Origin of the sequence: Streptomyces fumanus, assembly GCF_014655295.1 — a bacterium.
Taxonomy (GTDB): domain Bacteria; phylum Actinomycetota; class Actinomycetes; order Streptomycetales; family Streptomycetaceae; genus Streptomyces; species Streptomyces fumanus.
In genome coordinates this window covers 57672-114980 of sequence record NZ_BNBI01000014.1, presented here as the reverse complement: position 1 = coordinate 114980, position 57309 = coordinate 57672, and the positions used below count along the sequence as shown (strand labels likewise).

Below are 57309 nucleotides of genomic sequence, written 5' to 3'. Positions count from 1 at the left end.
CGACGCCCCAGGCGCGCAGCCGGTTCGCGGCGCGGTTCGAGCGGGCGGACAGTTCGGCGAAGGTCCGGCGGGTCTCGGTGCCGTCCTCCTCGACGATGTGCAGCGCCGTGCGGCCGTTGTCCGCGGCGATGGCGTCGAACCAGTCCAGCGCCCAGTTGAAGTGCTCCGGGCGGGGCCACTCGAAGCCCGCGCAGGCGGCCTCGTAGTCCTCACGGTGCTCCAGCAGGAAGTCCCGTGCCCTGCGGAAGCTCTCCGTCGCCGTCGTCATCGTGCTCCTCCTCGGTGCCGGGCCGTGGCCGGGCGGCTCGGCCTTCGTCGGTGTTCCGTGACGGAGGTCTTACCATCCGACCGGGTCGTCACGCCCGTACGGGGCCGAAGCGGATGGCGTACGGGCCGTCCGGGTGCATCGTCGCCAGCAGTCGCTCCGCCTCCTCGGTCACCTCGCGGCGCTGTACGGCGGTGAGGTCGCCGAACGCCTCGATGACCAGGGCGTCGGCGTCCAGGCGCCACAGCCCGGCCAGGAAGCCGTCGACGAGCAGGGTGCGGTGGGCGAGATTGCCCTGCCAGGCCCGGCCGCGGTGGGCGGGCGGGACGACACGGGTGCGGTCGGCGTGCGACAGCAGGAGGTTGTCGAACTCGGGCAGGAAGCGCGGCGGGGCCGGGGTGTCCGGGTCGGGGCGGGGCGCGTCGGGCAGGTCGAACAGCTCGGTGCCGGCCGGGTCGCGGAAGACCAGCAGCCGGGGGCGCAGCCGTTCGAAGGCGGGGCGCAGCCTGGTCAGGCCGGCCCAGGTCTGCATGTCCTTGACGGAGGCCGGGCCGTAGGCGGCGAGGTAGCGCAGCACGGTGGCGTCGGGCGCGGGGACGGGGGCGGCGGGGCGGCCGAGCCAGTGCTCGGCGGTGGTGAGGGTGACCTGGCCGCTCCTGCCCCACAGTCCGCGCGGGGTGATCTGCACCAGCGGCAGCAGACAGCGGGCGGCCACCGACAGGGCCCCCGGGTCGGCGTCGGGCCACCGGGCGCCGAGTGCCTCGCGCAGCTCCCGCGGGGTGCGCGGCTCGGCCTCGACCAGGTCGCGGGCGAGCCGGGCGAGGCGGTGCGGGTCGACGCCCGTCAGGCCCTTGCGGAACTGGCGCAGCTCCCGGTCCCGGGCGGCCTGCACCAGGGGGCGCAGGGTGAGGCAGTCGTCGGCGGTGTGGGTGTGGAGGGTCGAGCGCAGGGTGACGATGCGGACGACCCGGCGGGCCGCCATCGGCGCGGACAGGGCCTCGGGGGTGAAGCCGGCCAGCCGGGCGGCGAGGGCGTAGTACGGCGGTTTCACGTTCTGCGCCTGGAGGCCGACGAGGTGGGCGACGGCGGCCTCGGCGGACAGCTCCGCGCGGCGCAGCAGCAACTGCCGGGCGAGGGTCGCGCGGTTCAGGGCACGGGTGCCGAGGACGGGGGCCGTGGGCGCCTTGGTCGTCATAACCGCACGGTAGCGCCGCTCGCGGACAGGTACGGTCCGCGAGTGCGCCCCGGGGTGAGTGGTCCGGGGCGGGGCGGGCACCCGGGGGCACTGTGCACGGACGACGGAAGATCCTGGTGACCGGCTGGTTCAGCTTTCTGCACGGGGAGGCGACCGCCGGGGACGTGCTGGCCCTGGACCGGGTGCGGGCGGTGCTGCGGGAGGCCGGGCTCGGCCACGACGTGGTGTGGAGCCCGGGGTTCCGCGCCGACGGCCTTCACTTCGCGGACATCGACCCGGCGGCCTACACCCATCTGGTCTTCGTGTGCGGGCCGGTCCACGGCGACCAGGTGGCGGAGCTGCACCGGCGGTTCGCGCACTGCACGCGGATCGCCGTGGGCGTCTCGGTGGTCGACCCCGGCGACCCGGCCGTCACCGGCTTCCACCGCATCCTGCTCCGGGACGCGCCGGGTGCCGAGCCGGCCTTGGACCTCGCGGCCCGCGCCCCCGCGCTGCCCGCCCGCCCGGTGGCCGGCGTGATCCTCACCCACGGGCAGCGGGAGTACGGGCGGCAGCGGCGGCACGCCGAGGTCGCCGGGGCGGTGACGGGCTGGCTGGCCGGCCAGGACTGCGCCCGGCTGGAACTGGAGACCCGGCTCGACACCCGGGACTGGCGGCTGTGCGCCACCCCGGCCGACCTGGAGGCGGTCCTCGCCCGGCTGGACCTGGTCGTCACCGACCGGCTGCACGGCCTGGTCCTCGCCCTGCGGGCCGGCACCCCGGCCCTGGCCATCGACCCGGTGGCGGGCGGCGCGAAGGTGACCGCCCAGGCCCGCGCCTGCAACTGGCCCGCGCTGGTCCCGGCCGAACGGGTCGGCGCCGGGCCGCTGGAGCGGTGGTGGGGGTGGTGCCTCACGGAGGGCCGGGAGGCGGCCGGGCGGGTGGCCGCGGGCTTTCGCGCGGGGCCCCCGGACGCGGCCGACGGCCTGGTGGCGGCACTGGCCGGCGGTCTTCGTTAGGACTTCCGGCGGGAGGGGCACTCCGGGTGGTGTCGGGTCGTTTCCTGGAGGGATCACCACCGTGAGCATCGGCCGGCTTTCCGAGCACGAGCGGCGCATCCTCGCAGAGGTCGAGCGGGAGCTGTGCCGCGACCACCGGCTCGACCGGGCACTGCGCACCTTCCGGCCGGGCCCGGGCCCCGGCCTCGCGCGCCTGGCGTCCTACCGCCCGCGAGCCCTGACCGTGGCCCTGCTCTGCGTGCTCGCCGTGACCCTGATGGTGACCGGCATCGTCACCTCCGAGCCGGGCGTCGTCTGGGCGTTCGCCGCCGTGTGGCCGGTGACGCTGTTCGCGGTGTTCCAGTTGCTGTGCCGGTGGACCGAGGGCTGAGCCCCCTCCCCCGGGTCAGCCGATGTAGCTGCGGGCCGTGGAGTCCCGCTGGGACGGCTCCAGGGTGCGCAGCCGGGCCTCCACCGCGGGCGGCAGCGCCCGGCGCTCGCGCAGCACCCACGGCAGGCCGGCGGCCGCCTCGGCGAAGGCGCGCAGCGAGGCGGTGTCGCGCGGGACGGTACGGGCCAGGTGCAGGGTGCGGCGCAGGGCGTACCCGGCCGGCCGGCGCAGCCAGGTGAACCACAGGGTGTTGCGGATGCCGTGCGCCCGGCGCAGCGTCGGGTCCCGTACCACGGACGGGTGGTGATGGATCGTCAGATGGTCCGCGTACGTCAGCCACCAGCCGCCGGCGGCGAGGTCGGCGGCGAGCAGCTCCTCCTCGCCGCCGAGCCAGAGCCGGGGGTGGAAGCCGCCCGCGGCACGGAAGGCGTCGGCGCGCAGCACGGTCGCGGCGGCCAGGAACGACCCGAGCGCCGGGCCGGGCAGCCATTCGGGGCCGGGCACGGGCGAGTCGCGCAGTTCCTTGACGATGGGGTCCTCGGTGCCGTCCGGCTCCACCACGATCCGGGCGGTGACGGCACCGAGCGCCGGGTGCGCGTCGAGCAGATCGGCGGCGCCGGACAGCGAGCCGGGCGCCCACCAGGAGTCGTCGTCGCAGAACGCCACGTAGGGGGTGCGGACCCGGCGGACGGCGAGGTTGCGGCCGACCGCGCCCAGGTTGCGGCCGGGGCGCAGCAGGGTGACCTCGGGGTGGTGGCGGGCAACGGCGCCGGAGGTGCCGTCGGTGGAGGCGTTGTCGGTGACGATCACCCGGGGCCGCTCCGGGAGTCCGGCGAGCCGGTCCAGGGTGCGCAGCAGTTCGGGGCGCCGGTTGTGGGTGATGACGACGACGGTGGTGCGGGGGTCGCTCATCCGGCGGCCCCGTCCAGGCGGCGGGCGGCCCGCTCCACGTGCGGGGGCAGCGGCCGGCGGGCGCGCAGCGCGGCGGGCAGCCTGGCGAGCGCCTCGCGCAGCGCGCGCCGGGCCTGCGGGTCCCGCCGGGCCTCGGCGGCCAGCGCGCGGGTGCGGGCCAGCGCGTACGGCAGCGGGCGGCGCAGCCAGGCGGTGAGCAGTTCGTTGCGGCGGAGCACGGCCGGGCGGCCGGTGCGCGGGCCCGGGTCGGGGTGGTGGTGGGCGGTCACCTCGGGGCAGTGGGTGACGCCCCAGCCGCGGGCGGCCAGGTCGTAGGCGAGCAGGGTCTCCTCACCGCCGAAGAACAGCAGCGGGTGGTAGCCGCCCGCGTCCAGGAACGCCTCGCGGCGGACCACCGAGGCGCAGGCGAGGAAGCCCAGGACCTGGATGCCGGGCAGGTCGGTGGCCGAGCCGAGCGGGGAGGCGGCGAGGACGCCGTTGAGCGGGTCGGCGTACCCGGCGGGGCCGACCAGGGTGCGGGCGGAGATCAGGCCGAGCCGCGGGTGCGCGTCGAGCAGCCGGGCGGCGGTGGCCAGCGCGCCGGGCGCCCACCAGGAGTCGTCGTCGCTGAACGCCACGTAGGGGGTGCCCAGGGCGCGGACGCCGTCGTTGCGGGCCAGGGCGCCCCGGTTGGCGGGCAGCGCGAGGACCCGGACCTGGGGGAAGTCCCGGGCGAGCAGGGCGCGGGTGTCGTCGGTGGAGGCGTTGTCGGCGACCAGGATCTCGGGGCGTTCGGGCAGCGCGAGCAGGTGGCGCAGGGTGCCGGCGAGGCTCGCGGCGCGGTTGCGGGTGGCGATGACGATGCCGACCGGGGCGTGGCCGGGCCGGTCGGTGCGCTCGCCCGAGCGGGTGGTCGACAGGGTGTGGTTCATGGTGCTGCCTCGCAGGGGGCGTCGAGGGTGCCGACGGCGGCCAGGACCTCGTCGGCGGTGATCCGCAGCAGGGCGGGGTCGGTGTCGCGGCCGTGCGGGTCGCCGTCCGGGCCGGGGTGCCACAGGGCGCGGTGGCGGGGGTGGTCCGGCGGGCCCCAGCGGTTGGGCGGCACCGGGCCGAACAGGGTCACGGACGGGGTGGCGTGGGCGACGGCGAGGTGGGCGATGCCGGTGTCGCCGCTGATCACGGCACGGGCGTCGGCGACCAGGGCGGACAGCGCCGGGTAGGGCAGGCCGCCGCCGAGGACGTCGCCGCCGGGCAGCCCGGCCTGTTCGGCGAGGTGGGCCACCAGGGCGGTCTCGCCGGGGCCGCCGGTGACCACGACCCGCAGGCCGCGGGCGCGCAGTTCCCGGGCGACGGCCGCGTACCGCTCCACCGGCCAGCAGCGGGCGGGGGCGCCGGCGCCGGGGTGCAGCACCACCGCGCCGGGCGCCGGGGAGGCGTCCGGCGGGCGGGGCAGCAGCAGGTCGGCGGGGTCGGCGTCGATGCCGTACGCCCGCAGCAGGCGGCACCAGCGGTCGCGTTCGTGTTCCTCGGCGTACCAGGGCGGTCCGTCGATCTCCGGGGTGCCGGGGTGGGCGAACGCCATCAGCTTCAGCGGGCCCAGCTCCGCCAGCAGCTTGTGGCTGGGCGGGCCGTTGCCGTGCAGGTCGACGGCGATCTCGGGCGGGGGGCCGGTCCAGTCCAGGGTGCGCGGCACGGCCCGGCCGGGCGCGGCGGCGGGCAGCAGCCTGTCGACGGCGCCGGTGGCGGCCGCCAGGGGGGCCAGTTCCGCCGGGGCGGCCAGCACGATCTCGTGGTCCGGGTAGGCCCGGCGCAGCGCCCGCAGCGCGGGGACCCCGGCGAGCAGGTCGCCCAGGCCCAGGGCGCGCAGGACGAGGACGGCGGGCCGGGCGGGCGCGGTCATCGCACCCCCTGCGCGGCGCGGGCCAGCAGCTCGGTCGAGGAGCGGCCGTCCAGGTAGGGCAGGAGGACGGCCTGGCCGCCCCACTCCTCCAGCAGCGCGGCCTCGGGCAGGTCGGCCCCGGCGTAGTCGCCGCCCTTCACCCACACGTCGGGGCGCAGGTCGGCCAGGAGCCGCTCGGGGGTGTCCTCGTCGAAGACGGCGACCGCGTCGACGCAGGCCAGGGCGCGCAGCACCCGGACCCGGTCGGCGAGCGGGTTGACCGGGCGGCCCTCGCCCTTGCGGCGGCGCACGGAGGCGTCGGAGTTGACGCACACCACCAGGCAGTCGCCGAGCCGCCGGGCGGCCTGGAGCAGGCCGACGTGCCCGGCGTGCAGCAGGTCGAAGCAGCCGCCGGCCGCGACGACCGTGCCGTGCCGGGCGCGCACCCGGGCGGCCAGCGCCCGCGGGTCCTCGGTGTCCGGGGGCGGATCCTGGGCGGTGCGGGAGTCGGCGGGCGGCAGGGCGCCCGCGCCGCCCGCGGCGACGAACTCGCTGGCGGCGGCGACCGCCCCCTCGACGGCCTCGCCGACCAGGGCCCCGTCGGCGAGCAGTCCGGCGGCGGTCGCGGCGAACCGGTCGCCGGCGCCGCAGGAGTCGCCGTGGTGGGCGCCGGGCGCGGGCACCAGCAGCGGGTGGTCGCCGTAGGAGAGCAGGGCGCCGCGCGAGCCGAGGGTGACCGCGACGGCGGCGACCCGCCACTGCCGTACCAGGGCGGCGGCGCTGTGCGCGGCGGCGCGCAGTCCCCCGGCGGGGCCGGTGTCCCGGGGGGCGAAGCCGTGCGCCTCCTTCTCGGCGGGGGTGACCAGCCGGGTGCCGGGGACGGGGGCGCCGCCGCGCGGGTGCGGGTCCCAGACCAGCGGCGGGCGGGCGGCGAGTTCGGCGCGGAGGGCGTCGGCGGTGCCCCGGCCGTAGTCGGAGACGAACACGGCCCCCGCGGCGCGCAGCGCGGCGCGGGCCTCGTCGGTGGCGGCGCGGGCGTGCCCGCCGCCCCGGTCGAGGCGGACCACGGGCCGGTCCTGGGCGAGGACGCGGGTCTTCTCGGGCAGCGTGCCGGCCTGCGGCAGCGCGATCAGCGTCAGCCAGGGGTCGAGCAGTTCCCGCAGCCGGCGGGCGGCGGGGTCGTCGCCGAGGCCGGTGATCAGGGTGACCTCGCGGCCGTCGCGGGCGGCGAGGTAGGCGGCGAGCGCGGCGCCGCCGGGCCGGATCCGCTCGGCGCACTCCGACACCACCGGCACCGGCGCGTCGGGCGCGAGCCGGTCGGCGGAGCCGGACAGGTCGCGGTCGAGCAGCGCGTCGCCGACCACCACCAGCGGGGTCTTGTCAGCCATGGGCGCCGTCCCCCCGGCCGGTGCCCAGGTCCAGGGCCGCGTCGAAGGCCGTGCAGATCATGTGGACGGCGACCAGGTGGAGTTCCTGGACGGTCGCGCCGCTGGGCGCCGCCACGCACAGGGCCTCGTCGCTGCCCAGCATCAGCGGGTTGGGTTCGCAGCCGGTGAGCGCCCACACCCGCAGGCCGGCCTCGCGGGCGGCCTCGGCGGCGGAGAGCAGGTTGGCGCTGGCCCCGGAGGTGGAGAGCAGCATCAGTACGTCGCCCGCGCGGCCGTGGGCGCGGACCTGGCGGGCGAAGACCTCGTGCACGCCGTAGTCGTTGGCGATGGCGGTGGTGGCGGAGGTGTCGGCGTGCAGGGCGATCGCGGAGAACGGCGGCCGGTCCTCGCGGTAGCGGCCGACGATCTCGGCGGTCAGGTGCTGGGCCTGGGCGGCGCTGCCGCCGTTGCCCGCGGCGAGCAGCCGGCCGCCGCCGGAGAGCACCTCGGCGAGGGTCTCGCCCCAGCGTTCGGTGATGTGCGCGGAGGCACGGAACGCGGTCAGGGCGTCCTGGAGTTCGTCGCAGTGCCCGACCACGGGCGGGTGCACGGTCATCACGCCACCTCCTTCGACAGTTCGTGTTCGGCGAGCGTCCGGCGGTAGACCCGCTGTACGCCGTCGGCGACGCGCCGCCAGGTGTAGTGGGTCAGGACCCGGTCGCGGCCGGCCCGGCCCTGCTCGCGGCGGAGTGCGGGGTCGGCGAGCAGCGCGCGGGCGGCGTCCGCGACGGCCCCGGGGTCGCCGGGGGCGACGAGGCGGCCGGTGACGCCGTCGGCGACGGAGTCGCGGTGGCCGCCGACGTCGGTGGCGAGGACGGGCACGCCGCACGCCATCGCCTCCAGCGGCACGATGCCGAACGGCTCGTACACCGGGGTGCACAGCACCAGGTCGGCGCTGCCGATCAGGGCCGGCATGTCGTCGGGGTCGACGGCGCCGAGCAGCCGGACCCGGTCGGTGACCCCGGCCTTGCGGGCGATGCCGGCCAGCCGCTCGGCCTCCGGGTCGGCCCACACCTCGTCGGCCGGGGGGCCGCCGGCGATCAGCAGTTCGGTGTCGGGCACCTGGGCCAGGGCGCGGACGGCCTGGTCGTAGCCCTTGCGGGGGACGAGCCGGCCGCAGGCCAGCAGGCGGTGCCGGCGGCGCCGCCCGGGGGTGCGGCCGGCACCGGCACCGGGCCGGAAGTGCTCGGCGTCCACCCCGCAGGGCACCACGGAGACCTGGCGCGGGGGCACGCCCATGTCGCCGAGTTCGACCACCTCGTCGGTGCAGGTGGCCAGGACCCGGGCGCAGGTGCGGCCGATCTGCCGCTCGATGCCGATCCGCTCGTACGGGCTGGTGTCCCGCATGCCCTGGTGGCGCCGCTTGACGGTGCCCAGGGCGTGGAAGGTCTGCACGACGGGGATCCCGTGCGGCTGGGCGCCGATCTGGGCGGCGAGTCCGGACATCCAGAAGTGGGCGTGCACCACGTCGGGCCGCTCGTGTCCCCAGGCGCGCGCCAGGTGGGCGCCGAACGCCGGCATGTAGGGGAACAGGTCGTCCTTGGGGACGGATTCGGCCGGCCCGGCCGGGACGTGCTCGACGACGGCGCCGCCGGGCAGCGGCACCCGGTCGGGCAGGTCGAGCGAGTCGCGGCGGGTGTAGACGACCACGTCGTGGCCGCGCCGGGCCAGTTCCTCGGAGAGGCGGGCCACGTACACGTTCTGCCCGCCCGCGTCGACGCCGCCGAGCGCGGCGAGCGGGCTGGCGTGCTCGGACACCATGGCGATCCTCATCGGGTCACCTCCTTCAGCAACCGCTCCCAGTCGTCCAGGAAGCGGGACAGCCCGTAGCGGGCGAGGGCCGCCGCGCGGGCCGCCGCGCCCACCTCCCGCGCGTGCGAGGGGTCGGCGAGGAAGCCGCGTACGGCGTCGGTCAGTACGTCGATGCGGTTGGAGACCACCCCGGCGCCGGGCGGGACCGCCTCGGTCACCTCGGTGGTGGCGAGGGCGACCACGGGCATGCCCAGGTGCATGGCCTCCAGCAGGGACAGGCCCAGGGAGGTCCAGCGGACGGGGTGGACGTACACACGCCGCCGGGCCAGCGCGGAGTGCAGGTCGCGCTGTACGACGTCCTGGGTGCGGCAGCGGTCGGGATCGACGCCGAGGTGCTCGGCCAGTCCCTCGGTGCGCATGCCGAACACGTCGAGGGGGGCGGCGCGGGCGAAGGCGGGCAGCAGGTCGGTGCCGGTGGTCCGGCCGCGCCGGATCGGCTCGTTGACGACGACGGCGGCGCGGTCGAGGTCGCCGGTCCAGCGGGGTCCGGGGTCGACGATGCCGTGTTCGATGACGGTGGTCTCGGTGCCGCCCGCGTCCCACATCAGCCGGTTGAAGTGGGTGACGTGGACCAGGGTGACGCCCGGGACGGCGGCGGCGGGGTGGCGGGTGTCGGGCACGTCGCCGTGGGGGGCGTTGTGCTCCAGGTAGACCAGCGGGGGGCGGCGGCCCAGCCACCGGTCGACCAGGTCGAGTTCGTGCGGGCGTTGCAGGACGACGAGGTCGATGTGCTCGTCGCGGAGCCGCTCGGGCGGTACCTCGATCACCGAGTCGGGCCAGTCCCAGGTGCGGGCCCGGCCCAGGCCGTCGGGGCCCCGGTCGGGGGTGACGGGGACCAGGTAGGTGTGGGGGCCCTGTACGAAGGCCGTGGTCCACGACCCGTGCACGTGCCAGATGAGGATCCTCATGCGTCCCCCAGGAGTTTCCCGACGGCGGCGACGACGTCGGTGGCGGTGACGGTGTTCAGACAGGGGTGGCCGGGGACCGGGCACTCCCGGGCCCTGCTGCCGGCGCAGGGCGCGTCCTGGTCGCCCAGGAGCACGTAGGGGACGCCGTAGGGCCGCCAGCGCTCGGCGGGGACGACCGGGGCGAACAGGGAGACGACGGGGGTGCCGACGGCGGCGGCGAGGTGGGCGGGCGCGGTGTTGCCGGTGACGACGGCGCCCGCGCCGGCCAGGACGCCGGAGAGTTCGGGGGCCTCGGTGCGACCGCCGAGGTCGGTGCCGTACCGGCCCGCGACATGGGCGGTGAGGTCGCGTTCGCCGGGGCCGCCGGTGACCAGGACGCGGTGTCCGGCGGCGGCCAGTTCCCGGACCGCCTCGGCGGCCCGGTCGGGGCTCCAGGCGCGGGCGGGGACGCTGGCGCCGGGGTGCAGCACGACGTACGGGCCGGGGCCGGTCAGGGCGGTGACCGGTGGCGGGGTGCGTACCCGCAGCCGGCCGTCGTCGCCGTCGGGCCGGGGGAAGCCGGCCGCCGCCGCCAGGTCCAGCGCGGCCTCGGCCTCGTGGGCGCCGGGGGCGCGCCGGTGGCGCAGGTCGAGCAGCGAGCCGGGGTAGTCCACGCTGTCGGCGGCGAGGCGGCGCACCCCGGCCAGCCTCAGCACCAGGGCGGTGGGCAGCGGCGACTGGTGGAAGGAGGTGAGGATCAGCCCGGTGTCGGCGTCGATCCGGTCGGCGAGGGCGTCGATGCCGGCGCGGTCCACGGGGGGCGGGTCGAAGCCGCCCCAGGGCGCCTCCCAGACCAGCACCTCGTCGACGCCGGGCAGCAGCCGGGCGGCGGGGGCGCCGCGCGGGCCGCACAGCAGGGTGACGTGGTCGGAGCGGGCGGCGACGGCCCGGACGGCGGGTCCGGCCAGCAGGACGTCGCCGAAGCTGTCCAGCCGGGTCACGATCGCTCTCATCGGGGCCTCCCGCAGGGGTCGGCGGGCGGCGCGGGCGGTGTGGCGTAGGCGGCCTCGATGGGCCCTTCGTTCGCCAGCACCCGGCCCTTGGGGGGTCCGCCGAGGACCGCGCGGACGGCGGTCAGCAGGTCGGCGGCGACGTGGTCGGCGGCGGCGGTCTCCTCGGGGCGGGTCGCCTGGTTGGGGACGAGGATGCCGTGTGCGCCGGCCCGGCGGGCGGCCTCGACGTCGGCGCCGATGTCGCCGATGACCACGCAGTCGGCGGGGTGGGTGCAGATCCGGCCGGCCGCCCACAGGATCATGCCGGGCTGGGGTTTGCGGCAGTGGCAGCCGTCGTCGGGGCCGTGCGGGCAGATCGCCCAGACGTCGAACGGGCCGAGCAGTTCGTCGATCCGGTGGTTGACGCGGCGTACGTCGGCGTCGGTGAGCAGGCCGCGGGCGACGCCGGACTGGTTGGTGACGACGCCGGTGGCGATGCCGTGGTGCCGCAGCAGGTCGAGGGCCTCGCGGGCGCCGTCGACGGGGCGGACCCGTTCCGGGTCGCCGTTGTAGGGGACGTCGTGGACGAGGGTGCCGTCGCGGTCGAACAGGACGGCCTTGACGGGGCTCATGCGGTCACCTCCTGCCAGGCGGGGGCGGAGCGGTGCCGCCACTCCCCGCTGATCCGGTGCCAGGTGGCGGCCGGCGGGATGAGGACGCTGGTCGTGACCATGGTGGTCACCTCGTGCCGGGTGCGCGGTCCGGGCGCGATACGGGCCCAGGCGAACTCGGCGGTGCCGGCGGCCCAGGCCAGCCCGGCGGCCGCGGCGGCCCGGGGGCGTCCGGCGGCGGCGAGGACGAGGGCGGCGGCACCGGCGGCGGTGATCGCGGCGTGCCGGCGGATCCGGCCCCGGGGCGCGACCGCCTTGGCCCACCAGTCGGGGCCGTGCAGCCTGCGCATCAGGGCGTCGTCGGCGTTGCCGCGCTGCTGCCGCAGGGAGACCCAGCGGCCGGCCGGGCGCACCGGGTGCCGGGTGGTGCGCCGGCCCTGCCGGATGCGCCAGCCGGCGTCCAGGACGCGCAGCGCGAGGTCGGCGTCCTCCCGGAAGGCGCGGGTGAAGCGTTCGTCGAAGCCGCCGACCTGCTTGAGCGCCTCGGTGCGGTAGGCCATGTCGGCGGTGATCCAGCGGGCGGTGGCCAGTCCGGCGGTGCCGCGCTCCCAGTCGGTGGGGCGGCGTTCGCCGGGCAGCGGGACGGCGATGACGCCCTGGACGCCGGCGGTGCCGGGGCCGGCCTCGGCGAGGTCCTGGGCGAGCTGGTCGCACCAGTGCGGGCCGACCTGCACGTCGTCGTCGAGGAACGCGGTCCACGGGGCGATGACCGCGCTCAGTCCGGTGTTGCGGGCGGCGGCCGGTCCGCGTCCGCCGCTGCGCAGCACCACCGTGCGTTCGCGCAGGTCACCCAGCACGCTGAGCGGGTACTCCAGCGCGCCGGGGTCGGCGTCCGGGTCGGGCCGGTCGTCGACGAGGACGATCTCGTCGGGGTCGGGGCCGTGCGCGGCGACCAGCGCGGCCAGGCAGTCGGCCAGCGTGGCGCGGGCCAGGGTGGGGATCACGACGGCGTATCCGGTCCTCGGGGTCTGCGTCATGCGAACGCCTTCCCCCGGCGCACCGCGAACGGGCCGATGGCCAGCAGGTCGACGGGCGCGGAGCCGAAGCACTCCAGGGCGTCGCGCGGGTCGTCCACCATGGGCCGCCCGGCGGTGTTGAGGCTGGTGTTGACCACCACCGGCAGTCCAGTGCGCCGTTCGAACGCGGCCAGCATCCGGGCGACCAGCGGTTCCCGGCGCGCCTCGACGGTCTGGATCCGGGCGGTGCCGTCGACGTGCACGACGGCCGGGAGGCGGTCGCGCCACTCGGCGGCCACGTCGTGCACGAAGAGCATGTACGGGCTGGGCACCGGGCCGCCGGAGAAGATGCGGTGGGCGCGGTCGGCGAGCACCATCGGGGCGACCGGGCGGAACTCCTCGCGGCCCTTGACGTGGTTGAGGCGTTCCAGGTTCTCGGCGCGGCCGGGGTGGGCCAGCAGGGAGCGGTGGCCCAGCGCGCGGGGGCCGTACTCGCTGCGGCCCTGGAACCAGGCGACGATGCCGTCCCGGGCCAGTTCCTCGGCGACCGTCTCGGCGATGTCCTCGGGTTCCTCGTAGGGGATCGCGGCCGTCTCCAGCCAGGCGCGCAGTTCCTCGTCGCTCCAGCCCCGGCCGAGGTCGGCGCCGGGCATCGGCTCGGGGGCGGTGCCCTCCTGGGCGGCGGCGACGTGCAGGGCGCCGCCCAGCGCGGTCCCGGCGTCGCCGGCGGCGGGCTGCACCCAGACGTTGCGGTACGGGCCGCGGGCGGCGATCGCGGAGTTGGCGACGCAGTTCAGGGCGACGCCGCCGGCCATGGTGAGGGAGTCGCCGCCGGCCTCGCGGTGCAGCCAGTGCACCAGCTCCAGCAGGGTCTCCTCCAGCACCGCCTGGGCGCTGGCGGCCAGGTCGGCGTGGTCCCGGGTCCAGTCCTCGTCCTTGCGGCGGGCGGGGGCGAGGGCGGCCCAGTCGACGCCGTGGGCCCGGAAGCCGCCGTCGCCGGTGGCGTGGACGTACTCGCGCAGCGCCTCCAGGAAGCGGGGCCTGCCGTAGGAGGCGAGGGCCATGACCTTGAACTCGTCGCTGCTGCGCAGGAAGCCGAGGTGTTCGGTGAGCTCCTCGTAGACCAGGCCGAGCGAGTGCGGCAGGGCTTGGGCGGCGAGGGTGTCGAGCTTGCCGTCGCGGTAGCGGCCGGCCAGGTGGGAGGCGCACTCGCCGCGTCCGTCGAGGACCAGGACGTCGTTGTCGGGGTGCGGGGAGGCCGGTCCGGCGGAGGCGGCGTGGGCGACGTGGTGCGGGACGAAGACCACCTGGTCGGGGTCGAGTCCGGGGAGCGCCTCGGCGAGGAACTGCGGGGCGCGGCGCGCGTACTCCAGGCGCAGCGGGTCCCAGGGGTCGTTCAGGCCCAGGTCCGCGGCGGGGCGGGCGAGTTTCGGGTCGAAGGAGTAGGCGACGGCGTCCAGGTCGGCGGGGCGCAGGCCGGCGTGGTCCAGGCACCAGCGGGCGGAGAGTTCCGGTACCTCCCAGGCGGAGAAGGGCACCGGCCGCTTGCCGTGCTTGCGGCGGCTGAAGCGCTCTTCCTCGGCGGCCGCAACGGTCCTGCCGTCGATGACCAGTGCGGCGGCAGGGTCGTGGAAGAGGGCGTTGATACCAAGGATGCGCATGGGGGATGCTCCGTCCTGTGTCGCTTCCGGGTCGCGGGTGCCGCGGGACGGTTGTCTCAAACACTTGGAAACAACTCGACTCCGCAAAAGGCAGGAAAAATCACCCTCGGTGACGGGTGCCCGGGTCCGGGCGGTCGGGTTCAGGCGGCCACGGCGTGCGCGAACCAGCCGATGGTGCGTTCCAGGCCCTCGTTCCAGTCGGTACGGGGCCGCCAGCCGAGCCGCTCGCGGGCCAGGGTGGTGTCGGGGCGGCGGCGGCCGGGGTCGTCGACGGGGCGTTCGACGAAGCGGATGCGGGAGCCGGAGCCGGTGAGGTCGATGATCCGGCGGGCCAGCTCCAGCATGGTGATCTCCTCGCCGCCGCCGATGTTCACCGGGCCGCTCTCGCCGGACGCGGCGAGGGCGAGGACGCCGTCCACGGTGTCGTCGACGTAGCACAGGGAGCGGGTCTGGCCGCCGTCGCCGGCCACGGTGAGCGGCATGCCGTCCAGGGCCTGGGCGATGAAGGTGGGCACGGCGCGGCCGTCGCCGGTGCGCATCCGGGGCCCGTAGGTGTTGAAGATCCGCACGATGGCGGTGTCGGTGCCGTGCACCTGGCGGTGGGCGGTGGTCAGGGCCTCGGCGAACCGCTTGGACTCGTCGTAGACGCTGCGCGGGCCGACCGGGTTGACGTTGCCCCAGTAGCTCTCGCGCTGGGGGTGCTCCAGCGGGTCGCCGTAGACCTCGGAGGTGGAGGCGAGCAGGAAGCGGGCGCCGTCGGCGCGGGCGCGCTCCAGGGCGTTGCGGGTGCCGGTGCTGCCGACGTCGAGGGTCTCCAGGGGCAGCCGGAGGTAGTCGGCGGGCGAGGCCGGGCAGGCGAAGTGCAGGACCAGGTCGAACCGGCCGGGCAGGCCGGTGAGCGCGGCGGGGTCGGTGGCGTCGGCCCGGACGAAGCGGAAGCCGCGCCGCCGTTCCAGTTCGGCGACGTTGGCGCGGGTGCCGGTGGCCAGGTTGTCCAGGCAGACCACCTCGGTGCCCTGGCCGAGCAGCCGGCCGCACAGATGGGACCCGACGAATCCGGCTCCGCCGGTGACCAGCGCCCGGCGCCAGCGCCGGGTGCCCTCGGGGCGTTCGCTCACGGGACTCTCCTCACTCTCGCCGTCACTTCCGTGCCCCGGCGAGTAACCCGGTGAGTGCCCTCCGTATCCCGAATACGCATCCGTCGGACAAACGGTCGACGGCGGTCCGCCCGTGCGGTGCCTACGATCGTGGCGTGGTCACCTTCTCGCTGGAGCGCACGGCTCCGCTGCCGCCGGCCGAGTCCTGGCGCCGGCTCACCGCGTGGCACCGGCACGGCGGCGCCGTGCCGCTGACCCGGGTCACCGTCGTCCCCGCAGGGCCGACCGCCCCCGGCACCCTCGTGGTGGCCCGCACCGGGCTCGGCCCGCTGGCCTTCGCGGACCCCATGGAGGTGACCGTGTGGCGGCCCCCGCTCGACGGCGCGCCCGGCCACTGCCGCCTGGAGAAGCGCGGCAAGCTGGTGCGGGGCTGGGCGGAGATCGACGTCCGGCCCGGTCCCGGCGGCCGGTCCCGGGTGGTGTGGCGGGAGGAGCTGGCCGTGCGTCTGCTGCCGTCCCTGTTCGACGGCGTCCTGGCCCGCGCGGGCCGGTACGTCTTCGGCCGCGCGGTCAACCGGCTGCTGCGGCAGCCCTGACGCCCCGGGCCGGTCAGGAGACCCGGGCGACCGGAGCCGGTTCCTCGTGGTGGATCGGGGTGTGCGCGCCGGTCAGCGGGACGCCGCTGCCGCCGCGCCGGTCGGCGACGATCTCGGCGGCGATGGACAGCGCCGTCTCCTCCGGCGTCCGGGCGCCCAGGTCCAGGCCGATCGGGGACCTGAGCCGGGCCAGCTCCAGGTCGCCGACGCCGGTCTCGCGCAGCCTCGCCAGACGGTCCAGGTGGGTGCGGCGCGAGCCCATCGCCCCCACGTACGCCACCGGCAGCTTCAGCGCCAGCCGCAGCAGCGGTACGTCGAACTTGGCGTCGTGGGTCAGCACGCACAGCACCGTGCGGGCGTCGACCTCGGTGCGCTCCAGGTACTCGTGCGGCCAGGCGACGACGACCTCGTCGGCGTCGGGGAAGCGGGCCTCGGTGGCGAAGACCGGCCGGGCGTCGCACACCGTCACCCGGTAGCCCAGGAAGCGGCCGACGCGGACCAGTGCCGACGCGAAGTCGATCGCGCCGAACACGATCATCCGGGGCGGCGGCACCGACGACTCCACCAGCACGGTCAGCGGCGCCCCGCACCGCGAGCCCCGCTCGCCGATCTCCAGGGTGCCGGTGCGCCCGGCGTCCAGGAAGGCGCGCGCCTCGGCGGCCACCGTGGCGTCCAGCGCGGGGTGCGCGCCGAAGCCGCCGTCGTACGTGCCGTCGGGCCGTACCGTCAGCGCACGGCCCCGCAGGGGCGCCGGGCCGGTCACGATCCGGGCGAGCGCGGCGGCCTGCCCGCGGGCGGCGGCGGCCAGCGCGGCGGCGGCCGCCGTCCGGGCGGGGTCGCCCGCCCGGACCGGGGCGACCAGGATGTCGATGACCCCGCCGCAGGTCAGGCCCACGGCGAAGGCGTCGGCGTCGCTGTAGCCGAAGCGTTCCAGGACGGGTGTGCCGTCCTGGAGCACCTGCCGGCACAGCTCGTAGACGGCGCCCTCGACACAGCCCCCGGAGACCGAGCCGATCGCCGTGCCGTCGGTGTCCACCGCGAGGGCGGCGCCGGGCCGGCGCGGGGCGCTGCCGCCGACGGCCACCACCGTGGCCACCGCGAAGTCGCGTCCCCGCTCGACCCACCGGTGCAGTTCCTCGGCGATGTCCAGCATCTGTCGGTCTCCTCGGGATTTCGGGTGGATGGACGGGTTCCCCGGCGGGGCGGCTACCGCACGCCCAGCCAGCTCTCGATCGGGTGCAGGGCGAAGTACACGAGGAAGACGGCGGTCAGCACCCACATGAAGGGGCCGATCTCCCGGAACCTGCCCTGCGCGGCCTTGATCGCCGTGTAGGCGATGACGCCGGCCGCGACGCCGGTGGTGATGGTGTACGTGAACGGCATCAGCACCACGGTCAGGAAGACCGGGATCGCGGTCGCCCGGTCCGCCCAGTCCACGTGCCGGGCGTTCATCAGCATCATCGCGCCGATCACCACCAGCGCCGCCGAGGCGACCTCCTGCGGGACGAGCGCGGTCAGCGGCGTGAAGAACAGGCAGGCCGCGAAGAAGGCGCCGGTCACCACCGAGGCGAGCCCGGTCCGGGCGCCCTCGCCGACGCCGGTGGCCGACTCGATGAACACGGTCTGGCCGCTGCCGCCGGTCACGCCGCCGATCGCGCCGCCCGCGCCGTCGATGAACAGCGCCTTCGACAGGCCCGGCATCCGGCCCTTGTCGTCGGCCAGTTCCGCCTCGGTGCCGACGCCGATGATGGTCGCCATCGCGTCGAAGAACCCGGCGAGCACCAGGGTGAACACGATCATGCCGACGGTCATCGCGCCGACCTCGCCCCAGCCCCCGAACCCGACCTCGCCGAAGAGCGAGAAGTCGGGCAGGGAGACCGCGCCGCCGTGCAGCTCCGGGGCCCCGCCCGCCCACTGCCGGGCGTCGACCACCCCGGCCGCGTTCAGCAGGGCGGCGACGGCGGTGCCGGCCACGATGCCGATGAGGATGGCGCCGGGGACGTTCCGGGCCTGGAGCATGAAGATCAGCAGGAGGGTGCCGCAGAACAGCAGCACCGGCCAGCCGGCGAGTTCGCCCGCCGGGCCGAGGGTGAGCGGGGTGGCCTCGCCCTGGTGGACGAAGCCGGACTTGTACAGGCCGATGAGCGCGATGAACAGGCCGATGCCCATGGTGATGCCGTGCTTGAGGGCGAGCGGGATCGCGTTCATGATCATTTCGCGGAGGCCGGTGACCACCAGAAGCATGATCACCACGCCGTAGACCACGCACATGCCCATCGCCTGCGGCCAGGTCATCTCGGGGACGACCTGCGAGGCGAGGACGCCGGAGACGGACAGACCGGCGGCGAGCGCGAGCGGCACCTTGCCGACGAAGCCCATCAGCAGGGTGCTCAGGGCGGCGGCGGACGCGGTGGCGGTGATCAGGGCCTGGGCGGCGAGGGTGTTCCCGGCGGCGTCCTCGCCGGACAGGATCAGGGGATTGAGCAGGAGGATGTACGCCATCGCCATGAAGGTGGTGACGCCGCCGCGCACTTCGCGCGCCACGGTGGATCCCCGCCGGGATATGTGGAAGTAGCGGTCGAGCCACGACCGGCCGGCCGGCACGCGGGAACCCGCGCCCGCGTCCTCGGCGGTGGTCGTGGGCTCCACTGACTGCTGGGTCATGGTGCCGTCTCCCAAGGTTCACAGGGGCACCCGTGACCTGGATGGTCACGGGATTCGGGATTGCGCGACCCGGGGGACGGCCCGAGGCGGACAGAGCGGGGTCCAGGGGGCGGCAGCCCCCTGGACCGGGATCAGTTCGTGCCGGTGAGGTGCTCCGGCCGGACCGGGGTGCGGTCCAGCGGCAGGCCCGTCGCGTCGCGGATGGCCGCGAGGACCGCCGGGGTGGAGGACAGGGTGGGGGCCTCGCCGATGCCGCGCAGCCCGTACGGGGCGTGGTCGTCGGCGAGTTCGAGCACGTCGACCGGGATGGTCGGGGTGTCGAGGATGGTGGGGATGAGGTAGTCCGTGAAGGACGGGTTGCGCACCTTCGCCGTCTTCGGGTCGACGACGATCTCCTCCATCACGGCGATGCCCAGCCCCTGCGTGGTGCCGCCCTGGATCTGGCCGACCACGGAGAGCGGGTTGAGCGCCTTGCCGACGTCCTGCGCGCAGGCCAGTTCGATCACCTTGACCAGGCCGAGTTCGGTGTCGACCTCGACCACCGCGCGGTGCGCCGCGAAGGAGTACTGCACGTGCCCGTTGCCCTGGCCGGTGCGCGGGTCGAAGGGCTCGGTCGGCCGGTGCCGCCACTCCCTCTCGACCTCGACGGCCTCGCCCTCCAGGACGTCCACCAGGTCGGCGAGCACCTCGCCGCCGTCGGTGACCACCTTGCCGCCCTCCAGCAGGAGTTCGGCGGTGGCCCAGGCCGGGTGGTAGGAGCCGAACCTGCGGCGCCCGATCTCCAGCACCCGCTCCCGCACCAGCTCGCAGGCGTGCTTCACCGCGCCGCCGGTGACGTACGTCTGCCGGGAGGCCGAGGTCGACCCGGCGCTGCCCACCGCCGTGTCGGCCGGGTGGATGGTGACCTGGGCGACGCCCAGCTCGGTGCGGGCGATCTGGGCGTGCACGGTGACGCCGCCCTGGCCGACCTCGGCCATCGCGGTGTGCACGGTGGCCACCGGCTCCCCGCCGGCCACCTCCAGGCGCACCCGCGCGGTGGAGTAGTCGTCGAAGCCCTCGGAGAACCCGACGTTCTTGATGCCGACCGCGTACCCGACCCCGCGCACGACGCCCTCGCCGTGCGTGGTGTTGGACAGGCCGCCGGGCAACTGGCGTACGTCCGCGCCCTCGCTGGACTCCCACTGGCGCTCGGGCGGCATCGGCATCGCCTTGACCCGGCGCAGCAGCTCGGCGACCGGCGCGGGCGAGTCGACGGGCTGCCCGGTGGGCATGAGCGTGCCCTGTTCCATGGCGTTGCGCTGGCGGAACTCCACCGGGTCCAGGCCCAGTTCCCGGGCCACCTTGTCCATCTGCGCCTCGTAGGCGAAGCACGCCTGGACCGCGCCGAAGCCGCGCATCGCGCCGCACGGCGGGTTGTTGGTGTAGAGGGCGATCGCCTCGATGTCGACGTGGTCGACGGCGTACGGTCCGACGCCGAGCGAGGAGGCGTTGCCGACCACCGCCGGGGAGGCGGAGGCGTACGCGCCGCCGTCCAGGACGATCCGGCACTTGACGTGGGTCAGCTTGCCGTCGCGGGTGGCGCCGTGCTCGTAGGAGAGCTTGGCGGGGTGGCGGTGGACGTGGCCGAAGAAGGACTCGAACCGGTTGTAGACGATCTTGACCGGCTTGCCGGTGCGCAGTGCCAGCAGACAGGCGTGGATCTGCATGGACAGGTCCTCGCGCCCGCCGAACGCGCCGCCGACGCCGGAGAGCGTCATGCGCACCTTGTCCTCGGGCAGGCCGAGCACGGGCGCCATCTGGCGCAGGTCGGAGTGGAGCCACTGGGTGGCGATGTAGAGGTGGACGCCGCCGTCCTCCTCGGGCACGGCGAGCCCGGACTCCGGGCCGAGGAACGCCTGGTCCTGCATGCCGAAGGTGTACTCGCCCCGGACGATCACGTCGGCCCGGCGGGCCGCCGCCTCGGCGTCGCCGCGCACGATGGGCTGGCGGTGGACGATGTTGGGGTGCGGGACGTGGTGGATGTGGTGGTCGGTGCGGTGCTCGTGGACGAGGACCGCGTCGGGGGCGGTCGCGGACGCCTCGTCGGTGACCAGGGGCAGCTCCCGGTACTCGACCTTGATCTTCGCGGCGGCGCGGCGGGCGGTCTCGGGGTGGTCGGCGGCGACGATGGCGACCGGCTCGCCGTGGTGGCGGACCTTGCCGTGGGCGAGGACCGGGGTGTCCTGGATCTCCAGGCCGTAGTGGCGTACGTCGGTCGGCAGGTCGTCGTAGGTCATGACCGCGTACACGCCGGGCAGCGCGAGCGCCTCGGCGGTGTCGATGGAGACGATCTCGGCGTGCGCGACGGTGGAGCGCAGGATCTGGCCCCAGAGCATGTCCTCGTGCCACATGTCGGAGGAGTACGCGAACTCGCCGGTGACCTTGAGCGTGCCGTCCGGGCGGAGCGTGGACTCGCCGATGCCGCCCTTGGCCGGGGCGCCCTGGGTGAGCTTGGTGGGTGCGCCGTTGGCTGCCATGGTCAGACCCCCTCGGACTGGCGGGCGGCGGCCAGGCGCACCGCGTCCATGATCTTCTCGTAGCCCGTGCAGCGGCACAGGTTGCCCGACAGCGCCTCGCGGATGTCCGCGTCGCTCGGGGTGGGGTTGCGCTCCAGCATCTCGTCGGCGGCGACCAGCAGGCCGGGCGTGCAGAAGCCGCACTGGACGGCGCCGGCGTCGAGGAACGCCTGCTGGATCGGGGCGAGCCCGCTGTCCTGCGCGGGGGTGCCGCCGGCCCGTTCCCGGGCGTACTCGGCCAGTCCCTCGACGGTGACGACCTCGCGGCCCTCGGCCTGCCCGGCGGCGACCAGGCAGGAGCAGACCGGCACGCCGTCCAGGCGGACCGTGCAGGAGCCGCACTCGCCCTGCTCGCAGGCGTTCTTGGAGCCGGGCAGGCCGAGCCGCTCGCGCAGCACGTACAGGAGGGACTCGCCCTCCCACACGTCGTCGGCCTCCTGGGGACGTCCGTTGACGGTGAAGTTGACGCGCATCAGGCGACGCCTCCCTTTCGTTCGGCGGTGCGGTACGACTCCCAGGTCCAGGTCAGTGTCCGGCGGGCCAGCACGCCGATGGCGTGGCGGCGGTAGCTCGCGGTGCCCCGGACGTCGTCGATCGGGTTGCAGGCGGCCGAGCAGAGCTGGGCGAATCGCTTGGCGACGGAGGGGGTGACGACCTTGCCGCTGTCCCAGAAGCCGCCCTCCTCCAGGGCCGCGTTCAGGAACTCCTCGGCGGCCGTGGCCCGCACCGGCGTCGGCGCGGCGGACCCGATGCCGGTGCGCACCGTCCGGGTCTCCGGGTGCAGGGCCAGGCCGAACGCGCAGACCGCGATCACCATGGCGTTGCGGGTGCCGACCTTGGCGAACTGCTGCGGTCCGTCCGCCTTGCGGATGTGCACGGCGCGGATCAGCTCGTCGGGCGCGAGCGCGTTGCGCTTGACGCCGGTGTAGAAGGCGTCGACGGGGATCATGCGGGTGCCGCGCACCGAGACGACCTCGACCTCGGCGCCGGCGGCGAGCAGCGCCGGGTGGGCGTCGCCGGCCGGGGAGGCGGTGCCGAGGTTGCCGCCGACGCCGCCGCGGTTGCGGATCTGCGGGGAGGCGACGGTGTGCGCGGCCAGGGCGAGCCCCGGCAGTTCGGCGCGCAGGTGGTCCATGATCCGGGTGTAGGGCACGGAGGCACCGAGCCGTACCGTCTCCTCGCCGACCTCCCACTCGGCCAGTTCGCCGACGCGGTTGAGGTCCATGAGGTACTCGGGCCGGCGGTGGTCGAAGTTGATCTCGACCATCACGTCGGTGCCGCCCGCGATCGGCACAGCGGTGGGGTGCTCGGCCTTCGCGGCGAGCGCCTCCTCCCAACTGGCGGGGCGAAGGAAGTCCATGACCGGCTCTCTTCTTCGTCTCGTGGGGCGTGGGGATTGAGCCAATCCGTGTGCGGCGGTCCCGGCTCGTTCATGTGCTGTTCACGCTGAGCGGAGTCAGTACACAGCGCTGTGCTCCACCGGGGTCAGTCGCAGAAACCATGAAGGAGTTGGCTGGCCAGCGCGATCGTCTTGTAGATTCGTATGAACGGAGGTTTTCGGTAACCTCTTCGATTTCCGGTGGAAACGCGCGACCCGGCCGCGTGCCCCGGAACACGCTTCGAGACAGAGAACGGCGGCGACGAGAATGCGGCTGCGCGCACTGCTGGACACGGACGCGCTGGGCCTGAGACTGCTCGGCGGCGAGGCCGAGCTGGACCGCGCCGTGCGCGGGGTGATGACCACCGACCTGCGCGACCCCAGCCGCTACCTCTCCGGCGGGGAGCTGGTGCTGACCGGTCTGGCCTGGCGCCGCGACGCCGCCGACTCCGAGCCGTTCGTACGGATCCTGGTGCAGGCGGGGGTGGCCGCGCTGGCCGCCGGTGAGGCGGAGCTGGGCGAGGTGCCCGAGGACCTGGTGGTGGCGTGCGCCCGGCATCGGCTGCCGCTGTTCGCGGTGCACGAGTCGGTGGCGTTCGCGACGATCACCGAGCACGTGGTGCGGCAGGTCTCCGGCGAGCGGGCCGGGGACCTGGCGGCCGTCGTGGACCGGCACCGCCGGATGATGACCTCCGGACCGGCGGGCGGCGGCCCGGACGTCGTCCTGGACCTGCTCGGCACCGATCTGGACCTGCGGGCGTGGGTGCTGTCGCCGGCCGGGCGGACCGTGGCCGCCTCGAAGGTGGCGGGCCCGGCGCCGGCCCCCGAGGTGTGCGCCAAGCTGGCGGCGGAGCACCTGGCCGCCACCCGCGCGGGCCGGCGGGCGCCGCACCGGGTGACCCTGGCCGGGACGGTGTACAGCCTCTTCCCGGTGCGCGGCGGCGGCCGGGACCCGCAGGGCGCGCGGGCGGCGCGGGACGTACGGGAGACGGTGCTGTCGGACTGGCTGCTGGCGGTCGAGGCGGACGCCGGGGACTGGGCGGAGGAACGGCTGGACCTGCTGTACGGCGTCACGCAGTTGATCGCGGTCGAGCGGGACCGCCGGGACGCGGCCCGCACGGTGCGCCGGCGGCTGGCGCAGGAGGTGCTGGAGCTGGTGCAGTCGGGCGCGGCGCCCGCCGAGATCGCGGCCCGGCTGCGGGTGGCGGCGCCGGTGCTGCTGCCCGGCCTGGGCGCCGCCCCGCACTGGCAGGTGGTGGTGGCCAGCGTGGAGTGGGCGGACCGGGAGGACGGGGCGCCGGACCCCGGCCGGACCGCCCAGACCCTGCTGGAGGAGGTCCTGGTCGACCCCCGGGCGACCGGGCCCGAGCACTCCGACCGCATCGCGGTGGCGCAGGCCGGCGGCGAGGCCGTCGCGCTGGTGCCGCTGCCGGCGGTCGCGGGCGAGCCGGACGGCGGCGGGGCGGGCGTCGTCGCCGAGGCGCTGCTGGAGGCGGTACGGGAGCCGCTGTCGGCCGGGCTGGACGGCGACGGGCGGATCACGGTCGGCGTCAGCGCGGCCGTGCACTCGGCGGAGGGGCTGCGCGGCGCGCTGGAGGAGGCGCGGCACGCCCGCCGGGTGGCCGCGGCCCGCCCCGGCCGGGTCTGCGCGGCCGGCCACCAGGAACTCGCCTCGCACGTCCTGCTGCTGCCGTTCGTCCCCGACGACGTGCGCCGCGCCTTCACCGCCCGGCTGCTGGACCCGTTGCGGGAGTACGACCGGCGGCACCGCGCGGAGCTGATACCGACGCTGGAGGCGTTCCTCGACTGCGACGGCTCCTGGACCCGCTGCGCGGCCCGGCTGCACCTGCACGTCAACACGCTGCGCTACCGGGTCGGGCGGATCGAGCAGTTGACGGGGCGGGACCTGGCGAAGCTGGAGGACAAGCTGGATTTCTTCCTGGCGCTGCGGATGAGCTGACCCCGCGGCGGGCCCACCCGCGTGGCCCGTGTCCCACGACTTTGTGAATTCTTTCACCCACCCTCTTGGCCGCGCCGGGCGTTCCGTGCTGGGATGCGCTCACCACTCGGGCTCGACGGCGTGCTAGGGAGGGCAACGTGGCGCACCCCGCCATGTCTGGTACGGGAACCACCGCAAGTGACGATCCGCTCCAGACCGCGATATGGCGGCTGCGTTCGCGCGCCTGCTGGGCCGACGCGGCCGCCCTGCTGCGGCCGGACACCGCGCCCGCCGCGCTCCAGCGGGCCGCGCTGCTGGTGGAGCGGTGCCTCTACACCGAGCAGGGCTGGGAGGAGGCCGAGGACGCGCTGCGCACCGCCGAGGCGCTCGCGCACGGCGACGAGGAGCGCGGGGCCGCCGCCTGCGAACGCGGGCAGCTCGCCTACGCGGCCACCCTGCACGGGGTGCGGGACCGGGCCGACGAGGCGCGGGCGGCGCTGGGCCGGGCGGCGGCGCTGATCGCGCCGGGGGCGCCGCGGCGGGCGCTGCTGGACTTCCGGCGCGGTCTGCTCGCGGAGAACCTCACCCGCTCCCCGCAGGCCGCGCGGGCGGCGTACCGGCGGGCGCACGCCGGGGCCACCGCGCACGCCGATCCGCTGCTGCTGTCGTTCACCTGGCGGCACCTGGCCGGGCTGGCGCTGCGCGACGGGGAGATCGCCGAGGCCCGGCACGGCTTCGCCGAGTCCCTGCGGATCCGCGAGGAGCTGGGCTACCTCGTCGGTACGGCCCCGGCGCTGGTCTCGCTCGCCGAGACGGAGCCCGAACCGGAGGCGACCCGTCTGCGCGACGAGGCCCGCCGCCTCTTCCGCCTCCTGGGCGGCGTCCCCACCTGGCTCGCCACCCACCTGACCCCGCCGGCGCCGTCACCGGGGGCGGCCTGAGGGGGCGGGCTCGGCCTCGGCGTCCGCGCTCAGTCCGCCCTGAAGTGCTGCTCCAGCAGGGCCCGTACCGCCTCCTGGTCGCCGGCGATCAGGGCGTCCAGGAGGGCGGTGTGGTCGTGGGCGTCGGCGATCAGGGCGGCGCGGCCGCGGGCGGCGGGGCCGCCGACGAGGGGCCACTGCGCCCGGCGGTGCAGGTCGTCGGCGATGCGGACGAGCTGCTCGTTGCCGGCCAGCGCGAGCACCGCGCGGTGGAAGGCGCGGTCCGCCTCCGCGTAGGTCGCCCGGCAGTTGGCGGACGCGGCCCGGACGGTGGCCTCGGCCAGCGGGCGCAGCCCGGCCCAGCGCTCGGCGGGCACCGTGCGGGCCAGCCTCAGCACCACCGGCGTCTCGATCAGCGTCCGGACCTCGGCCAGCTCGGCCAGTTCCCGGGCGCCCCGCTCGACGACCCGGAACCCCCGGTTGGGGACGACCTCGACGGCGCCCTCCTGCGCGAGCTGCTGCATCGCCTCGCGCACCGGCGTCGCGGAGACCCCGAACCGCTCGCCCAGCGCGGGCGCCGAGTACACCTCGCCCGGCCGCAGCTCCCCGGCGACCAGCGCGGCGCGCAGCGCGGCGAGGACCTGCCCGCGCACGGAGGACCGCTGGACCGGCGGCCGGGGTCCGGCCGGCCCGGCCTCGCCGTGGGTGTGCTCACCCCGCGCGGCGTCCCCGGCGGCGTCCCCCGCGGTCCCGCGTCCGGACCCGGCCGTCCGGGCCCGGTCCGGCGCCGCGCGCGGCGCGGCGGTCCGCGCGCCGCAGGAGCCCTGCGCGCCCTGCTCCACGGGGTCCTCCTACGACGTGTCGGTACTTGGGGTCATTACGACCGGTTGTCACTCATCCGTCAAGCACCTTAGGGCGTACCGGCCGCCGGTTCACATCCGGGAGATCTTGGGTAAGGTAAGGCTTACCTCTTACTCGCCCGTTCGACTGACGTGGATCGGTGGTCCCGTATGTCCGTCCCCCGCTCGGCCGTCGCGGACGCCTACGCGCGCCTGACCGAGGCCCTCCCGGGACTCGCCGTCACCGAGCTGCCGGCCGGCGACCCGCTGCCCGGCGGCGGCGACTGGGTGGCCGCCGCCGCGCTCGCGGACGGCGGGACCGCCCTGGAGGCGTTCCTGGCCTGGGACGACGCCCAGGTGCTCCGGGACTACGGACAGCGCGCCCGGCCGGACGTGATCGCCGGCTTCGGACTGCACCGGTACGCCTGGCCGGCCTGCCTGCTGATCACCGTGCCCTGGTTCACTCACCGCCGGGTGCCCCGCTTCCCGGTGACGCACGTCGCCTACGACCGCCGCGCCGAGGGTCTGCCGCTCGGGCACCTGGCCGTGCGGACCGCCGGTTTCGCCTGTCTGCCGGGCGACCCGGCCGCCGCGCTGCCCGGCGCCCGGGTGGTCGCCGACGAGGAGGCGCTGCGGGCCGAGGTGCGCGCCGCGGTCGCCGAGCACCTGGAGCCGCTGCTCGCCGGGTTCGGGCCCCGGATGCGGCGGCGCGGCCGGGCCCTGTGGGCCATGGCGACCGACGAGATCGTCGAGGGCCTGTGGTACGTCGCCCACCTCCTCGGCGAGCAGGAGCGGGCCCGCCAGGAGCTGGAGCTGCTGCTGCCCGGCGCGACCCGGCCCTACGTCGGCGCGGCGGCGTTCCGGGAGCTGACGGGCCCGGACGGCGAGCCGCTGCACACCCGGGACCGGGCGAGCTGCTGCATGTTCTACACGCTGCGCCCCGAGGACACCTGCGCCACCTGTCCCCGCACCTGCGCGGCGGACCGCGTCGACAAGCTGCTGGCCGCGGCCGGCTGACGGACCGTCGGGCCGGAGCACTCCCCCGCGTCCCTTAAGATCATGCGTGGTTGCACACTTTCCTCACGAGTCACAGGAACTTTCCGTGGAACCACCCGGACGGGTAGTCTTGTTCGAACTCAACTCCCGCCCCTCAAGCGGCAGTTCGAGCAGAACGCCGCCCAGGGCGCTCCCTCGCACCCCCTTGGCGGCCTCTTGCCCCGAAACCCCCTGAGGGCCGACGGGATTGGGCCACTATGGCGGGCGTTACGCCCTATCCCACTGCAAGGGACCCCTAGATGAGACTGACCGACATATCGCTGAACTGGCTGCTTCCGGGCGCCGTACTGCTCCTGGGCATGCTGGCGGCGGTGGCGGTGCTCGCGCGCGGCAAGCGCACCTCGGGGAAGGACGCGAGCGCGGACGACTCGTGGGAGCGCGCCGAGGAGCGCCGCCGGCGCAAGGAGGCCGTGTACGGCACCGCCTCCTACGTCCTCCTCTTCTGCTGCGCCGCGGTCGCCGCGGCCCTCTCCTTCCACGGCCTGGTCGGGTTCGGCGAGCAGAACCTCGGCCTGAGCGACGGCTGGCAGTACCTGGTCCCGTTCGGCCTGGACGGCGCGGCCATGTTCTGCTCCGTCCTCGCGGTCCGCGAGGCCAGCCACGGTGACGCGGCGCTCGGCTCCCGGATCCTGGTGTGGACGTTCGCCCTCGCGGCGGCCTGGTTCAACTGGGTGCACGCGCCCCGGGGCGCCGGGCACGCGGGCGCCCCGCACTTCTTCGCGGGCATGTCCCTGTCGGCGGCCGTGCTGTTCGACCGGGCGCTGAAGCAGACCCGCCGGGCCGCGCTGCGCGAGCAGGGCCTGGTGCCGCGTCCGCTGCCGCAGATCCGTATCGTCCGCTGGCTGCGCGCCCCGCGCGAGACGTACCGCGCCTGGTCGCTGATGCTCCTGGAGGGCGTGCGCAGCCTGGACGAGGCGGTCGAGGAGGTGCGCGACGACAAGCGGCGCAAGGACGAGGCCAAGCTGCGCCGGCGTGAGAAGGAGCGCATGGAGCGGGCCCAGCTCAAGGCGATCAGCCGGGGCCACCGCCACTTCCCCGGGCGGGGCGGCCGGCAGGTCGAGGTCGAGGTGCAGGCCGTGGAGCGCGGCGCCGACCGGGTCCCCGCGGAGCCTGCCATATCCACCACCAAGGAGCAGTTGCCCGCGCGCCAGCGCCCGTCCCTGCAGCCCGTGCGCGGCGGCGGTGACCCGGTGACCGTCGACCTCACCGCGGAGGACGACACACAGGCCCTGCCGCGGCTGGACTCCCTGGAGCGCAAACTGAAGGACCTGGAGCAGCAGTTCGGCTGAGCGGCCGCCCGGTCCGTACGAGGGGGCGTGTCCTTCGGGTCACGCCCCCTCGGCGTTCAGCTCGAACCAGACCGACTTGCCCACCCCGTGCGCCCGTACCCCCCAGGTGTCCGCGAGGGACCGCACCAGGACCAGCCCCCGGCCGTGCGTGCCGTCCCGGCACTCGGCGGGCCGGGTCCGGGGCCAGCGGCCGGCGAAGTCCCGCACCTCCACCCGCAGCGCGCGCGTCCCCACGGTGGCCGTCAGGATCGCGTCGCGGTCGGTGTGGACGAGCGCGTTGGTCACCAGCTCGCTGGTGAGCAGCTCCGCGACCTCCGAGCGTCCCGGCCAGCCCCGATCGCGGAGCAGCTCGCGCAGCGCCCGCCGGACCTCGGGCACCGCCCGCAGGTCGGCGCGGACCAGCCGGCGGCTGAGCCGGGGCTCCGCTCCCCTGATGTCGTCGGCCTTCTCCTCCACCGTGCCCCTCGCGGTCTCCCGCTCCATGTCCCCCGCCCGCGTGCCGCCGTCGTCGCCCTTCCCGTCGAACACGTTCACGAGCACCCATGCCCGGTGAGAGCCGAGGCACTCGGCCAGGTGTACGACGACTGCGCGTTCGGCCACCGGAATGGCCGAACCGCGTCGGCGGGCGGGCTTCCCGGGCGGCTCAGGGCCGGGGCACGTTGCGCAGGTTGGAGCGGGCCATCTGGAGCATCCGGCCGACCCCGCCGTCCAGGACGATCTTCGAGGCGGAGAGGGCGAACCCGGTCACCATCTCGGCGCTGATCTTCGGCGGGATGGAGAGCGCGTTGGGGTCGGTGACCACGTCCACCAGGGCCGGGCCCTTGTGCTTGAACGCGGCCTTCAGCGCGCCGGGCAGGTCCTTGGGTTTCTCCACCCGTACGCCGTAGGCGCCGCAGGCTTGCGCGACGGCGGCGAAGTCGGGGTTGGTGTTGGCGGTGCCGTGCGAGGGCAGCCCGGCGACCAGCATCTCCAGCTCGACCATGCCCAGCGAGGAGTTGTTGAACAGCACGATCTTCACCGGCAGGTCGTACTGGACCAGGGTGAGGAAGTCGCCCATCAGCATGCTGAAGCCGCCGTCCCCGGACATCGCCACCACCTGCCGCTTGCGGTCGGTGAACTGCGCGCCGATCGCCATGGGCAGCGCGTTGGCCATCGAGCCGTGCGAGAAGGAGCCGATGATCCGGCGCCGCCCGTTGGGCGTGAGGTAGCGGGCGGCCCAGACGTTGCACATCCCGGTGTCCACGGTGAACACCGCGTCGTCGTCGGCCATCTCGTCCAGGACGGCCGCCACGTACTCGGGGTGGATCGGGACGTGCTTCTCCACCTTGCGGGTGTACGCCTTGACCACGCCCTCCAGCGCGTCGGCGTGCTTCTTCAGCATCCGGTCCAGGAACTTGCGGCTCTTCTTCTCCTTCACCCGCGGGATCAGGCAGCGCAGCGTCTCCTTGGCGTCGCCCCACACCGCGAGGTCCAGCTTGGAGCGTCGGCCCAGGTGCTCGGGCCGCACGTCGACCTGGGCGATCTTGACGTCGTCGGGCAGGAAGGCGTTGTACGGGAAGTCGGTGCCGAGCAGGATCAGCAGGTCGCACTCGTGGGTGGCCTCGTAGGCGGCGCCGTAGCCGAGCAGTCCGCTCATGCCGACGTCGTAGGGGTTGTCGTACTGGATCCACTCCTTGCCGCGCAGGGCGTGGCCGACCGGGCTCTTGATCTTCCCGGCGAACTCCATCACCTCGGCGTGCGCGCCGGCCGTGCCGCTGCCGCAGAAGAGGGTGACCTTGTCGGCGTCGTCGATCAGCCGGACCAGCCGGTCGATCTCCTCGTCGCCGGGGCGGACCGTCGGCCGGGAGGTGACCAGGGCGGTCTCCGTGGCCTGCTCGGGGGCGGGCTGTCCGGCGATGTCGCCGGGCAGGGCGACGACGCTGACGCCGGAGCGGCCGACCGCGTGCTGGATGGCGGTGTCCAGCAGACGGGGCATCTGCTGGGGGCTGGAGATCAGCTCGCAGTAGTGGCTGCACTCGTTGAACAGGCGGTCGGGGTGGGTCTCCTGGAAGTAGCTCAGGCCGATCTCGCTGGACGGGATGTGCGAGGCGAGGGCCAGCACGGGCGCCATCGAACGGTGCGCGTCGTACAGGCCGTTGATGAGGTGGAGGTTGCCGGGGCCGCAGGAGCCCGCGCAGGCGGCGAGCCTGCCGGTGATCTGTGCCTCGGCGCCGGCGGCGAAGGCGGCGGTCTCCTCGTGGCGCACGTGCACCCAGTCGATGCCGGAGTGGCGGCGCACGGCGTCCACGACCGGGTTCAGGCTGTCGCCGACGACGCCGTAGAGGCGGCGGACGCCGGCGCGGACGAGGGTGTCGACGAACTGCTCGGCTACGTTCTGTTTGCCCATGGCGTGCGGGTGCCCCTTCGGTCCACTGGTGATCCCCCGGGTTCCATGGAGGCACAGCGGACGCCGTCACGCCTCCCACACGGCGGCGGCCGTACGGTCGTCGGCGTAACCCTTGACCCGGGTCCCGGTGTCGGCGAGGAACCCGGCGAGGCCGGGCGGGGTGCCGCCGGACCACCGTGCGGCCAGGTGCGCGCGCAGGTCGGCCTCGCCGCGCAGGGGGTCGGCCAGGCCCCGGGTGCACAGCAGCAGCACATCACCCGGGCGGGCGACGGAGGCCCGGAACCGGAAGGGCTCCCGGGGCGGGGCGGGGGGCTCGGAGCGGGGGCCGGGCGCGGTGGTGACGCCGAGGTCCAGGGTGAGCCGGTCGCCCTCGGGGGTCTCGGCCGGCGGGGAGCCGAAGCCGGCCACGGGGGCGCCGGACGCCTCGGCGGCGGGCGGTTCGATGTCCTGCCAGCTTCCGTCGCGCAGCCGGAACAGGCCGCCGGTGCCGGTGCCGAAGAAGACCCGGGTGCGGCAGTCCGGATCGGCGGGCAGCAGCAGACAGCGCACGGTGGCGGTGTACTCGTCCGGCGCCAGGCCCTGTTCGGCGGCGCCGGCGCGGAGCCGGCCGAGGCCGCGGTCGGTCAGACGGTGCAGGCCCGACTTCAGGTCGCCGCGGCGGGCGGCCCGCAGGTCGGCGACGAGGCGGGCGTGGCTGCGGCCGACGGACCGGCCGATCCACCGGCACAGCTCGGCGGCGGCGCGGTGGGCGCCGGGGGTGCCGCGGGCGCCGGTCGCCATCGCCACCAGCATCAGGGCCTGTTCGCCGGTGCCGAACCGGGCGGTCAGCAGGGCGTCGCGGCGCGGATCGCCCCGGAACCGGGCGGAGTCGCCGCGCACGGAGGCGGCGCGCAGGGTGCTCGGGCCCGTCCGGGCCCCCTCCAGCACGGTGTCCGGCACGAGATCGCCGAGCGCCTCGGGGTCGGCGGCGGGCAGCACGGTGGGCTCCGCCTCGTAGGTGGGCGGCCCGGAGCCCACGTAGTCCCGCGGGTCGGGCGGCGGGGCGGGGGGCGCGGCGTCCGGCGCGGTCCCCGCCGGGGGCTCGGGCGCCGGGGGGTCGGCTGCCGGGCGGGGCGGGTCCGGGACGGGGGGCGCGGTCGGGAAGGTCACGGGGCCGGTGTCCGCGGCGGTCGGCGGTTCCCAGGGTGCGCGCCACGCGGACCGCCGCCCGGCCGGGTCGAACCCGAACCGCCCGGGGTCGGGCGGCGCCGGGGCGGGTCCCGTCCCGGCGCGGCGGGGCGCGGGGACACCGGGCGGTGCCGGCGGGGCGGCGGACGGGCCCGGGCCGCCGGGGGCGTCCACCGTGCCGGCGGCCGACGCGAAGCGGTCGTCCAGGGAATCGGGTGCTGCCGTGGGCCCGGTGTCGTCGGCGGCGGCGTCGTACAACTGCCGCCACCAGTCGTCCTCGTGGCCCCTGGGACGTGCTCCCTGCTGGCTCATGCCCCCAATTGTCCACCGCGCGGGCCGCGGCGAAACGGGGCGAGGGGAAAAACCGGGCGCGGCCCGGCGGCCGCCGGGCGGTCCCGCCCCCACGGGAGAACCGTCCGGCGCCGACGAGCCCGCCCTTGGCGGAGCGCGGGCGCCCCCGGCGATGATGTGCCGAGGCGGGTTCGCGCCGTGGCCGTTTCCCGCCATGGACGCGGACCCGGGGCCGGGGTCCAGGGAGGGGCGACGTCTGATGCTGGGTGTGCTGGGGCTGGAGGAGCCGCACGAGTCGGCGTACCGGGCGCTGGTGTCGGTGGGCGCCGCCGAGGTGCCCGATCTGGCCCGGAAGCTGTCGCTGGGCGAGCGGGACACCGAGCGGGCCTTGCGCAGGCTGGAGCAGACCGGTCTCGCGGCGCAGTCCTCGGCGCGGCCGGGCCGCTGGGTGGCGGCGCCGCCCGGGGTGGCGCTGGGCGCGCTGCTGGCCCGGCAGCGGCACGAGCTGGAGCGGGCCGAGCTGGCCGCCGCGCTGCTGGCCGAGGAGTACCGGGCGGCGGCGGCCGAGCCCGCGGTGCACGACCTGGTCGAGGTGGTGACCGGCGCGGCGGCGGTCGCCCAGCGCCTCCTCCAGTTGCGGTGGGGCGCCGCCGAGGAGGTGTGCGCGCTGGTCACCGGCCATCCGGTCGCCGTCACCGGCATGCAGAGCGACGCCGAGGAGCAGGCCGCCGGGCGCGGGGTCCGCCACCGGGTGGTGGTCGAGCGGGCCGTGCTGGACCGGCCGGACGGCATCACGGAACTGACCTCCGCCCTCGGCCGGGACGAGCAGGTCCGGGTGGTGGACCGGGTGCCGACCGAGCTGGTGGTCGCCGACGGCACCCTCGCGCTGGTGCCGCTGACCGCGCGGGCCGCCGAGCCCGCCGCGCTGGTCGTGCACACCAGCGGCCTGCTGGAGCTGCTGACCGCCCTGTTCGAGAAGGTGTGGCGGGAGGGGCTGCCGCTGCGACTGGGGACGGCCGGGGTGAGCGAGCAGCGCCCCCAGGAACCCGACGCCACCGACCTGGAGGTCCTCTCCCTGCTGCTGGCCGGGCTCACCGACGCGAGCGTGGCCAAACAGCTCGACCTGGGCCTGAGGACCGTGCAGCGGCGGGTGAAGCGGCTGATGGAACTGACCGGGGTGACCACCCGGCTGCAACTGGGCTGGCACGCCTACGAGCGCGGCTGGGTGGCCCGGGAACGCTGATCCGCGCACCGGGCCGGACGGCGGCAAGCGGAAGGGACGGGAGCGCTGATCTGCGCACCGCGCCGGACGGCGGCAAACCGAAAGGACGGGAACGCTGATCCGCGCACCGCGCCGGACGGCGGCAAACCGAAAGGACGGGAACGCTGATCCGCGCACCGCGCCGGACGACGGCAAACCGAAAGGACGGGAGCGCTGATCTGCGCGCCCGGCCGGACGGCGGCAAGCTGGAGGGATGGGAGCGCTGGACCTCCTGCTGGCCGGCCTGGTGGTGCTGCTCGGGCTGTGCGGCGTCCTGCTGCCCGGGGTGCCGGGGGCCTGGCTGGTGTGGGCGGCGGTGCTGTGGTGGGCGCTGACGGACACCCGGCCGGCCGCCTGGGCGGTGCTGGTCGGCGCCACCGTGGTCCTGCTGCTCTCCCGGGCGGTCCGCTGGGCGCTGCCGGCCCGGCGCCGGGGCGCCCCCGGCCCCGACGGCAGACTGCTGGCGTACGGGGGCGGCGGCGCCCTGCTGGGTTTCGTGCTGCTCCCGGTGATCGGCGCGGTCCCGGGGTTCCTGGGCGGGATCTACCTGGCCGAGCGGCTGCGGCTGGGCCGGCACGGGGCGGCGGTGGCGGCGGTGCGCACGGCGATGCGCTCGGGCGGCTCAGGCGTGCTGACGGAGCTGTTCGCCTGTCTGCTGATCGCCGGGGCCTGGCTGGGTGCCGTCCTCGCCGGGTGACGCGGGCGGCAGGACGCCCTCCAGGGTGAGCAGCCGCAGCTTGCGGGGCAGCCCGCCCGCGTATCCGGTCAGCGAGCCGTCGGCGCCGATCACCCGGTGGCAGGGGCGCAGGATCAGCAGCGGGTTGGCGCCGATCGCCCCGCCGACCGCGCGGACGGCGGCCCGGGGGGCGCCGATCCGGGCGGCGATCTCGCCGTAGGTGGTGGTGGTGCCGTACGGCACGGCGTCGAGGGCGTCCCAGACCCGGGTGCGGAAGGCGGTGCCCTCGGCGCGCAGCGGCAGCCGGAACTCGACGGGCTCCCCGGCGAAGTAGGCGGCGAGCTGCTCGGCCGCCGCCCGGAAGGGGCCGGGGTCGGCCCGCCAGTCGCCCTGGACGGTCCGGCCGCCCTTCTGGCCGGGCACGGACAGCGAGGTCAGCGCCCCGTCCGGGTCGGCGGTCAGCAGCAGCGGGCCGACGGGGGCGGCCAGTTCGGTCCAGTAGGTGCGGGTGGACATGCGGTTACTCCAACTCCCCTGCTGCGCGCAGGTGGTTCAGGGCGTACGAGCGCCAGGGGCGCCAGGTGCCGGGTAGGTCGGTGCCGGGCGGGGCGGCGTCCGGGTCGCCGAGGGCGCGGGTGCGGACGGCGGCGACGGTGGCCGGGGCCAGGCCGAGGGCGAGCAGGGCGTGCTCGGCGTCGTCCCGGTCGGCGCCCGCGTCCAGGCGTACGGCGCCGTCGGCGAGGGCGGCGGCGAGGGCGCCGAGCCGGCCGCCGGGCTCGGCCCCGGCGAGCACGGCCGGTTCGGGGAACAGGTGGGTGAGGGCGCCGCAGGGCGCGTCGAGGCGCTTGCCGTACCGCTGGACCAGTTCCGCGGCGCGGGCGCGGCCCACCAGGGCGCGGACGGCGAGTTCCTCCGGGTCGGCGGCGCCGGGCGAGCGCAGGCCGGGGCGGGCGGCGACGAGCGGGGCGAGCCGGGGGTCGGCGCCGAGGCGTTCGTCGACGGCGTACGGGTCGGCGTCCAGGTCGAACAGGCGGCGCAGCCGCTGCACGGCGGTGGTCAGGTCGCGCAGGTCGGTGAGGTGCAGCCGGGCCTCCAGCCAGCCGCCGCCGCCGGTCCGGGGGGCGCCGCCGCGCTCCTCGACGGCGGCGATGCCGGTGCCGTAGGGCAGGCGGAGGGTGCGGCGGTAGACGCGGCGGCCGGGCGGGCCGGTCACCTCCTCGACGCCCGCGACGGCCTCCTGCTGGAGCAGGTCGAAGACGGGTCCGGCCTGGTAGGGGCCGCGGTGGGCGAGGCGCAGCGGGATGCCGGCGGCCGGGGTGGCCCGGTCGCGGACCGGGGCGGCGGCGCGCAGCGCGGTCGGGGTGGCCGCGTAGACCGCGCGGACGGTGTCGTTGAACTGGCGGACCGAGGCGAACCCGGACGCGAAGGCGATCTCGGTGACCGGCAGCGCGGTGGTCTGGAGCAGCACCCGGGCGGTGTGCGCCCGCTGGGCGCGGGCGAGGGCGACCGGTCCGGCGCCCAGTTCGGCGGTGAGCTGGCGCTGCACCTGGCGGGCGCTGTAGCCGAGCCGGGCGGCGAGCCCGGCGACGCCCTCGCGGTCCACGACGCCGTCGCCGATCAGCCGCATGGCGCGGCCCACCACGTCGGCGCGGGCGTTCCAGTCCGCCGAGCCGGGCACGGCGTCCGGGCGGCACCGCCGGCAGGCGCGGAAGCCCGCGCCCTGCGCGGCGGCGGCCGTCGGGAAGAACCGCACGTTGTGCCGCTTGGGCGTGCGGGCGGGGCAGCTCGGCCGGCAGTAGATGCCGGTGGTCTCGACGGCGAAGAAGAACACGCCGTCGAACCGGCCGTCCCGGCTCCGCACGGCCTCGTACCTGCTGTCGTCGTCCCGCGCGGAGTCCGTCGCGGGGCGGGTCCCCGGGGTTCTCGTCCTGTCCTTCACATCGTCCAGTGTCCGCCGGTCCCGGGGCCGGGACCGGCGGAAATCGGACGTGGCGGCCGAGGGCGGGTCAGCGGTGGCGGCCCCGCTTCATCTCCATGGCCGCCCGGCCCTCGGCGCCCCGGCGCTTCCACTCCTTGCGCAGCTCCGCGCGGAGCCGGGCGTCGGTGCGGGCGACGATGCGCTGGTTCTCCCGCAGCAGCTTGCGGTAGCTCTCCAGCCGCCGCTGGGGCAGCTCGCCGGAGTCCACGGCGGCCAGCACCGCGCAGCCCGGTTCGCGCTCGTGGGCGCAGTCGTGGAACCGGCAGTCCCCGGCCAGCTCCTCGATCTCGGCGAAGACCTGGCCGACGCCGCCGCCAGCGTCCCACAGGCCGACGCCCCGCAGCCCGGGGGTGTCGATGAGCACTCCCCCGCCGGGCAGGGCGAGCAGGTTGCGGGTGGTGGTGGTGTGCCGTCCCTTGCCGTCCACGTCACGAATGGCCTGGACGTCCATCACCTCCTCGCCGAGCAGGGCGTTGGCGAGGGTGGACTTGCCGGCGCCGGACTGGCCGAGCAGCACCGCGGTGCCGCCCGCGACGACCGCCGCGAGGACGTCCAGGCCCTCCCCGTGGGTGGCGCTGACGGTGAGCACCGGCACGCCGGGCGCGCTGGTCTCCACGTCCCGCACGAGGTGCCCCAGCGTCACCGGGTCGGGCACCAGGTCGGCCTTGGTGAGCACCACCAGGGGCTGGGCCCCGGACTCCCAGGCCAGCGCCAGGAACCGTTCGACGCGGGCCAGGTCCAGTTCGGCGGCGAGGGAGACGGCGACCACGGCGTGGTCGACGTTGGCGGCGAGGATCTGCCCCTCGGACCGCTGGGAGGAGGTGGACCGCACGAAGGCGGTGCGGCGCGGCAGGTAGGTCCGCACGTAGCGCGGGCTGCCGGCGGGGTCGACGGCGACCCAGTCGCCGGTGCAGACGACGCGCAGCGGGTCGGGCGGGGTGACGAACGCGGTGTCGGCGCGGCACACGCCGTCGGCGGTGATCACGTCGCACTGGCCCCGGTCGACCCGGATCACCCGGCCGGGCACCAGCCCTTGGGCGGCGTACGGGGCGAACGCGTCGGCCCAGGCGGTGTCCCAGCCGTGGGCGGTCAGTACGGAGGAAGCGGTGGAGGAGGTGGCGGGGTGAGTCAAGGGGTGACCCTTCGAAGGGGCGGCCCCGGCGCGCGCGGACGCGCTGGTGTCGTCAGCCGGTGGCCACGGAGGTGGACTGAGGGAACTTCCGGATGCGGGCAGCGCCCATCGCAACGACAGCCATCGGTCAACACCTCCAAGATCACGCACAGCGGACAGCGGCGGCACGCAGCGGCCGCGAGAACGGACATGAGCGTAGCCACCCGTGCCGACGGCCGCGAGTGATTTTCGCGGACCGGACCGGAGCTGCGGCCCCGGTCCGTGTGCCGGTTCAGGCGACGCCGAGCTGGGACAACAGGGTCTGGTTGTCCTCGATGTGCCAGTCCTCGACGATCTGCCGGGCGCCGGCGTGCTGGATGTCGATGGCGTTGAAGTCGACCGTCTGGCCCTTGCCCCGGACACCGTTGTAGATGCCGGTGAAGTGGCCGCGGAAGACCAGCCGGGCAGTGATCTTGTCTCCGGTGACCAGCAGATCGGCCAGCTCGCAGGTCAGGTCGGGTACGGCGGCGCGGAAGGCAGCCGAGGCGAACAGGGGGCCGGTGGGCCCCTGCGGACGGCCGGGCGGCAGGGTGTTGTCCCGGAAGTCCGGGCTGACGGCCAGGTCGAGGTACTTCTTCTCACCGGTGTTCCAGAAGGTGTACAACTGCTGGGCCAGCCGTACTTCGAGGGCCGCACGGCGCTGCCCGATCGAGCGGTCCACGGTGAGCGCCTCGGGCCGGACCAGGTCCGGGGAGGTGTCGACCAGCTTCCACGGCCAGGCATGCCCGCCCGTCTGCTGCTGGTGCTGATTGCCGGCGACGGACGGCTGCGCGACCACCACGGTGCCGGCGGCGGCGCAGGCGGCCACGGCGGCCGCGACGATGGCACGGATCGGCTTGCGGGTCATGGAGGAGACTTCCTTTCGGTGGATCCATCGGGGTTCGGACCGGGACGGGTCCGGCTCGTCAGGCCGTAGCAGGCCGGGGCGAGTGGGCGGGCGGGCCGCGGCGGAGCCGGACCAGCGGCGCGCCGGTCCGCTGCCGGTCGGCGGGCGGGCGGTTCAGCAGCGGCCCGGCCATCAGTACAGCCCGGTCGGCCATGCCTGCGCTTCTGTCGAATGACTCAATGCGCCGGGCCCTTTGACGCGGCCTCAGCCCAGTGCCGCCGCGAACGACGGTCCGCCTCACCAGCCGGGTCAGAGGAAGGTCCCGTCCTCGATTCGGCCCTCCAGCGCCTCCCAGTCGGCCGCTCTCATGTCGCTTCCTCCTGACGGCTGTGGCCCGCCCGGCCGGTGGCTCCAGCCGGGCGGGGACGACGACGGGGTGTCCCCGGGGTCAGTGCTGGGTACCGGCCGCCCACAGGACGGCACCGCCGGCGGACACGATGGTGACGTTGCCGTCGGCCTGGATCACCAACTGCGCACCGGCGTTGCCGGCGGTCCCGGAGGACCACGCGGTGGTGTTGTCCTTCGCGTAGACGACGAGGTGGCCGTCGTCCTGGAAGACGGCCCGGTTGCCGGTGCCGGCCGTGTGCGACGACCAGCGGACCGTGCCGTTCTCGTCGGTGACGACCAGGTCGCCGTCGGTCCGCATGGTGAGCTTCATGCGGTCCGACGCGATGCTCTCGCCCGGGCCGAGGACCGTGGTGGCGGTCACCACGCGGGTCCCCCAGGCGCGCTTGGCGGTGGTCGTCGTGGCCGCGGCCTTGACGGGCGTCGCCGTCTTCGCGGGCGTGGCGGCGGCCTTCACGGGGGTCGCGGACTTGGCCGGAGCGGTGGTGGTCCTGGCCGCGGCCGTGGTCACGTGGGAGTCGTCCGCCGCCTCGGAGGTGCCGGAGACCGCGCCGGCCGCGGTGCGCGCGGCCGCTGCCCGGACCGGGGACCTGTCGGCGTCCCGCTTCACCGGCGCGGGGGTGTGCGCGGGGGTGTGCGCGGGGGTGTGCGTCTTCTTCCCTTCGGTACCGGCGGCCGTGCCGCCGCCGTCGGCGGTGGGACGCCCGACGGCGGACCCGCCGGACGGCGGGCGGAGCGGGCCGGGGGTGTGGCCGGCCCGGTCGTCCTGCTGCCGCGAGGCGGACCGGACGGACCGGGGTCCGTGCTCGGTGCCCGTTCCGGTCTTCGGGCCGGCCGCGTCCGCCGCCGTCGGCGCACGGTCCGGGGCCGCCGAAGGGGCCGGCTGCGGGACGACGGGGCCGGCGGTGCCCTGCGCGGGGTCCTGCAGGGGCTCGACGGCGGGGCCTGTGTCGGTGACCGTTCCCGGGCCGTCACCGTCCTGGGCGTCGGAGGCGACGGGCACCGGCCTGCCGAGGCCCTCGTACTGGGTCCTGCCGCCGTGGTGGGTCAGCAGCGGTACGGAGGCCAGCACGGCGCCGGCGACGGCCGCGGCCATCAGCAGCGGCTTGCCCGACCTGTGGGCTGCGGACGCGGTCCGGCCGGGCCGCTGCGCACCACCGCGGCTGCGCGGCGCGGTCACCCCGCGTACGCCGTCGGCGGCCGGGCCGTCCGCCTCCTCGTGGGCGGGCGCCTCAGGCACCGGCGGCCCGGCCGGGGGTTCCACGGACCGGCGCCGGGCGGCGGGGCCGGCGAGCGGCGACGACGCCGGGACGGTTGTTTCCGGCGCGGACGCCGGGACGGCCGAGGTCCGGTCCGAAGCGGCCGCCGCGCGGAACGGGCCGGTCCCACCGTCCTCGGACGGCAGGGCCACGGCACGGCGGATACGGCGCGGTCCCGGTGCCGCCCCGGCCGCCGGGGCCGGTCCGGCGCCGGAGGACGCCGCTGGGGTCGATGACATCCGTGCTCCTTGGGTTGGGAGGGTCAGGGGCACCCGTGCCTCCCGGGCACACATAAGGAAGTGGCCGGGAAGGGACGGGAGTTCACGCGTGGTTCACGGGGTCGCCCGGCCGGGAGAGGGGTCGGCCATGATCCCGAGGAGGCCCTGCCTGCCGGCCGGCCAGAGGGCGCCGTCCACCGGTTCGGCGGGCCGGTCGGCCAGCGCGCGCAGCCGCTCCAGGACGGAGAGGTCCGAGGCGTCGAGCATCCCGGGGACGCCCGGGGGGCTGCCGACGGGCACCTCCCGGAGCAGGACGACGCTCGCCTCGCCGCGTTCGCGCACCTCCAGCACCCGGAACCGGCTGCCCGGTCCGAACACGACGTCCGCCGGGCCGGCGCCGCCGGGCCCCGCCGGGTGGGCGGCCCGGCGGCCGGTCGACGACCAGATGAGGTAGTGGTCGTCGGGCAGGCCGGGGTACCAGGGGTCGACGCCCTGGGTGACGACCGGTGTCGCCGCGCCGACTTCTTCGCCGGGCAGCAACGTCAGCGTCGCCTCGTCGAACACTCCGGCCGTCAGCACGGCAGCGCCCCGGAACGACGGCAGTCTGCCCAGGCCGGAGGCGAGACAGCCGAGGTAGGCCAACGTACCGGGGTCCCGGTGGGCCAGCCCCGTGGCCAGCTCTCGTTCGCCCGGACGGCCGGAGCCGAGGTACGCGTACAGGGCGGCGAGGTCGGCGGCCGGATCGCCGTCCTGCGCACCGGCCGTGCGCAGTCCGGGCAGCGCGGTGAGCACCCGGTGCGCGGCGCTGCTGTGCCGTTCCCAGTCAGGGCCCAGATGGGCCCGCAGCATCTGCCGTTCGGACGCGCTGCTGCGGTGGTCGGGAAGGACGGGCACGTAGGTCACCTCGTGCAGAACGGCTCGGTCCGGGTGCGGAGCGGTCGCCCCGGACGGGGGTGCCGGGGGCGGGTCCTGCGGCGCCGTATCGCCCGGCTCCTGGGCACGGGCCCGCTCCCCCGCCGGCCGCGCTGCCGACGGGGTCCCCGTCACGTCCGGGCCGGTAAAGGTGTGCGGGGGCGCGAGGGGTTCGGGTCCCGACGGCACGGGGGAAGGGAGTCCGGTGAGGGGCGTCGCCTCGCGGCCGGGGGGTGGGACGGGTACCGGTTCGGTGCCGTCCGGCAGGGTCCACGGGGCGGAATCGGCACCCGAGCGCACACCGCCGGACGAGGCCCAGGGACCGGCGCCGGGAACCGGTTCCGCACCACCCGGCGGGTCCCACGGGCCGCCGGCAGGCTCCGGACGCGCACCTTCCGACGAAGCCCACGGGCCGGGGGCCGGCTCCGGTTCCGCACCACCCGGCGGGTCCCACGGGCCGGGAGCAGGCCGAGTGCCCTCGCTGTCGGGGACGGCGGCGCCGAACGCGGCGGGCTCCGGCGAGGCCGGGACGGAGGGTGCGGGCGTACCGCCGGCCGGCCGGGGAGGGGAGGAGCCCTCCGCGGCGGCGGACGCCGCCCTGGCTTCGGGACCGCCCTCCCGGCCCGGACGGTGACCGGCGGGCCGGTCCGCCGTACCGGGGATCTGCGCGTGGACCGCCCACGGAGCCACCGGGTGCCCGGCGGACGAGCCGGCGGCCGGAGGTTCCGGCACCGGGCCCGGGGCGGGCGCCGGCTCCGTCGCCGGGGAGTAATCGGCCGGTCCCGCGCCACCCGTCGTGGTGACGTACTGCACGGGCGGGGCGATCGGCGCCGCCTGGGACGGAGGTGCCGGCTCGGTGACCGGTGCGGCCGCAGCGGGCGGCGCGGCCCGCCTCGCGAGGGGGGAGGGCAGCACCGGAGCCGGCGCCTGCGGTGCGCCCGTGCGCCGGCCGCGCGGTGCCAGCACCATGCCGTGCCGCACGGCCAGCCGGCGCAGCGCCCGCAGGCCGGCGGCGCCCGTGTTGCCGTGCACCTGGATCACAGCGCGCTCGCGCACGTCGTCCTCCAGTGCCTCGAAGAAGGGTTCCAGCGCGTCCCACAGGGAGTCGTCCACGGCACGGCCCGGAACGCCCAGTTCGATGGTGACCGCGTCCCCGGCGGCCGATCGGGCGGTGCGGGGCGGGTGGTCCTCGTGGCGTCCCACCCAGATCCCGGACCAGGTCGACGTCGTCTGCCAGCGGTCGTCCAGGAGGAAGACACCGGGCCGGGCGCCCTTCCCGAGTCCGGGGACGGGCGGACGCCAGCCGTCCACCGTCGGCTCCGGTGCCGTCTGCCCGGCCGGCGCCGGGAGACAGGTGACGCTCTCCACGTACGGCTCCCAGGCCGGGGCGCCGTCCGGTCCGACGATGACCGTACGGGCCCTGGCGTCCGGCGGGTCCTCCTCCAGCAGGACGGGGAGGCCGCTGGCGACGCGCACGTCCAGGCCCAGTACGTCGGCCGTCTCCTGCCCGAGGGCCAGCAGATCGCGTCCGTCCGCGGGCGCCAGCGTCACCGCCTGCCGGGCCGGTCGGGGCATGGCCGCCAGGATGTCGGCCACGGCGTCGGCGGGGATGTCGGGGCCGCCCCCCGCGTCGACCAGCACGAGGGGCCGGGCGGGGTCGACCGGGACGGCGAAGCCCAGTGCGTCCGCGTCCTCGGCGGGCGCCTTCGCCGGACGGATCAGAAGGCCGGCCGGTACCTGCCGTACGACGTGATCCCCGGCCACGTCGGAGGGGACCCGGGACAGGTGCCGCTCCCACCCGGGCGGGGGCAGCCGGGCGCCGAGCCGGCGCGGCACCGCCCCGGGCGCGAAGTGCCACCAGCCGCCCTGGGCGCCCTCGTCGTCGGGTGAGAACAGGGTGCCGCCGGGGACCACGAGGGCCCGTCCGCTCGGTGCGATCACCTCCAGGCCCCAGTCCTCGCACAACCGCCGGGCCGGTGACGGCTCCTCGGCGCGGTCGACGGCGCCCCGGGACATCACCAGCCGCAGCCCGCCGACGCCTCGGGCGCGCAGGCCGCCCACCAGGGGAGCCAGCAGATGCGCGAAGTCGTCGAGTTCCCCGTCCCCCGGGACGGCCGCCACCAGGACGGTGGCCCGTCCGGCGGGTTCGTCGCGCAGTGTCACGGCGGCTTCCAGCAGCGCGGCGGGAGGAGCGTCCCCGTCGTGTACCAGGTGCACGCCCTCCACGGTGCTCACCGTGGGGCCGGGGGCTCCGCCGGCCGCCGCTCCGGGGTGCCGGTCGTCCTGCCTGCGCGCGGCTCGGCGGATCATCACGCGGCCCGTGCCGTCGGGCACCACGCGGTCGCCGGCGCGGGGCATCGCCGCGGGCGGCCTGGGCGCGGCCGTGACACCCGGCCGTCTGAAACGATCATGCTCGGCTCCACTCGCCTTCATCCGCCGTTGTTGTGACGTGTCCGCGGGTGGTCTCGTCCGCGTCCGCGGACGGCGCCGGGCGGAGACACCCCGACCGGCCCTGCCACCGGAACACGGTCCGGCCGACGCTTCCACGCGAACACACGTGTGTGGAGCAACCTAACAGGTATCCATCCGTCAACCGGAAAGGAGGAGAAGGTCTTTGCCGAAACGACATGCGGGCTTCGCCCGCGAGGACAGTCACATGTGGGCCATCGAGGGAGAGCGACACGTGTGCCTGGAGCACCGCTACGATGCGGGAGCTGCGCGTACCTGTTCCCGGCACCGGCCGGACCGACGTGCGAGCCCGGTGGACCATCCCGGCCCGGCCCGTTCCAGACGCAGCCGACGGAGGAGACAGTGACCCGTGGAATCCCTGCCAGGGCGCGGCTGCCGCACGTCAGCGGTGCGGTGGCCCTCGCCCTCGTTCTCATCGGGGGCGCGGCCCCACTCGCCGGGGCGGCCGCCCCCTCGCCCGCTCCGTCGTCGTCCGCGCTGCAACTGCCCGTGCTGCCCTCGGGGCCGGACGCCGGCTCGGGCAACTGCGCGGGTGACTCGCCGACAGTGATGCGGCAGGTGCCGTGGGCGCAGGGCGTCCTGGGCCTGAGCCGGGCGGCGGTGTACGGCGACGGTGCCGGGGTGACCGTGGGCGTGGTCGGCACCGGGGTGTCCGCGAAGGCCGGGACCCTGTCCGGGAGGGTGACGGCCGCGCCGGGGGCGGACTCCGACTGTGTGGGGCTCGGCACCTTCATGGCCGGCCTCGTGGCGGCGGCGCCCCGCGACGGTGCGGCGTTCACCGGGGTGGCGCCCGGAGCACGGATCTACGCGGCGCGCGGCACCGACGAGACGGGGGCCGCGGACGCCGCGCTCGTCGCCCGCGGCATCACGGCAGCCGTCGACGCCGGTTGCCGGGTCGTCGTGGTGGGGGCGGCGCTGCCGTCGAAGACGCCCGCGCTGGCCGCCGCCGTACGGCACGCCGCCGAGCGCGACGTGCTGCTCGTGGCGCCCGCAGTGCCGGACGCGTCCGTGACGGCGGACGGCACGTCCTCGGCGCCGGCCGGCTACTGGCCGGCGGCGGCGCCCACGGTGCTCTCGGTGGCGGACTTCGGTCCCGACGGTTCGCGGGCGACGCGTGCCCCGCTGCCCCCGGGCGTGGATCTGGCGGCACCGGGCGACCAACTGACCGGTATCGGGCCGCGAGGCACGGGCCACTATCTGGCCAGCGGGGCGTCGCTCGCCGCCGCCTACACGGCGGGGGCCGCCGCACTGGTGCGGGCCCATCGTCCGGAGCTGAGCGCCGCGCAGACCAAGGACCGGCTGGAACGCACCGGTTATCCCGGTGCCCCGCCCCGCCTCGACCTCAACGGCGCGCTCACCGGGGTCCTGGACACCCGGCGACCGTCGCAGACCGCTCCGGCCCCGCCCCTGCGTGTGCCGGAGGCCGCCGGGGACGGCGGCGCGGCCGCTGACCGGGCCGCCCTGCTGGCCGGTGGCGGCGTCGCCCTGCTGACCTCCTTGGCCGCGGCGGCAGCCGTGCGGCGCCGGGTCCGCGCCAAGGCACCGGACGGTTCCTGAGCGACGCGCGTCCTGCCGGCGGAGGCGTCGGACGCCGTCCGTCACGTACGCGGGGCGAGGTCGCCGGTGTGGCACCCCGGGTCTGTCGCGTGGCCGGCTGCCGGGGGAACCGGGGACCCGGCAGCCTCGCCGCGGTGCGGCTGGGGACGCCCACGTGCGTGCGCGGTCTCCGGGCCGCTCATTCACCGCACGCGGGGGACGGGGCCTGCCCGGCGCCGAGCCTCCGGCGGGTCAGGGCGTGTCCGGGACCTCCGGGTCCACGTGCTCCACCAGCGCGGTCTGGATCTGCGTGGTCCGGCGGCGCGTCACGTACAGTGCGCGGCCCGGGGGCAGCACCCGCGGTTTGACGCCGAAGACACTGCCCTCCGACGGCGGGCACGACAGCAGCAGGCCCGGGGTGTTGGCCTCCAGCATCCGGCGCACCAGCGGGTCGCCCTGGCCGCGCATGGCGTTGGCGGCCGACCGGGCGACGATCACGTGCAGGCCGACCTCGTAGCCGAGGGGCAGGTGGTCGAGCAGCGCTTCCAGAGGCGTCTGCATCGACTGGGCCACCAGGTCGTAGTCGTCGACGAGGACGAACAGCCTAGGCCCCGTCCACCAGTCCGCCCGCCGCATCCGCGTCGGCGAGATGTCCGCGCCGGGCATCCGCTCGGCCAGTCCCCGGCCGATGCCGGCGGCGTGCTGGCGCAGTTGCTCCTGGGTGACGGCGTGGCCGAGCCGGTGGGTCTCCGGGACCGCTTCCACGAGCCGGCGGCGGTAGTCCACGACGAGGATCCTCGCCTCGGCGGGGGTGAAGGTGCGGGCGATGTGGCCGGCCATCAGCCGCAGGACGTTGGTCTTGCCGGTCTCGTTGTCGCCGAAGGTGACCAGGTGCGGGGTCTCGGAGAAGTCGTGCCAGGCGGTGCCCAGTTCGGTTTCCTCCACGCCCAGCGGGAAGCGCAGCCGCCGGTCTTCCGCGATCGGCGGCAGGTCGCGGGCGGCCAGGCGGGTCGGCAGCATCCGCACCGGTGGGGCCGGAGGCCCGGTCCAGCCCTCGGCGACCGCGGCGACCAGGTCGGCGACGCCTTCGGCCAAGCCGTCCGCGCCCTGCACGCCGTCGATCCTGGGCAGCGCGGCGAGGTAGTGCAGCTTGCTCTCGACCGTCAGACCGCGGCCCGGCTGGCGCGGCACGCCTGCGGCGCGCCGGATGTCCACCACGGAGTCCATGTGGTCGCCCATCCGCAATTCCAGCTTGGTCCCGGCCTGGTCGCGCACCGCGGTGGGCAGCTCGACCCAGCGGGAGGTGGTGGTGATCAGGTGGATGCCGTAGTTGAGGCCCCGGGCGGCCAGTTGACCCAGTACGGGGATGTCGTCCTGGAAGTCCTGCCGGACGGTGGACCAGCCGTCGACGACCAGGAAGACGTCCCCGTGCGCCTCCTCGGGGAACTCGCCGGCCGCCAGGCGCCGACGCAGGGTCGCCATCGAGTCGATGCCGTGCTCCAGGAACATCCGCTCCCGGCGGGCCAGCAGCGAGGTCATCTCGGCCAGAGTGCGGCCCACCCGTTCGGTCTCCAGGCGGCCCGCGACCGAACCGACGTGCGGCAGCCCGGCCAGGCCGGCCAGCGTGCCGCCGCCGAAGTCGAGACAGTAGAACTGCACTTCGCGTGGCGTGTGGGTGAGCGCCAGGGACGCGATAAGGGTGCGGACCAGGGTGGACTTGCCGCTCTGCGGCCCGCCGGCGATCCCGACGTGGCCGCCCGCGCCCGACAGGTCCACGGTGAGCAGGTCACGCTTCTGCTCGAAGGGCTGGTCGACGACGCCCACGGGGACGGTGAGCGTGCCCCGCCGCGGGGAGTCGGCCGTGGTCAGGCCGAGCGCCGGGTCGGGGAAGAGCGGGGGGAGCAAGACGTCCAGGGACGGCGGTTCGGCCAGGGGTGGCAGCCACACCTGGTGGGCGGGCGGCCCGGAGTCGCGGAGCCGGTCCACGGCGACGGACAGCAGCGAGGGGGCGTCCTCGTCGTCCGGGGCGGCGGGGTCGGGGACGTCGGGAACGGGGGCGCGCTCGGCGACTCGTTCCCCGGTCCAGGCCATCACCTGGCCGGCCACCTGGGCCTGGGCCAGTGCCCCGGTCCGCTTGCGGTAGGCACCGGAGACGTAGGCGGCCCGGAAACGGGTCAGCGGCTCGACGCCGCTCTTGAGGAAGCCGGCGCCGGGCTGCGAGGGAAGCTCGTAGGCGTCGGGCACGCCGAGGACGCCGCGACTCTCCATGGCGGAGAAGGTGCGCAGGCCGATGCGGTAGGACAGGTGGCTCTCCAACTGGTGCATGCGGCCCTCGTCCAGGCGCTGCGAGGCGAGGAGCAGGTGGACGCCGAGCGAGCGGCCGAGGCGGCCGATCATGACGAACAGCTCCATGAACTCCCGGTGGGCGGAGAGCAGTTCACTGAACTCGTCGACCACGACGAAGAGCGAGGGCAGCGGGGCGAGCGGGGTGCCGGCGGCCCGCGCCTTCTCGTAGTCCAGCGCGGAGGCGTAGTTGCCGGCGGCGCGGAGCAGTTCCTGGCGCCGGATCAGCTCGCCGTGCAGGGCGTCCTGCATGCGGGAGACGAGCGCGGCCTCCTCCGCCAGGTTGGTGATCACCGCGGAGGTGTGCGGGAGCCGGTCGAGCCCGAGGAAGGTCGCACCGCCCTTGAAGTCGACCAGGACGAAGTTGAGGGTTTCGGAGGAGTGGCTGAGCGCCAGGGCGAGGACGAGGGTGCGCAGCAGTTCGCTCTTGCCGGAGCCGGTGGCGCCGATGAGCATGCCGTGCGGTCCCGTCCCGCCTTCCGCGGACTCCTTGATGTCCAGTTCGACGGGCTGCCCGTCGGCGCCCACGGCGATGGGCACGCGCAGTCGCCGGGCGGCCGAGGCGCCGCGGCGCTCCCAGTACGCCACGGGATCGTGCCGGTTGAGGTCGGGGATGCCGAGCAGCGTGGTCAGTTCCACGTCCGTGACCAGTGGCTGCGCCGCCTCCGCGGTGACGCCCGTGCGCATCGGGGCGAGCAGCGCCGCCAGGGCGCGGGCGGCGGCGGGGCCGAGGCGGTCGGGCCGGCCCAGGGAGGTGAGCGACTCCTTGCGGTCACGGTCGGTGCGGACCAGCCGCAGTTCCCCCTCCTCGGTGCGCAGCCGCAGCGTGGTCCGGCCGGGCCGCCAGGGCAGTTCGCCCGACACGTCCAGCACGACGGCGTTGCGGATGCCCTGGCGGGCCATCCGGTGCCCGGCCGGCACCTGTCCGCCGTCGACCACGACCACCGTGTACGGCTCGTCCGCGCCGGCGGTGGCGCCCGCCTCGTACGGGGGGCGGTCGACGAAGTCCTCGCCGAGCGCCGCCTCCAGTTCCCCGGCGGTCGGGGCGAAGAGCCGTACCGGTCCGGCGCCGTCCGTCTCGCGGGGGTGGTGGGTGTGCGGCAGCCACTTCGCCCAGTCCCACTGCGGGAGCCGGTCCGTCGCGACGCAGAAGGCGATCGTCAGGTCCTGCGGTGAATGCGCGGTGGCCAGTTGCGCGAGTGCCGCCCGGACGCTGTCCAGGACGTCCTCGCGCGTGCCTCGCAGCAGCACCCGCGCCCAGGCCGGCAGGAACAGGGCGATGGGCTGGTCGGGGACGGTGGAGTAGGCGTTGACGAAGGCCCGCAGGGCATGGGCGGTCAGCGGGTCGAGGTCCTCCACCGGTTTGCTCGCGGTGGTGGTCAGGTGCAGGCCCAGGCGCTGGTCGCCGACGGCGACGCGCACCTCGCCGAAGTCGGGGTCGGACGGGCGGCGCTCCCACAGCCGGGTACCGCGTGCCATGGCCCACAGGGCGGTGGGCCTGGGGTGACGCCAGGCCAGGGCCCGCTGCTGCTCCGCGACGGCGGACCTGACCTTGCGCCGGACGCCGCCGAGGTAGCGCAGGTAGTCGCGGCGGGCGCCCTTGAGGCGCCGCCTGCGCTCGGCTCCGCCGCGCAGCACCTGGCCCAGGAGCATGACGACCATCGCCACCGCCATCACGCCGACCACCACGTAGGTCATGGGATGGGACTGCTGGCCGGGGCGCACGTAGAGCAGCACCATGGCGCCCGACATCATCGCCATGGGCAGGTACGTCAGCATGCTCGACGCGCTGTCGGGGACCTCCTCGGACAGCACCGGCGGTTCCTGGAGGGCGAGTTCCCCCTCGGGCATCTCGGGGCCCCGCCGCCGGGCGGGTCTGCGGAAGTGAACCACGCTCAAGAGAGGTCTCCTTCGGGCTGTGCGGATGCCCCAGGCACCACATGTGACACGACGGGCACACCTGATGTGCAGGGCGCGGCCGCGAGGTGTCGAAACCTCAGGCGGCGTCCGGCCCGGGGGCGGTGTGGGGGTCCGGGCTCGGCAGGGTGACACCTGTGAGACTATCGGGCACCACCGGGCTCTCCAAGCGGGGACCATCGCGGGCGGTGGCACACGTGTTGACTCCTGGCCGTCTCGCGCCGGTGCCCGTCCGGTGCCGTGGAGCGGTCGGCCTGTGCCCCGGAGAGCTTGGTGGAGACCGGCGCCGCGAGGAACGCGGGGTGCCGTCAGGGGCGGCTCCGGGCGCGCCGAGCCGTCGTCCGCCGCGACCGGTCCGTACCGTCCGACCCGTTCACACGTCATGACGCATTGCCGAGAAGGTGTGGAACACCCATGAGCGAAGCCTCCGTCGCGGGACTGTGCCGCGTGACGATACGTGCCCCGGAGAAGGTGCTCGACCTGGCCGTCCCGGAGGACATTCCGCTGGCCGATCTGCTGCCCGTCATCGTCTCCCAGGCCGAGGAGCAGGCCGAGGAGGCTCCGGAACGCGGCGACTGGGTCCTCCAGCGCATCGGGGCCGAGCCCTTCGACCCGGAGAGCACCCCGGCCTCCCTCGGCCTGCGCGACGGCGAAGTGCTGTTGCTGCGCCCGGAGTCCGGGGCGCTGCCACCGGTGCGCTTCGACAATCTGGTGGACGCCGTCTCCAGCACGGTCCGGGGCCTGCCGCACGGCTGGTCCCCGGCGGTCAGCCGCTGGACCCTGCGGGCGATGACGGGCGCGGTGCTGGCGGTGTGCCTGGCCGTCCTCGCGCTGCCCGGTGACACCGTCTCCCGGGCGTCCCTGGCCGCCGGGGCCGCGCTGCTGGCCCTCGCCGGTGCCGGGGCGGCGTCCCGGGCGCTGGACGACCGGCCCGGCGGGGTGCTGCTGGGCCTGGCCGCCGCCGCCTTCCTCGGCCTGGCCGGCGTCCTGGTGGTGGGTGATCCATGGGCCGCGGGGCGCGGTCCCGTACAGGGCGGGGCGGAGCTGCTGGCGGGCTGCGCGGCCGCCGGGACGGGGGCCGCGCTGGCACTGTCGGTGGTGTCCGCGTACGGTGCCGTGTTCGCCGCGGTCGGTGTGGTGTGTGCCGCCGGGGCCGTCGGCGGGCTGCTGATGCTCGGCCTCGACGTGCCGTTCTCCGCCGCCGCGGGCGGAGTCGCGGTGGTGGTCGTGGTCTTCGGGGCGTTCGTTCCCCGGCTCGCCTTCTTCCTGTCGGGACTGCGGCTGCCGCCGCTGCCGACCACGCCCGAGCAGCTCCAGGAGGGCATCGAGCCGCACACCGGCGAGGAGGTCGCCGCGCAGGCCGCCGCCACCGACCGCTGGATGAGCGGCCTGTACGGCGGCGCGGGCGCGGTCTGCGCGCTCTGCCTGGCCGGACTGGCCCGCAGGCCGGAGACGCCGCAGCTCGTCACCGGCGGGCTGCTGGCGCTGCTGCTGTTCCTGCACGGCCGGGAACTCGGCACGTCCTGGCAGCGGCTGGCCCTGTTCGTGCCCGCGCTCGGCGGGCCGCTCGCCGCCGCGGCGGTGCTCGCCGGGCACGGCGGCGGCCGAGCCCGGCTGCTGACCGCCGCCGTACTGCTGGCGGTGGCCGTGCTGCTGGCCCTCATCTGCTGGAACGTGCCCGGACGCCGTGTCCTGCCGCACTGGGGCCGGGCCGGCGACCTGCTCCAGTCGGCCGTCGCGTTCGCTCTGGTTCCGGTGGTCCTCTGGTCGCTGGGCGTCTACCAGATGCTGCGCTCGGCCAACGGCTGACGAGCGGAGGGATACCGACATGCAGAACCGGCGCGACCAGGTCCAGGCCCACCGCTTCGTCGTCACCCGACTGACCAGCGGGCTCCTGCGGGCCGACCCCGACATCCCCGAACCGCCGACCCGGCGCACCGACCGGGCCGTGCTGGTGGGCACCGTCTTCTCGATCGTGCTGTGCGTGGGCTTCCTCGTCTACGGGCTGATCAGCCCCGGCGGAGCCACCGGCTGGCGCGACGGCCGCACCCTGGTCGTCGACAAGGGCACGGGCACCCGCTACCTCTTCGACGGCGAACGCCTGCGGCCGGTGCGCAACTACGCCTCCGCCCGGCTGCTGGTGGGCGAGGGCCTCGTCACCGACACGGTCGCCTCCGCCTCGCTGCGGGGGACCCCGCACGGCGACCCGGTGGGCATCCCCGGGGCACCCGACGACCTGCCGGACGCCGGCGGGCCGACCGCGTGGCAGGTGTGCGCGGGAACGGTCCCCGCCGACTCCAGTGGCCGCCGCGGCCGTACGACTCTGGTGGTGGACTCCCGGCTGCGCGGCGGCACGCTGCCGGGCAAGGGCGTCCTGGTCGGCGCCGAGGACGGCACCCTGTACCTGGTGACGGACGGACGGCGGCACCGGCTGCCGCAGGGCCGGACCGCGGCGACGGCGCTCGGTTTCGGCTCGGTGACCCCCCTGCCCGTGTCGGCGGCCTTCCTCGACGCGGTGCCGGCCGGCGCCGACCTCGCCCCGCCGTCGGTGACCGGCCTGGGCGGCGCGGGACCCGACCTGGACGGTACGGCGACCCGCACCGGACAGGTCTTCGTCACCCGCGCCCCCGGCTCCGCCCAGCAGTACTACCTGCTGCTGCGCTCGGGTCTGGTGCCCGTCACCACCACCCAGGCCGCCCTCGCCCTCGCCGCTCCCGCGACGCGGGAGAAGGCGTACGGGGGGAAGGTCCCGCAGGCCCTGGCCCTCTCCTCGGGGGCACCGGACCAGGCCCTGTCGCCCAGGGACGCGGGCGGTGAGGCGGCCGCCGCCGAGCGCGAGGGCGCCGCGCTGCCCCGGACGCCACCCGGGCCGCTGTCCCTCGCCGACGACACCGACCTCTGCGTCCGCCTCGCGCCACGCGGCGAGCGGGGGACCGCGGTGAGCCTGGAGACGGTGGCGGCCACCGAGGTCGCCGCCGGCGCCTCGGCGCCGGGGGAGGCGACGGCCGCACCCTGTCTGGCCGTGGACGCGATCGCGGTCCCGGTCTCGGGCGGTGGCCTGGTGCGCGCGCTGAGCAGTACGGGCACCGTGCTCGGCGACACCACCTACGTCGTGGCCGACACCGGCCGCAAGTACCGGGTGGCGTCGGAGGAGGCCGCCACGGCCCTCGGTTACGACCTGGCGGACGCCCGCAAGCTGCCGGCCGCCCTGCTGGACATGCTGCCCACCGGCCCCGACCTGTCGCCCGAGGCGGCGACCGCGGGCGAGGCCGCCGTCGCCGGGGCGGCGCGGTGCGGGTCCCGGCCCGGCGCCGGAACTGACGACTCGTGACATGTGTCACCGGTCGACGGATACACACGTGTGAGTTCACCTGGTCACACGCTTTCTTCACCCCAGGTACGGCAGGGTGTGCGGGACTTGGCTTGTAGTGCGGTGGAGACGAGGTCTAGGATCCTGCTGCATGGCTCGACTGACACACACGTGTGTATGGTCGGACCCGCATCCGACGCGGGCCGTGCGCGCACCGGCGTGACTCCCCCTCGCGACCGCGCCACGGCAGCGTGGCCCCCCGGCTCACCGCACCAGCGGAAGGTATGGACACGATGAGCACTCCCGCGGACACCGGACAGCAGCAGCATTCGTCCACCGCCACCTACGACCAGGCCATCAGCCTCCTGGAGGGGGCCAGGTCGTCCCTGACCGCCATCCAGGACCAGGTCAGGACGGCGAAGCAGACCCTCCAGGTCCACTACCAGGGCCCCGACGGCCACGCCTACGCCAACGTGATGCAGACCTGGCTGGACGAGGTCAACCGCATCAAGAGCACCTGCGCGGCGATGGAGAACCAGCTCGGTATCAGCATGCAGTCCGCCAACAACGTCCAGGCGGGTGCCATGCAGGCGGTCGTCGACTCGGGCGGCAACCTCACCGGGTTCGGCTCCTCGATCGAGAACGACACCTACAACGTCATGCAGGGCTGACCCGGCGGACCGTACCGCCCCCGACGACAACAGGAGACCCCATGGGCGCCGCCGAAGACGGCATCTACATCGACCACGGCCAGGCCACGACCTTCGCCGCGGAGATGGCCGAACAGACCATGCAGATCAGGAAGGTCATCACCAACCTGGAGGACCAGCTCCGGCCCATCGTGGCCACCTGGCTGGGTCCGGACAAGACCGTCTACATGACGAAGGTCCAGCCGACGTGGGAGGCGGAGGTCCAGGCCCTCTCCACCATCCTCGCGCGGCACGCCGAGACCCTGGACACCGTCCGGGACATGTACAAGAAGACGGTGTACCAGAACGCCGAAGGCTTCGAAGCGATCAGGTTCTGACACACCGTCGGTACGGCGGTCCGCCACCCCTCGTCCCTCGCCGGGGAGCCCCGGTTCCCCGGCGGTCCTGAAGGAACACCATGGCTGATCTGACGAAGCTGGACGCCCCCGCCCTCCGCGCCTTCGTGGACGAGGAGGTCCAGCCGTTCAAGGACGACATCGTCCGGCTGCGCACCTCCACCGACGAGACGGGGCAGTCGCTGTACGACATGGCCAACTCCCCGGCCGGCCCCTTCGTCATCGGCGGCTTGTCCGGTGACGGAGACACCTCCGGCAAGAACCTGGTCACCCACACCACACAGGCCGCGGCGGCGATCGACACGGTGCTCAACCGCCACTCCAGTGCCTTCGACGACCTGAAGGCCAACCTGCTGGAGGTGATCGAGTCCATGCTCAAGACCCAGGGGGAGAGTCTGGAACAGGTGGAGGGGCAGAAGTTCCTCACCGCGATCCGTGAGTACGACGGGACCATGACCGGCCAGCAGGGCGGCGGTTACCCCTCGTCCGCCACCTCGACGTACTGACGTCCGTCCGCACACCTCACGATCCTCGTCCGCTGGAGATCCCCCATGGCCGCCGACAACTGGGAACACATCGTCAAGCTGCTCACCGGCTGGACGCTGCCCGAGCGTTCCGAGGTCACGGGGGTCAAGGGGCAGGGCGGCATCCCCTGGCTCGACGTGGACATCAAGAAGGTCGACAAGTCACTGCACCCGCGCAACGAACTGCGCGGTGACGGGGCGACGTTCCAGTACTTCGTCCTAACCGGCAAGGGTATGGACATGTACCAGGCGGACGTCCGGTACGCGGACCTCTCCGCCGGTGACACCTACGCCGCCCGCAGTGACGCGGCGCTCAAGACCCTGGTCAACGAGTTCAGCACGGCGGGCGTCACGTCCGACGCGGGCGGGGCACCGTCCGGTACGGACGGGGTGGACCTGCGCTCCTTCGCGAAGGCGGCGCGTTCCTTCGACGTCGCCGGGCAGTTCTTCTACCACCACGAGGTGACCCTCAAGCACTGGCTCGACCACCTCGGCGACGAGAACGCCGCCTGGAAGGGCACCGCCGCGGGGGTCTTCTACAACCTGGTGAAGGATCTGCACGACCGGTACGAGCACTTCCTCGCCCAGTTGAGGCCGGCCGGATTCCAGCCGCAGTACCAGTCCGCCGCCACCCCGGGGTTCGCGGCGACCACCCTGCACGGGGACCAACTGATCGGCGCGGAGAACATGCTGCACCAGGCGCACACCAAGCTGTACCAGCAGTTCGGCGACTTCTGGTGGCGCCGGGGCCGGCCCGTGACCGTGCACGAGGCGGACGGCCAGACGATCCCCCGGGTCCCGCCCGCCGACCCCCGCAGCATCCTCAACGAGCTGATGTGGGACATCGACTGGTTCATCAAGCAGTACAACACCTCCCGGGTGCAGGTGGTGACGCGGACCGACACCTACGGGCACGAGGCCGTGCGCGTCGAGAGCTGGCGCGCCGCCCCGGGGTTCTCCTCCGCGCCGCCGCACTGGGGCAACCTCAAGGACACCAGTACCTGGTCGGGGATCGCGCAGGAGGCGGTAGACCGCTGGACGAACAACCTGCGGGCCAATCTGGACGAGCCCGCGGTGCCCGTGGTCACCGAGCTGAGCGAGGGCTGGAGCCGCATCCTCGACCCCACCTGGAACACCCGTTTCGCGTTCGAGGACATTCCCGCGGTGAGTCTGGCCGAGGCGTTGCAGAGGGAGATCGCCGAGGAACAGCAGCAGCAGTTGCAGAACCAGCTCACGCAGCAGACGTCCGGGTTCCAAGACGGTGTGGAGACCCTGGGTCGCAGCGTGCAGGACCTGAACACCGGACTGGACGGCTTCGGCGGCAGCGTCCATGACCTCGGCGAGGGCGTCACGGATGCCGCGGTGCCGGACGCCTCCACGCTGGTGGGCGGCGTCACGGACACCGGCGTGCCGGATGCGTCGACGCTGGTGGACGGGGCGGCGTCCACCGGTGTACCGGACGTCTCGACGCTGGCGGCGGGCGTCACGGACACCGGCGTGCCGGACGCGTCGACGTTCACGGCGGGCGTCACGGACACCGCCGTGCCCGACGCGTCGACGTTCACGGCGGGGGATACGGGCACCGCTGTGCCGGACACCTCGGCCTTCGTGAGCGGGCTGCCGGAGGGTGTCACGGACGATCTGACGGCCGGGGCCGGTGACGTGCCCACGGTGGGCGGCCCGGCCGATGTCACCGTGGGCACGCCGAGCACGAGCACCTCCGCCTTCGGTGACGCGGCGGCGGACGGCCTCGGACAGGGCGGTACCGATGCCGGCACGCTGGACGGCGTGTCCGTCTCCGGGCTGCCGCAGGCACCGTCCGGCGGTGGGACGACGGACACCTCCGTCCCCACCACCTCGACACTCGACGCGATCTCCGTCCCGGCCCTGGACACCGCGGGCCTGACCGACCTCGGCGGGGCCGGCACCGGCTCCGTTCCTTCCGACGTCACCGTGACTCCGGTGTCCCCGTTCACCAGTACGGACGCGGGTACGGATCCGACGGGAGCGGGAGCCGACACGGGCGCGGCGTTCCTCGCCGGTGCCGACCCCGGTAGCACGGCAGGGCCGGCGGCCCTGACGGGACTGACAGGACTGACAGGACTGACCTCACCGTCGACCACCACCCAGATCCCGACCGGCACCGGCGGTCCCGGCAAGGACGGCACCGGCGCCGGCGTGGTGACCCGGCTCCCGGACGGCAGTTCGCTGACGGTCGCCCCGGACGGCACGGTGACACAGACCTCACCGGACGGGGTGACCACCACGTCGACCCTGGAGCCGGGGGAGCTGATCACCGGCCTCGACGGCTCCACGATCGGGCTCAGCCCGGACGGCGGTGTGACGACCACGCAGCCGGACGGCACCTCGGTGACCCAGTATCCGAACGGCGTCACCCAGACCCTGGACCCCGACGGTCACACCCAGCTCACCTCTCCCGACGGCACCACCACCGTCACCAGCGACCTCGGCGGCCTCACCACCCAGCTCCCCGACGGCGGAACCGTCTCCCTCACCCCCGACGGCACCCTCACCACCGTCACACCCGACGGCACCACCAGCACCAGCACCCTCGACCCCGGCCAGTTCATCACCCACCCCGACGGCTCCACCCTCGGCCTCTCCCCCGACGGCGGCGTCACCACCCAACTCCCCGACGGAACCTCCCTCACCACCCACCCCGACGGCAGCACCACCATCACCCAACCCGACGGCACCTCGGTGACCCAGTATCCGAACGGTGTCACCCAGACCCTGGACCCCGACGGTCACACCCAGCTCACCTCGCCGGGCGGCGGTGTCACGACCCAGCTTCCCGACGGGAGTGTGAGCACCGCCTTCCCCGACGGGACGACCTCGACGCTGGTGCCCGACACCGGCACGGTGACGACCGAGACCCCGGCGGGGCAGACCGTCACCACGCACCTGGACCCCGGTCAGGCCCTGGTCAACCCCGACGGGTCCACCACGAGCATCGGCGCCGACGGTTCGGTGACCACGACCCTGCCCGACGGGGGCACCTACACCCTGCACCCCGACGGCACCGTGACCACCACGGACCCGGGTACCTCGCTCCCCGGTCCGGTGGCCACCCTGCCGACGTCCTCCGCGGGCCTCGGCGGCCTCGGCACCCTCACCACGCAGGGGCCCGACGGCAGTACCACGGTCCACTACCCCACCGGGGCCACGGCCACCACCGGCACGGACGGCTTCACCACCACGACGTTCCCCGACGGCAGCAGCACGGTCTCCGGCCCCAACGGGGAGTTCCAGACCGT

Annotated in this window: 47 protein-coding genes (2 of these 47 running past the window's edge); 16 read left to right on the top strand and 31 right to left on the bottom strand. The window is 75.4% G+C overall.

Annotated elements, in window-relative coordinates; translation table 11 throughout:
* Together IE316_RS28160 and IE316_RS28155 are read right to left on the bottom strand one after the other, a co-directional pair.
* Positions 1-268 carry the 5' end (the start) of an AMP-binding protein gene (locus IE316_RS28160; RefSeq protein ID WP_190207327.1) on the bottom strand. 1403 nt of this gene lie to the left of the window's left edge, so only the first 268 of its 1671 coding nucleotides appear in the window; it begins with the start codon at positions 266-268; the stop codon falls past the left edge of the window.
* An 88-nt stretch (positions 269-356) separates the two neighbouring features.
* Complete coding sequence (locus IE316_RS28155; RefSeq protein ID WP_190207326.1) at positions 357-1460, bottom strand: winged helix DNA-binding domain-containing protein; 1104 nt, start codon at positions 1458-1460, stop codon at positions 357-359.
* Between the two features lie 92 nt (positions 1461-1552).
* Between IE316_RS28155 and IE316_RS36030 the strand changes: the two genes are divergently transcribed.
* Both IE316_RS36030 and IE316_RS28145 read left to right on the top strand, forming a co-directional pair.
* A complete protein-coding gene (locus IE316_RS36030; RefSeq protein ID WP_268257656.1) occupies positions 1553-2458 on the top strand; it encodes a polysaccharide pyruvyl transferase family protein in 906 nt (301 codons plus the stop codon).
* A 61-nt stretch (positions 2459-2519) separates the two neighbouring features.
* A complete protein-coding gene (locus IE316_RS28145; RefSeq protein WP_190207325.1) occupies positions 2520-2828 on the top strand; it encodes a DUF3040 domain-containing protein in 309 nt (102 codons plus the stop codon).
* 15 nt (positions 2829-2843) lie between these two features.
* On the opposite strand, the gene IE316_RS28140 is transcribed toward IE316_RS28145, so the two are convergent.
* The 12 genes from IE316_RS28140 to IE316_RS28085 form a co-directional block, all read right to left on the bottom strand.
* Positions 2844-3740, bottom strand: coding sequence for a glycosyltransferase family 2 protein (locus tag IE316_RS28140; RefSeq protein WP_190207324.1), 897 nt, complete (start codon positions 3738-3740; stop codon positions 2844-2846).
* Complete coding sequence (locus IE316_RS28135) at positions 3737-4651, bottom strand: glycosyltransferase family 2 protein (protein WP_190207323.1); 915 nt, start codon at positions 4649-4651, stop codon at positions 3737-3739. Before IE316_RS28135 ends, IE316_RS28140 begins: the two co-directional genes overlap by 4 nt.
* The gene (locus tag IE316_RS28130) at positions 4648-5619 is read right to left on the bottom strand and encodes a glycosyltransferase family 9 protein (protein WP_190207322.1); all 972 of its coding nucleotides are present in this window, start codon (positions 5617-5619) and stop codon (positions 4648-4650) included. Before IE316_RS28130 ends, IE316_RS28135 begins: the two co-directional genes overlap by 4 nt.
* Positions 5616-6986 (bottom strand): D-glycero-beta-D-manno-heptose 1-phosphate adenylyltransferase, encoded by a 1371-nt coding sequence (gene rfaE2 / locus IE316_RS28125; RefSeq protein WP_190207321.1) that lies wholly within the window; start codon positions 6984-6986, stop codon positions 5616-5618. The genes IE316_RS28130 and rfaE2 overlap by 4 nt, the downstream gene beginning before the upstream one ends.
* Positions 6979-7581, bottom strand: a complete 603-nt coding sequence (locus tag IE316_RS28120; protein ID WP_190207320.1) for a D-sedoheptulose-7-phosphate isomerase — start codon at positions 7579-7581, stop codon at positions 6979-6981. Before IE316_RS28120 ends, rfaE2 begins: the two co-directional genes overlap by 8 nt.
* Positions 7581-8798, bottom strand: a complete 1218-nt coding sequence (locus tag IE316_RS28115) for a glycosyltransferase (RefSeq protein WP_190207319.1) — start codon at positions 8796-8798, stop codon at positions 7581-7583. Before IE316_RS28115 ends, IE316_RS28120 begins: the two co-directional genes overlap by 1 nt.
* A complete protein-coding gene (locus tag IE316_RS28110) occupies positions 8795-9745 on the bottom strand; it encodes a glycosyltransferase (RefSeq protein WP_190207318.1) in 951 nt (316 codons plus the stop codon). Before IE316_RS28110 ends, IE316_RS28115 begins: the two co-directional genes overlap by 4 nt.
* Positions 9742-10737, bottom strand: a complete 996-nt coding sequence (locus IE316_RS28105; protein WP_190207317.1) for a glycosyltransferase family 9 protein — start codon at positions 10735-10737, stop codon at positions 9742-9744. Before IE316_RS28105 ends, IE316_RS28110 begins: the two co-directional genes overlap by 4 nt.
* Positions 10734-11348: a D-glycero-alpha-D-manno-heptose-1,7-bisphosphate 7-phosphatase gene (locus IE316_RS28100; RefSeq protein WP_190207316.1), complete on the bottom strand. Its 615-nt coding sequence runs from the start codon at positions 11346-11348 to the stop codon at positions 10734-10736. The genes IE316_RS28105 and IE316_RS28100 overlap by 4 nt, the downstream gene beginning before the upstream one ends.
* Entirely contained in the window at positions 11345-12364 is a 1020-nt protein-coding gene (locus IE316_RS28095; protein ID WP_190207315.1) for a glycosyltransferase family 2 protein, read from the bottom strand. Before IE316_RS28095 ends, IE316_RS28100 begins: the two co-directional genes overlap by 4 nt.
* Positions 12361-14004 carry a carbamoyltransferase family protein gene (locus tag IE316_RS28090; protein WP_190207314.1) on the bottom strand — a complete coding sequence of 548 codons (1644 nt, stop codon included), beginning with the start codon at positions 14002-14004 and terminating at the stop codon, positions 12361-12363. Before IE316_RS28090 ends, IE316_RS28095 begins: the two co-directional genes overlap by 4 nt.
* A gap of 140 nt (positions 14005-14144) precedes the next feature.
* A complete protein-coding gene (locus IE316_RS28085) occupies positions 14145-15122 on the bottom strand; it encodes a UDP-glucuronic acid decarboxylase family protein (protein WP_190207313.1) in 978 nt (325 codons plus the stop codon).
* Between the two features lie 134 nt (positions 15123-15256).
* Here IE316_RS28085 and IE316_RS28080 point away from each other — a divergent pair, with 134 nt between their 5' ends.
* Complete coding sequence (locus IE316_RS28080; RefSeq protein ID WP_190207312.1) at positions 15257-15697, top strand: SRPBCC family protein; 441 nt, start codon at positions 15257-15259, stop codon at positions 15695-15697.
* A gap of 13 nt (positions 15698-15710) precedes the next feature.
* Here IE316_RS28080 and IE316_RS28075 read toward each other — a convergent pair whose 3' ends face one another.
* The 5 genes from IE316_RS28075 to IE316_RS28055 form a co-directional block, all read right to left on the bottom strand.
* Positions 15711-16850: an XdhC family protein gene (locus IE316_RS28075; RefSeq protein WP_190207311.1), complete on the bottom strand. Its 1140-nt coding sequence runs from the start codon at positions 16848-16850 to the stop codon at positions 15711-15713.
* 53 nt (positions 16851-16903) lie between these two features.
* Entirely contained in the window at positions 16904-18361 is a 1458-nt protein-coding gene (locus IE316_RS28070; protein ID WP_190207310.1) for an NCS2 family permease, read from the bottom strand.
* A gap of 131 nt (positions 18362-18492) precedes the next feature.
* On the bottom strand, positions 18493-20877 hold the full coding sequence (locus tag IE316_RS28065) for a xanthine dehydrogenase family protein molybdopterin-binding subunit (protein WP_190207309.1): 2385 nt from the start codon (positions 20875-20877) through the stop codon (positions 18493-18495).
* A 2-nt stretch (positions 20878-20879) separates the two neighbouring features.
* Positions 20880-21389 (bottom strand): (2Fe-2S)-binding protein, encoded by a 510-nt coding sequence (locus IE316_RS28060; protein ID WP_190207308.1) that lies wholly within the window; start codon positions 21387-21389, stop codon positions 20880-20882.
* The gene (locus tag IE316_RS28055; RefSeq protein WP_190207307.1) at positions 21389-22276 is read right to left on the bottom strand and encodes an FAD binding domain-containing protein; all 888 of its coding nucleotides are present in this window, start codon (positions 22274-22276) and stop codon (positions 21389-21391) included. The genes IE316_RS28060 and IE316_RS28055 overlap by 1 nt, the downstream gene beginning before the upstream one ends.
* A gap of 286 nt (positions 22277-22562) precedes the next feature.
* Here IE316_RS28055 and IE316_RS28050 point away from each other — a divergent pair, with 286 nt between their 5' ends.
* Positions 22563-24254, top strand: a complete 1692-nt coding sequence (locus tag IE316_RS28050) for a PucR family transcriptional regulator (protein WP_190207306.1) — start codon at positions 22563-22565, stop codon at positions 24252-24254.
* Between the two features lie 152 nt (positions 24255-24406).
* Positions 24407-25174 carry a hypothetical protein gene (locus IE316_RS28045; protein WP_190207422.1) on the top strand — a complete coding sequence of 256 codons (768 nt, stop codon included), beginning with the start codon at positions 24407-24409 and terminating at the stop codon, positions 25172-25174.
* A 29-nt stretch (positions 25175-25203) separates the two neighbouring features.
* Here the strand turns inward: IE316_RS28045 and IE316_RS28040 are convergent, their stop codons facing one another.
* Positions 25204-25995, bottom strand: coding sequence for a GntR family transcriptional regulator (locus tag IE316_RS28040; protein ID WP_190207305.1), 792 nt, complete (start codon positions 25993-25995; stop codon positions 25204-25206).
* A 168-nt stretch (positions 25996-26163) separates the two neighbouring features.
* Between IE316_RS28040 and IE316_RS28035 the strand changes: the two genes are divergently transcribed.
* Positions 26164-27009 carry a (2Fe-2S)-binding protein gene (locus IE316_RS28035; RefSeq protein ID WP_190207304.1) on the top strand — a complete coding sequence of 282 codons (846 nt, stop codon included), beginning with the start codon at positions 26164-26166 and terminating at the stop codon, positions 27007-27009.
* A 278-nt stretch (positions 27010-27287) separates the two neighbouring features.
* Positions 27288-28337: a DUF2637 domain-containing protein gene (locus IE316_RS28030; protein WP_190207303.1), complete on the top strand. Its 1050-nt coding sequence runs from the start codon at positions 27288-27290 to the stop codon at positions 28335-28337.
* Positions 28338-28376: 39 nt separating this feature from the next.
* Here IE316_RS28030 and IE316_RS28025 read toward each other — a convergent pair whose 3' ends face one another.
* The 3 genes from IE316_RS28025 to IE316_RS28015 all read right to left on the bottom strand — a co-directional run bounded on the left by IE316_RS28025 (position 28377) and on the right by IE316_RS28015 (position 32202).
* Positions 28377-28793, bottom strand: coding sequence for an ATP-binding protein (locus IE316_RS28025; protein WP_373311334.1), 417 nt, complete (start codon positions 28791-28793; stop codon positions 28377-28379).
* 187 nt (positions 28794-28980) lie between these two features.
* Positions 28981-30723, bottom strand: a complete 1743-nt coding sequence (locus IE316_RS28020; protein WP_190207302.1) for a pyruvate dehydrogenase — start codon at positions 30721-30723, stop codon at positions 28981-28983.
* A 66-nt stretch (positions 30724-30789) separates the two neighbouring features.
* Positions 30790-32202: a protein phosphatase 2C domain-containing protein gene (locus tag IE316_RS28015; RefSeq protein ID WP_190207301.1), complete on the bottom strand. Its 1413-nt coding sequence runs from the start codon at positions 32200-32202 to the stop codon at positions 30790-30792.
* A gap of 238 nt (positions 32203-32440) precedes the next feature.
* Between IE316_RS28015 and IE316_RS28010 the strand changes: the two genes are divergently transcribed.
* Positions 32441-33424 carry a helix-turn-helix domain-containing protein gene (locus IE316_RS28010; RefSeq protein WP_190207300.1) on the top strand — a complete coding sequence of 328 codons (984 nt, stop codon included), beginning with the start codon at positions 32441-32443 and terminating at the stop codon, positions 33422-33424.
* Positions 33425-33656: 232 nt separating this feature from the next.
* On the top strand, positions 33657-34139 hold the full coding sequence (locus IE316_RS28005) for a DUF456 domain-containing protein (protein WP_190207299.1): 483 nt from the start codon (positions 33657-33659) through the stop codon (positions 34137-34139).
* Here IE316_RS28005 and IE316_RS28000 read toward each other — a convergent pair.
* The 7 genes from IE316_RS28000 to IE316_RS27975 all read right to left on the bottom strand — a co-directional run bounded on the left by IE316_RS28000 (position 34065) and on the right by IE316_RS27975 (position 43104).
* Complete coding sequence (locus IE316_RS28000; protein WP_190207298.1) at positions 34065-34634, bottom strand: methylated-DNA--[protein]-cysteine S-methyltransferase; 570 nt, start codon at positions 34632-34634, stop codon at positions 34065-34067. The two genes, IE316_RS28005 and IE316_RS28000, sit on opposite strands and share 75 nt — an antisense overlap.
* A 4-nt stretch (positions 34635-34638) precedes the next feature.
* Positions 34639-36057, bottom strand: coding sequence for a bifunctional transcriptional activator/DNA repair enzyme AdaA (locus tag IE316_RS27995; RefSeq protein ID WP_190207297.1), 1419 nt, complete (start codon positions 36055-36057; stop codon positions 34639-34641).
* A 67-nt stretch (positions 36058-36124) separates the two neighbouring features.
* Positions 36125-37228 carry a ribosome small subunit-dependent GTPase A gene (gene rsgA / locus IE316_RS27990; RefSeq protein ID WP_190207296.1) on the bottom strand — a complete coding sequence of 368 codons (1104 nt, stop codon included), beginning with the start codon at positions 37226-37228 and terminating at the stop codon, positions 36125-36127.
* 271 nt (positions 37229-37499) lie between these two features.
* On the bottom strand, positions 37500-38114 hold the full coding sequence (locus IE316_RS27985; RefSeq protein WP_190207295.1) for an ester cyclase: 615 nt from the start codon (positions 38112-38114) through the stop codon (positions 37500-37502).
* Between the two features lie 58 nt (positions 38115-38172).
* On the bottom strand, positions 38173-38307 hold the full coding sequence (locus IE316_RS36025) for a hypothetical protein (protein ID WP_268257655.1): 135 nt from the start codon (positions 38305-38307) through the stop codon (positions 38173-38175).
* A gap of 234 nt (positions 38308-38541) precedes the next feature.
* The gene (locus IE316_RS35670) at positions 38542-39996 is read right to left on the bottom strand and encodes a hypothetical protein (protein ID WP_229910583.1); all 1455 of its coding nucleotides are present in this window, start codon (positions 39994-39996) and stop codon (positions 38542-38544) included.
* A 93-nt stretch (positions 39997-40089) separates the two neighbouring features.
* Positions 40090-43104 (bottom strand): hypothetical protein, encoded by a 3015-nt coding sequence (locus IE316_RS27975; RefSeq protein ID WP_190207294.1) that lies wholly within the window; start codon positions 43102-43104, stop codon positions 40090-40092.
* A gap of 594 nt (positions 43105-43698) precedes the next feature.
* On the opposite strand from IE316_RS27975, the gene IE316_RS27970 reads away from it, so the two are divergent.
* Complete coding sequence (locus tag IE316_RS27970; protein WP_229910582.1) at positions 43699-44913, top strand: S8 family serine peptidase; 1215 nt, start codon at positions 43699-43701, stop codon at positions 44911-44913.
* A gap of 231 nt (positions 44914-45144) precedes the next feature.
* Here the strand turns inward: IE316_RS27970 and eccCa are convergent, their stop codons facing one another.
* Positions 45145-49128, bottom strand: a complete 3984-nt coding sequence (gene eccCa, locus IE316_RS27965; protein ID WP_190207418.1) for a type VII secretion protein EccCa — start codon at positions 49126-49128, stop codon at positions 45145-45147.
* Positions 49129-49566: 438 nt separating this feature from the next.
* On the opposite strand from eccCa, the gene eccD reads away from it, so the two are divergent.
* The 6 genes from eccD to IE316_RS27935 all read left to right on the top strand — a co-directional run.
* On the top strand, positions 49567-50961 hold the full coding sequence (gene eccD, locus IE316_RS27960) for a type VII secretion integral membrane protein EccD (protein WP_190207293.1): 1395 nt from the start codon (positions 49567-49569) through the stop codon (positions 50959-50961).
* 19 nt (positions 50962-50980) lie between these two features.
* Entirely contained in the window at positions 50981-52483 is a 1503-nt protein-coding gene (eccB, locus tag IE316_RS27955) for a type VII secretion protein EccB (RefSeq protein ID WP_190207292.1), read from the top strand.
* Positions 52484-52755: 272 nt separating this feature from the next.
* Positions 52756-53133 (top strand): hypothetical protein, encoded by a 378-nt coding sequence (locus IE316_RS27950; protein WP_190207291.1) that lies wholly within the window; start codon positions 52756-52758, stop codon positions 53131-53133.
* Positions 53134-53174: 41 nt separating this feature from the next.
* Positions 53175-53489, top strand: coding sequence for a WXG100 family type VII secretion target (locus IE316_RS27945; RefSeq protein WP_190207290.1), 315 nt, complete (start codon positions 53175-53177; stop codon positions 53487-53489).
* Between the two features lie 80 nt (positions 53490-53569).
* Complete coding sequence (locus tag IE316_RS27940; RefSeq protein WP_190207289.1) at positions 53570-54013, top strand: type VII secretion system-associated protein; 444 nt, start codon at positions 53570-53572, stop codon at positions 54011-54013.
* A gap of 45 nt (positions 54014-54058) precedes the next feature.
* Positions 54059-57309, top strand: partial view of an AAWKG family protein gene (locus IE316_RS27935; protein ID WP_190207288.1) — the 5' portion only. It continues 496 nt past the right edge of the window; 3251 of the gene's 3747 nt are visible here — the first part of the coding sequence; the start codon lies at positions 54059-54061; its stop codon lies off the right edge, out of view.

Coding starts and splice junctions, on each gene's coding strand:
- IE316_RS28155 (WP_190207326.1), bottom strand. CDS start 1,460: ATGACGACCAAGGCGCCCACGGCCCCCGTCCTCGGCACCCGTGCCCTG.
- IE316_RS28140 (WP_190207324.1), bottom strand. CDS start 3,740: ATGAGCGACCCCCGCACCACCGTCGTCGTCATCACCCACAACCGGCGC.
- IE316_RS28135 (WP_190207323.1), bottom strand. CDS start 4,651: ATGAACCACACCCTGTCGACCACCCGCTCGGGCGAGCGCACCGACCGG.
- IE316_RS28130 (WP_190207322.1), bottom strand. CDS start 5,619: ATGACCGCGCCCGCCCGGCCCGCCGTCCTCGTCCTGCGCGCCCTGGGC.
- rfaE2 (WP_190207321.1), bottom strand. CDS start 6,986: ATGGCTGACAAGACCCCGCTGGTGGTGGTCGGCGACGCGCTGCTCGAC.
- IE316_RS28120 (WP_190207320.1), bottom strand. CDS start 7,581: ATGACCGTGCACCCGCCCGTGGTCGGGCACTGCGACGAACTCCAGGAC.
- IE316_RS28115 (WP_190207319.1), bottom strand. CDS start 8,798: ATGAGGATCGCCATGGTGTCCGAGCACGCCAGCCCGCTCGCCGCGCTC.
- IE316_RS28110 (WP_190207318.1), bottom strand. CDS start 9,745: ATGAGGATCCTCATCTGGCACGTGCACGGGTCGTGGACCACGGCCTTC.
- IE316_RS28105 (WP_190207317.1), bottom strand. CDS start 10,737: ATGAGAGCGATCGTGACCCGGCTGGACAGCTTCGGCGACGTCCTGCTG.
- IE316_RS28100 (WP_190207316.1), bottom strand. CDS start 11,348: ATGAGCCCCGTCAAGGCCGTCCTGTTCGACCGCGACGGCACCCTCGTC.
- IE316_RS28095 (WP_190207315.1), bottom strand. CDS start 12,364: ATGACGCAGACCCCGAGGACCGGATACGCCGTCGTGATCCCCACCCTG.
- IE316_RS28090 (WP_190207314.1), bottom strand. CDS start 14,004: ATGCGCATCCTTGGTATCAACGCCCTCTTCCACGACCCTGCCGCCGCA.
- IE316_RS28075 (WP_190207311.1), bottom strand. CDS start 16,850: ATGCTGGACATCGCCGAGGAACTGCACCGGTGGGTCGAGCGGGGACGC.
- IE316_RS28070 (WP_190207310.1), bottom strand. CDS start 18,361: ATGACCCAGCAGTCAGTGGAGCCCACGACCACCGCCGAGGACGCGGGC.
- IE316_RS28065 (WP_190207309.1), bottom strand. CDS start 20,877: ATGGCAGCCAACGGCGCACCCACCAAGCTCACCCAGGGCGCCCCGGCC.
- IE316_RS28060 (WP_190207308.1), bottom strand. CDS start 21,389: ATGCGCGTCAACTTCACCGTCAACGGACGTCCCCAGGAGGCCGACGAC.
- IE316_RS28055 (WP_190207307.1), bottom strand. CDS start 22,276: ATGGACTTCCTTCGCCCCGCCAGTTGGGAGGAGGCGCTCGCCGCGAAG.
- IE316_RS28050 (WP_190207306.1), top strand. CDS start 22,563: ATGCGGCTGCGCGCACTGCTGGACACGGACGCGCTGGGCCTGAGACTG.
- IE316_RS28045 (WP_190207422.1), top strand. CDS start 24,407: ATGTCTGGTACGGGAACCACCGCAAGTGACGATCCGCTCCAGACCGCG.
- IE316_RS28035 (WP_190207304.1), top strand. CDS start 26,164: ATGTCCGTCCCCCGCTCGGCCGTCGCGGACGCCTACGCGCGCCTGACC.
- IE316_RS28030 (WP_190207303.1), top strand. CDS start 27,288: ATGAGACTGACCGACATATCGCTGAACTGGCTGCTTCCGGGCGCCGTA.
- IE316_RS28020 (WP_190207302.1), bottom strand. CDS start 30,723: ATGGGCAAACAGAACGTAGCCGAGCAGTTCGTCGACACCCTCGTCCGC.
- IE316_RS28015 (WP_190207301.1), bottom strand. CDS start 32,202: ATGAGCCAGCAGGGAGCACGTCCCAGGGGCCACGAGGACGACTGGTGG.
- IE316_RS28010 (WP_190207300.1), top strand. CDS start 32,441: ATGCTGGGTGTGCTGGGGCTGGAGGAGCCGCACGAGTCGGCGTACCGG.
- IE316_RS28005 (WP_190207299.1), top strand. CDS start 33,657: ATGGGAGCGCTGGACCTCCTGCTGGCCGGCCTGGTGGTGCTGCTCGGG.
- IE316_RS28000 (WP_190207298.1), bottom strand. CDS start 34,634: ATGTCCACCCGCACCTACTGGACCGAACTGGCCGCCCCCGTCGGCCCG.
- IE316_RS27985 (WP_190207295.1), bottom strand. CDS start 38,114: ATGACCCGCAAGCCGATCCGTGCCATCGTCGCGGCCGCCGTGGCCGCC.
- IE316_RS36025 (WP_268257655.1), bottom strand. CDS start 38,307: ATGGCCGACCGGGCTGTACTGATGGCCGGGCCGCTGCTGAACCGCCCG.
- IE316_RS35670 (WP_229910583.1), bottom strand. CDS start 39,996: ATGTCATCGACCCCAGCGGCGTCCTCCGGCGCCGGACCGGCCCCGGCG.
- eccD (WP_190207293.1), top strand. CDS start 49,567: ATGAGCGAAGCCTCCGTCGCGGGACTGTGCCGCGTGACGATACGTGCC.
- eccB (WP_190207292.1), top strand. CDS start 50,981: ATGCAGAACCGGCGCGACCAGGTCCAGGCCCACCGCTTCGTCGTCACC.
- IE316_RS27950 (WP_190207291.1), top strand. CDS start 52,756: ATGAGCACTCCCGCGGACACCGGACAGCAGCAGCATTCGTCCACCGCC.
- IE316_RS27945 (WP_190207290.1), top strand. CDS start 53,175: ATGGGCGCCGCCGAAGACGGCATCTACATCGACCACGGCCAGGCCACG.
- IE316_RS27940 (WP_190207289.1), top strand. CDS start 53,570: ATGGCTGATCTGACGAAGCTGGACGCCCCCGCCCTCCGCGCCTTCGTG.